Origin of the sequence: Arsukibacterium indicum, assembly GCF_019100565.1 — a bacterium.
In the GTDB taxonomy this organism is placed as follows: domain Bacteria; phylum Pseudomonadota; class Gammaproteobacteria; order Enterobacterales; family Alteromonadaceae; genus Alishewanella; species Alishewanella indicum.
This window is the reverse complement of record NZ_JAHRID010000004.1, coordinates 288,358-340,000: the sequence shown is the minus strand read 5'-3', so window position 1 is coordinate 340,000 and position 51,643 is coordinate 288,358. Positions and strand designations below refer to the sequence as shown.

Below are 51,643 nucleotides of genomic sequence, written 5' to 3'. Positions count from 1 at the left end.
CCATTTTAGTGATTTAAACCTGACTGTCAAGGGTCTTTTTTAAAGATTTTTGCAATCCGGTTTATCTCACCTGAAGCCTGCTTGACGCAGCCCCCGTCGGCATGGCGCGCATTATAGGGGGTTTTAGCTACGCTGCAAGCTTTAAAATAATAAAAAACTACGGCAATGATTCGTTCGCACAAAAAGCAGACGGTTTAATCAAAATACTTACAAAACCCGCTTATTTTTTCTGCGCTCCGATAATAACAGCAGCCTTAAGTCGCTTTTTGCCATAGCTGAAAGCTTTGCTAAATACTTTATACTCGATTGGAATGTATTGTCGCTCCGCTGTCGACAACCAGGGAATGTCAGCTGTATCAGGATCGTTAATATAAATAAAGTTATCATCGGCAGCGCACACCACCACCCAGTGGGGTGCTTTGCTCTTATCAAATTGCCAGGTACTGATAAGAGCAATAATCAATTTATCTTGTTGCAAATACCGTTTAATTGCACTTACCGTAAGCTCAGCATGATGAACGGTGACACCTTGCTGCTCAGTTTGTTGCCTGAAAGCGTCATGTACCCGCTGCAGTACCGCTTTTTTAGCCTCACTTCTCACACTGTCACCAAACAGTAAACCATCATTATTCAGGTAGACTTCAGCAGTAAAACCTCTACGATGCGCCGCTAATGCTAATCCTCTTGGGCCACAACCGCCGTGTCCACTGGTCATAAATATGGTGGTGGCCTCCCTCCATAGCTCAATTTCATGCTGATAAGGATTAAATGAGCCTGGTTCAAAATAATTGAAGGCCATTAATAAACTGGCCGGCCCACATGTAAAAGGTGTAGTTTGTGCGATATAAGGAACCTGACGGGTACCCGAGTCACGCTTAAACTGAATCACTTGCTTCTGCATGCAGATTGCGTCTGAATGATCTTCATAGAAGTCATGTTTTATCGCAAACTCATGGTACTGTAGTTTTTTATAGAGTTTTATTGCTGCTTCGTTATCTTTACGTACTTCCAACCTTAACAATGCACAATGTCGATTAGCCGCCTGGACCTCAGCTTCAGCCATCAGCTTTTCGGCAAACCCTTTTTGCCGGAATGCAGGATCCACGGCTATTGAATACAACCGCGCCAGACTCGTGCCTCTGCGGTAGATCAATAGAAAATAGCCTGCCAGTGCCTCGCCAACTTCCAGTACAAGCAAGTCGCTACGTTTTTCAGTAATGAACCGTCGAAAACTACGAATACTTAACCTGTCTGAAACAAAGCAACGGTGCTCAATAGATTGTAAAGCAGGAACATCAGCCAGCATGGCAGGTCGTAATCTGATATTGTGGTCCTGCTCTGACTTAACCATAAACTTTTACCTTAAACATCATTCTTAATAGCATCTTAAATACATCACAACAGTTATCCTTTTGAAATGCCAGTAAGAAATTCTGATGCTATGCTGAAAAATAATTTGCTGTCATTCAATGCCATAATAAGTCAGGCTTAACCCGCTAACAGGAGGCAACATGGCGAAACTGATAATAATAGTAGATAAAGCTCAGGACTGGGCACCATTTCATCAATACGACGGTGTAATGAGCTTACCCGCCTATCTGAAATGGTCCGCAAAACAGAAACAGCGGGTACGGGTCATTAATCTGTGCCGTCAGTCACATTATCTGGGTAGTGGTTACTATTGTTCTTTGCTCGCTGAAGCACGCGGCCATAATGTTATGCCGTCGGTACGGGCTTTTAATAAGTTTAACCGCCACGAAATTGCTGATATTGCTGATGAAGTACCACTGGCGCTACTGCAACAATTGAATAAAGATCTTGCTGAAGAAACCGCAAGCCAGCTAACGTTTAATATTTACTTTGGGGAAACGGAGCATAAAGCATTAAAAAAAGTTGCCGCCTATCTGTTTGAGGCTTTTCCGGTACCCATCCTCAGAGTCGAGCTTCAGAAGAAAACCCGCTGGCAGGTTAAAACCCTGAAAATTGGCAGTGTCAACAAACTCACTGAAACGGAGCAAAGCCTGTTTGGCAATATTCTTGAAAAATACAGCCACAAAATATGGCGGCTGGAACCGGCTAACCGCAAGTTTAAATATGACCTGGCTGTGTTAGTTGATCCGAAAGAGAAGTTTCCACCTTGCACGCCCAAGTCATTGGATTTGTTTGTTCGGGCGGCAAAAAAAGCAGCAATGGATGTGGAGCAGATCACCTCGAAAGATATTCACCGGCTTGCCGAATTCGATGGGTTGTTTATTCGGGAAACAACAGCGGTAAATCACCATACATTTCATATGGCACAAAAGGCCGAACGCGAAGGATTGGCAGTAGTAGATGATCCAAGTTCTATTTTACGCTGCGGTAATAAAGTTTATCTGCACACGCTGTTTGAACAACACAAAGTACCGATGCCCGATGGCCTGATGTTATTTAAGCAGGATGAAGATAATTTGGAACGTGCTGCCGACAGCCTCGGTTTACCATTGGTTCTGAAAATACCCGACGGCAGTTTTTCCCGCGGGGTTATCAAAGTAAAAACCCTGACAGAATTACGCTCTACTCTCACCAGTCTGTTTGAGCAAAGCGCTATTATTCTGGCACAGCGCTATACCTTCACCGAATACGACTGGCGGATTGGCGTATTAAACGGCCAGGCGATATTTGCCTGTAAATACTTTATGGCCCGCAATCACTGGCAAATATATAAACATGGCAAAGCAAAAACAGAAAGTGGTGGCTTTAGTACCTGCGCAGTAAATGAAGTACCGGCGCATGTGCTGGATGCGGCAATCCGCGCCTGTGCACCTATTGGTGATAGCCTTTATGGTGTAGATGTTAAACAAGACGGCGAAAAGGTTTACGTCATAGAAGTAAATGACAACCCTAACATTGATGACGGCGTAGAAGACCTGCACCTGGGTAACAAACTATACGATATTCTGGTAGAAGACTTTATCCGCCGCATCGAATTAAAACGGTAACATGTAGATGCAAAAAAACCGGCCAAGGCCGGTTAATTTGGTGCAGATGGAGAGACTCGAACTCTCACGCCTTGTGGGCACAAACACCTGAAGCTTGCGTGTCTACCAATTCCACCACATCTGCGTATGTTTTACACTTTGCTTTAAAGCAGGTGCTTAACATGGCGAGCAGTATAGCGATTCAAAATAACTAGTCAACTATTGAATTCAACTATTCTGCTCGTTTTTACTCGTTCGCTTATTTGCTGAGCAGCGCGCTATTTATTTCGCCTTTTTCAGCAAGCCAATCTCTTCCAGCCGCTGCATCAAATAATCGTTTGAGTTGATTGGCTCAGGATAGCGATTAGGTCGATCCTTGCTGATACAGGTTTCCAGCGTTTCAATGACAAAGTCCGGATTCGGATGCATAAAAAACGGAATAGAGTAACGTGGCTCACTGGCCGCTGCACCAGCTGGATTGACAACCCGGTGGGTTGTAGATGGTAACACATGGTTAGTCAGCCGTTGCAACATATCACCAATATTAACCACTATAGTGCCTTCAATGGTGGTTACCGGTAACCAGCTACCGTCGCGACGCAAAATCTCCAGGCCTGCTTCATTAGAGCCAACCAGCAAGGTGATCAGGTTGATATCCTCATGCTGTCCAGCACGGATAGATTCAGTAGTGGTATCTTTAATAGGCGGATAGTGAATAGGCCGCAATATAGAATTACCGTAATTGACCTTATCAGCAAAGTACTGCTGCGGCTGACCAAGATACAAGGCCAATGCTTCCAGTACACGGTTGCCCAGCTGTTCCAGCTCAGTAAACAGAGTATAAGTTGCCTCTTTAAAGCCAGGCACCTCAGATGGCCAGATATTCGGATATAAGCTTGGGTGCGGTGCCGGGCCATCCAACTCGCGACCAACATGCCAGAACTCTTTTAAATCCGGATGATTTGAGTCTTTGGCTTTTTCAACGCCAACGGCGGTATAGCCGCGCGCACCGCCCTGCCCTGGTTTATGGTATTTTGTTTTAACCTCAGTCGGTAAAGCGAAAAACTGCTTAATCGCGCTATAGGTATTTGCTACCACTTCATCTGGAATACCGTGGCCACTGATGCCGCAGAATCCAAACTCAGTGTAGGCTTTGCCAATTTCGGCAACAAAGTTATCTTTGTCGGTGGCAAACCGTCTTATATCTAACGTTGGAACTTGCTGTGTCATATAAAAGACCTGTTTGTTAGCCTAAGGAAAAAAAGAACCCTGCTATTGCAGCGCTCATCAAGTTAGCCAATGTTGCAGCAAGCAGGGCTTTTAACCCCAGTTGTGCAATATCAGCCCGGCGCCCCGGAGCCATGCCGCCCAGGCCACCTAATAAAATAGCAATTGAAGAAAAGTTAGCAAAACCACAAAGGGCAATAGTCACTATTACCTGAGTATGAGCACTTAGCTGATCTTTCACCTGCACAAAGTCGAGGTATGCCACAAATTCATTAATGACCAGTTTCTGGCCAATAAAGCTGCCGGCCAACCGGGCTTCATCCCAGGACACCCCGAGAATAAAAGCCAGCGGCTGAAAAACATAACCAAAAATCAATTGCAGTGTCAGGTTCTCCATACCAAACCAACCGCCAATGCCACCTACAATACCATTTACCAGCGCAATTAAACCAACGAACGCCAACAACATAGCACCGACATTCAGCGCCAGCTGCATACCACTGGAGGCGCCAGCTGCTGCCGCGTCAATGACATTAGTATGTGGTTTTTCAGTGCTTATTTCAGTTAGCTCATTCTTTGGCTGCTCAGTTTCTGGCAATATTATTTTTGCCATTAAAAAGCCACCAGGCGCCGCCATAAAACTTGCGGCAATTAAATACTTCAGTTCAATCCCTAAACCAGCGTAACCAGCCAGCACAGAACCAGCAACTGACGCCAGGCCACCTACCATTACTGCAAATAACTCTGAGCGGGTCATGGTTGGAATAAAGGGCTTAACCACTAACGGTGCTTCAGTCTGACCAACAAAAATATTTGCCGCCGCCGACATAGATTCCGGCCGGCTGGTACCTAATAGTTTTTGCAAGCCACCGCCAATCAGCCGGATAACCCAGCTCATTAAACCAATATGGTAAAGCACCGCAATTAAAGATGAGAAAAAGATAATTATCGTTAACACATGAATGGCGAATATAAAACCTTGCGAGAACTTGCCTAAATCGCCGAATAGAAACTGAATACCGGCATTGGCGTAGCCGATAACATTGGCCACGACCTGCGATATACTGTAAAGCACGTCCTGGCCCACTGGCACGTACAGCACAAAAGCACCAATTGCCAACTGAATTGCAAAAGCACCACCAACGGTGCGCCAGTTTATCCGGCTACGGTGTGCTGATGCCGCAATTGCCACCAGCAATAAGGCAAGAATGCCCACTAATCCCATCATACGTTATTCCCTGATTATTATTATTCTGCCAGCAGCTGGCGAATTTTTGCTTTTATAATATCGATCGCAATCTGATTTTTACCACCACGGGTTACCACCAAATCAGCAAATTGTTTGGAAGGCGCTATAAACTCGAAAAAAGCCGGCCGCACTGTTGTTTCGTATTGCTCAGTTACTGACGCCAGGCTTCTGCCGCGATCTTCCAGATCGCGCTTTATCCGGCGCAGTAAACAAATATCCAGTGGTGTATCCATAAAAACACTAATATCAAACTGCTGGCGCAATTTTTCATCATTCAGCAATAAAATCCCTTCCACTAAAATCACTTTTGCGGCTTGCACTTTAATTGTTTCATCTAAACGGGTATGCAATTTGTAACTGTACTGCGGCATTTCAATACTCTGGCCAGCACGCAAACGTTGCAGGTGCTCAACCAGTAAACCATGTTCAAAGGCAGATGGATGATCATAATTGGTCAGGATCCGCTGATCAAAAGATAAATGGCTTTGGTCCCGGTAGTAAGCATCTTCGGATAAAATAGCGATACGTTCGCCGCCCAGTTCTGCTACCAGCTCCTGGTATACTGTTGATGCAAACAAACTTTTACCAGATGCCGAAGCACCAGCAATAGCAATAATAGTATTTTTAGCCACAACATCGCCTACTTTCCGGAAAACAGCTGGTGATTATCGCTAAAAAAGTTTTATTAAGAAATACAAAAATGCAATTTAAAACCCTTAAGACAACTAGAACATGAAGACAATGTCACGTCAGCTCTATAAATTGCAGCCCTAATTCAAATGCCTAAAAACCCTCAAACCGAAATAAACAACCTAAAATCTAAACATATTTAAATTTAATGTTGCATATATGGCCGATTAGCCATACATTAATAACACTTCATTAACCCACAAAACACAAAGGTAATAAAAATGAAGAGAAATATAATTAAATCCCTTGCCGCGACTGTAATTTTTGCAGTTTCAGCTCCTGTATTTTCTAGCGCCTTCGACATAACATACGTTGCATATCAAAGCGGTATCTCGTCAAGAGGCAATGGTGCTGGAAGTGCATATGTTTTCACCAATAACGGAGATTCTGAATTTCATATAGATGGATATTCTGTCTATGTTGATGAACTGATTGAATACTACGAACTGCTCGAGCATCGAAGTTTAGTTGAGTATGTCAATAGCACTTATAATACAAGTCTTACTGACAACAAGGCTTATGCCGCTGTATACAGATTGCAAATAGATGTTGATACTGATTTGGACGGTCAGGCTGATGAACATTATTGGCATTCAGACATCATAAGTGGCTCTGATTGGGACAACAACGGTTTGATAGACGTTTTAGAAAATACTTCAGTTTTACGACATAGGAATGTAGGTGAAGTTAAACCTAGATAGTTAAATTTATCAAAGAAACATTTAGGCAGCACCTTGCTAACTTAAGCTCCTCATCTTTACAAGATGAGGAGCTTTTTAATTGGTTTGCTTTATATGTCTAATTAAACTCCAAAGGATAACCTAAAGTTTTTTCAAGCAGTGTTAGTTTTTCGAGTCGCTCATATATATGTCAAATGACTGCCCACTACTATGCCGCGAGGGCTTCGTAAGTATCAAAATGAGCTATATCAATAAAACCAAAAAAACTTCTTAAGTCGACTTGAAGTAGACATTTTTCAAGTTTTCCTCGCTAAGAGAACAGCAGAAAAAATAAAAGCTGCTAAAAAAATGCCCGCATTAAGCGGGCATTTAAAACAACAGTCGAACTGGCAGTTAGAAGCGGTAGCTTACGCCCACTTTTAGGCGCCAGGTTGAATCCTGAGTATAGAAGGTGTCCCAGTTGCGAGTATTGGTAGACGGGTTACCATACACGTACTGACGCGTCGCTGGGTCAATAGTAAACTCAACCAGTTCAACCGTGCCAAAGTCACTACCATACACTTTACCTTTACTGCTATCCAGCAGGTTCAAGAAGTTGTCGACAGTTACGTACACTAAACCTTTATGTCCTTCCATAAACCCAGGGATTTCCTGACGGATACTTAAATCAAGTGTGGTGACCCAAGGTGTGGTGTTTACGCCTTTTGGTAAGTAACCACCAGCATACTGGCTCAGACCCAGCGCATTAATTGTGTTGAAGAAGGTCGCTTCTGCCTCTGGTGAAGCAAAGCGCACATTCGTATCACCCTGCGTTGGAATGTAAGGCAAGAATGAGTCGGTAAAAATGCCAGGACTCAGAAGGCCATACGGATCGCCCAAATCACCAACACGGTTACCATCAGCATAATAAGTGATCGGCTTACCTGAACGACGCTCAAAGAACATATTCACATTGGTTTTGTATCCAGCAAACAGCTCTGTTTCATAGCCAAAATTAACAACGAAACGGTGCTCAGTTTCAAAGGTTGAACGACCAACGATAGCTTCGTTCCGGTTAATTGTCGTATTAAAACCATAGTTGCTGGTCGCTGTCGAGCTTGTACTAGTGTGAGAATCAGTAATATCCTGATTAGTATAAGAAGTGGTCAATGTGATACCATTGTCCCATTTCTTGAATAATACAGTACTAAAGATCTTCGATTCACCGTCTTTGTCGGCATTAGTTAGCATCAAGTCGTATGTACTGCCATCTTCATCATCATAAATGATTCGGCCGCCATCAGCTGTAGTACCGTCTTCATCACCAATTAAACTGGCATCTTTCCAGAAGGCTGTGTTCTCGCCTTTCTTGTACATAAACTCTGTAGTCCACAGAATGTTGTCACCAACGTATGGTAAATCAAAACGGTAGTCCGCCGCCAACTGGAAACGCCAGTCTGAAGGCAACTTGAAATTTGGATCTGTAAAGTTGGTGCTTGCAAAACGGGTTGAATTGGCAACAGTATCCAAAACATTTTGTGGGATTTGGTCAATACGGATATTGGCCAAATCTGGGCCGCTACGCAATGTAACCTCACCAATTCCAACTCCTGGATTCGAATAGGAATTCGATACCCAAACTGTTGGCTGACCACCAGAGAACCGGCCCACACCACCGCGCACAACTAAGTCATCAGCAGCATCCCAAGTGAAACCGAACCGGGGTAAAAGAATACCAGTACCGTCAAGGTTTTCTGTATTGGAAAAACCTGTGCGTTCTTCGGCCTGTGGGTTATAGGTTGGGGTATCGCTAGACGCTAGCATTTCATAGCGTAAGCCGATATCTAACACTAACTCAGGGCTGATATTCCACTCATCATGTATGTAAACCGCGTGCTCATCACGGGTAAACGCAGCGGCTGCATCAACAGGGTTAAGACTGGTTGCGTTTTGATAGCGTAAAAACGAGGCCTGCTGGTTAGCGAAGTCTTCAATACTGTTGAATTGATATTCACCCTTGGTACGCTGTAAAAACAGGTTATAAATATCAAGGCTTTTGTATTGATAACCAAAATTAATGCTGTGATCGCCCACCAAATAGTCGGCATCAAATGCCATAATTAACGATTCTTTTTTCAGCTCGTTTGAATGACGCGATAAATCAGAGCCTAAAGCGATGTTTCCTGTTGGGGTGAAGATTGTTACATCACCGAAATCACCATAAGAAGCCTGAATAGTTGGGTTATCGATATAAGTTAAACTAAATTGAGTTGAAAAATCTGGCGTCCAGTCTGAGTAAAGTTTAAACGCATAGTTATTTAACTCTTCCACTCTGTCGTACCAATGAGATGAAAAGCGTAACTCACCGGCAAAGTTAGACGCATTTGAGGTACGATTACCTTTTGTATACTGATACGTTAATGCTGCACGATGGTCATAATTTATGTTCCAGTCTAACTTTAACAATAACTTTTCATCATCAGTAACCGGTGATGCATCCCACACCCCGGCATCAACACCATACACAGTTCTGGCAATTTCCTGAACAGCGAGATACTGCTCGTTAGTTGCTTGTGTCTGATTAGGAGCACCAGACCCTGCCGGACCCCACTCAGCAAACGTCTCAGCTTCAAAGTATTCATAGGATGCAAAAAAGAACAACTTATCTTTGATAAAGGCGCCACCTAAGGTCGCTCCATAAGTTGTTTCATCAAAGTCGAGTGGGATTTCATTCATGCCGTTTTGCGGAGTGCCAGCTAACTTATCGTTTTGCGTTTCATAGAACACAGAGCCAAACAACTCGTTGGCACCTGACTTCGTTACCGCATTAATTTTAGCCCCCTGAAAACCACTGTCTTTGGCGTTGAAAGGTGAAACGTCGATCGTTACCTGATCAATTGCTTCCAAAGAAATAGGAGAACGGGTTGTTGGGTAGCCGTTGGCGTTTAAACCAAAGTCGTCATTCTGTGCAATACCATCCACACTGATACTGTTAAAACGTGGGTTTGTACCCGCTACACTTAACTCACCGTCTTTTGATGATAATACTGCCAAAGGGTTGTTACGGACGATATCTTTAATATCGCGAGTAAAGCTTGGTGCATTAGCAATATCATCGGCGTTAAAGTAGCTACTACTGCCTGTATTATTGCCTGTGGTAATGGTACTACCAGTTACAGAAATACGCTCAACCTGTGTCGCCTCAAGTTGAGCATTTAAGCGAAATGACTCTCCCAGCGATATAAAAATATTTTCATAGGTTTTAGCGCCTTCAGCGCTGGTGATGGTCACAGTGTAGGGTCCACCAACACGCAAACCTGAGCTTGAAAAGGCTCCAGATTCGTTTGAAACTGCTACAGAACGTGTGCCTGACGGTACATGTAAAATCTCCACACGAGCGTTAGTCGCAACCTGTCCGCTTGGCGTAACAACATTTCCTCTAATAGCTGATGATGTATCAGCATAGGCCATAGTGCTTACACCCATTGCGAGTGTGACCGCCAACGCTAAATGTTTTATTTTCATATCGTTTTCACCTGGTAGTTAATAGTAGTGTTCTAATTCCGTTTGAATACAGATGTTATTTCAAGCTGGGGCTTAGTGTAACTATTTTTTATGTCACTTTCGTTACATCACAATTTAACCGGGAACTTTTTAGCTCTTCTTAAGTCAAAGTGCGTCTGTCATCCAAGTGTAACATGGCTGGTCAGAGTTGCGAATAATCACGTCCTAAATTGCTCAAAAAATATCATTCAGGGTGTATATCTTTGCTCTGCTGGTGTTTTTATTAACGCCCCGTTATGCTTGCAAGCCGTTTTACTAATTCTTTTTTACTATGCTTAAACACTTTTATTTTGCCTTTTTATTAATGCTTACGCCCGGAGTAGCTATGGCCGCACCCCCCACTGAGATTAAAGTTGCTACGTTTAACGTCAGTATGGAATCAAGCAATTATCTGCCGCGGGGTGAAACCGGCAACAACAAGGTGCTGGCTGGCATTCTGGCAAAAGGTGACAACCCACAGGTAAAAAATATCGCAGCGATAATTCAGCGGGTAAGGCCCGACGTTATTCTGCTTAATGAGTTTGATTACATTGCAAATCCCGAAGAAGGTGTGCAGCTGTTTATCAAAAATTATCTTAATCAGGCTCAGCAAGGCAGCGCGGCGATAGACTATCCTTACTTTTACTATTCAACCGTCAACACCGGCCAACCCAGCCCGTTTGATCTTGATAACGATGGCAAAGCTTCCGGCGTAGGAGCTGATGCCTGGGGTTACGGTTTTTACCCGGGCCAGTATGGTATGGTTATTTTATCAAAGTTTCCGATTGATACCGCAAATGTAAGGACTTTTCAGCATTTCAAATGGCGCGATATGCCAGGTTTTATGCCAACAACAAAACAGGATGGCAGCCCCTGGTATAGCCCCGAAGCCTGGCAGCAAATGCCTTTGTCATCTAAATCTCATTGGGATATTCCGCTGACAATTGATGATAAGACGGTACATATTCTGGCCAGCCACCCGACGCCACCGGTTTTTGATGGCCCGGAAAACCGCAATGGTATCCGCAATCATGATGAGATCCGCTTCTGGCTGGACTATCTTAATCCAGCAAAAGCAGATTATATTTATGATGATAATGGTAAGACCGGCGGTCTGGCTGCAAACAACCGTTTCGTGCTACTCGGCGATTTAAATGCTTCTGCTGATGGTGACGGTGACGCTATTAACACTGCGATAAAAGCATTGGTTAATCACGATAAAATAAAACAAAATTTTACCCCTGCAAGTTTAGGCGCAGCGGAAAACACTCCTGAACTGGACCACGCCAAATATCACACTGCAGGCTGGCGGATGCGGGCAGATTATGTTTTGGCATCAGACTTTGGTTGGGAAATAAAAGATGGTGGCGTATTCTGGCCGGCAAAAAATCAGCCTGATTACCCGTTGGTAGGCACCAGAGGTGCCAGCTCAGACCATAGATTGGTGTGGCTGACTCTTGAATTAAGCGCTGATTAATTCAGTGCTTAATTCAATGAAAGAAACGCTTAGAATTTCAAAATAAGGTTTTGCACGTGTACCGTGACTTCTTCACGGTCATGGTACAGATGCTTAACTTGCAAGCGAAATTTAATATCGGCATCTACCAGCCGCTGCTCCAGCAGAGCCAGTATCCCGGTTACTGTTTCATAGCGCTTTTTCATCGGCAGTTTTAAGTTAAATATGGCTTCCTGACACCAGCCGTTAATCAGCCAATCCCCCATCCGCTCAGCAACCCGTTGCGGCTGCTCAATCATATCGCAGACAAGCCAGTAGACATTTTTCTTTTGCGGCTCAAACTTAAAGCCATCTACCGTTAAATGCTTGACCTGGCCGGTTTGCATTAGTGACTCAGCCATAGGCCCGTTATCAATAGCGGTTACCATCATGCTGCGTTTAACCAACTGATAGGTCCAACCACCGGGGCTGGAGCCTAAATCCACCGCATTTAGGCCACCGCCTAAACGTTTATCCCATTCAGACTTAGGAATAAACTGCAGAAATGCTTCTTCCAGTTTTAAGGTGCTCCGGCTTGGCGCTTCGTTGGGAAACTTTAACCGCAAAATACCGTTTTCCAGCGGGCTGTTATTTTCCGGATAAGACAAGCCAACATAACCTTGCTGACCACTAAGTAACAACAGGTGTAAAACCGGCGCTCGTTTTTGCTCTTTCTGCAATAATATGCCCGCTTTACGCAAAGACTGACGAAGAGGTACTGTTAATTTACGCGCCAGGGTAGATAAGGTTTTACCATCGTTTGTTTCAGGATATTCAACCCGTAGCTCGCCACAGCCGGTTAAGTCAGCAGCTACAAGAGCTTCAAGTACCGGCGCTATTCGGTCTTCAGACGGCAATTCAATCAGTTCAGCCTGTAACAGACACCATTGTCGGATAAAAATGAAATGCTCAAACGGATAGTCCCGATAAAACGCTGCCAGACCATCTTCATCATAGGCTTCGAAAATAACGTAAGCTGAATTTGCTGTGAGCTTGCAAAAACCAAACACATCAAAGCTACTGGCTTTGTCCTGAATTTCTGCGGCACATTCTTTTTCAAAACCTGCCCGGCAGTATAGTAATAGCTGTTTCATTTAACATCCTTTTGCCAGGCGCTTAGTGCAAGCAGCAACCAGCCGATAATCAAAATTTGTCCACCTGTGGGTGCCAGGGCAGAATAGTATAACGGTAACTGCAGGACACCAGCACAAAGTGTCCAGACAAACAGCCAAAGTCCGAGATGCCACAACAGTACCACCACTTTTATCAACCTGAACCGGCCAGGATGACGACCAATAATTAATAGCGCCGGCACATGAAAAGCTAATATGCTGATTGCACTTAACAGCCGACCGAAATCTGTCGGGTTAAGCCCGGCCCATAAGTGCATTGAAGCGGCAGCCAACCCTACCACTGCTGCCCCGTACATTGCCGATAAACAATTAGTGACCGGCCAGAAGTATTTCATCTATTACCCCATTGCAATATGCCGCAGCAGCTTTAATAACTTGATGTTGCTGCCAGCCGCTAATTTTAGTCGGTTTAAAATCATGATCGGCTGCATTTAACCAACACACTGACACTTTTGGCCAGCTTAGGTCCGTCAGCTCTGTCTTTTTGCCAAAAGGGTCACGTTCTCCCTGCAAAATATGCAGTGGACTTGTCAGTTGACTGAAGTGCTCAGTCCGCCACTGGCTTTTACCCGGTGGATGAAACGGATAGCCAAAAGCGAAAATTGCCTTAACTTCCGGCGTATCTCTCAGATCCAGCATACTGGCGACCCGGCCGCCCATCGATTTGCCGCCGATAAAAATCGGCAAGCTGCCATCGGTCTGTTTAATCTGCTCAGTAAAATGTGATTGCAATACCGCCATTTTATCCGGCGGCCTTTTGCTGCCCAGTGCAATAATGCGCTGCATATATGGAAAATTAAACCGCTGCACGACGATATGGTGCTCTGCCAGCGCCCCGGCAAGCTGCGTCATAAAAGGGCTGTCACAATCTGCACCGGCACCATGCGCCAGAATTAAGCGGGCTTTGGCATTAATCAATGGCAACGGCATTAGTAAACTGTTGCTCAGTAAACAGCAATTGCTCGGCGGCTACCATATCGACCATCCACTGCCGGAATGCAGTAATTTTACCAAGCTCTGCCTGACTTTCACGGCAGACCAGATAGTAAGCATCTTTACTGATCAGCACATGATTAAACGGCACTATTAACCGGCCAGAATTAATATCCGGCCGGGCCAGCACGTTGTGCGCTAAGGCGACGCCCTGACCATGGATAGCTGCCTGCAATACCATTGATGAGTGGCTGAAGATCGGTCCCTGATTAACATTAAACTGCTTAAAGCCCTGACTGGTAAACCAGGCTTTCCAGGCACGACGCGAGCTGTCATGCAATAAATTGTGCCTGGCTAAATCAGTAGGTTCATTCAGTGGCTTGCCACTATTTAGTAATAACGGTGAACAAACCGGGAGCAAATATTCGGTATGCAGCTTATCCGCATGTAAATTGCGCCAGTTACCCCGGCCATAATAAATTGCGACGTCGACATCATCGGTCAATGAGCCTTCGTCTAAATCGACAGCTTTAATCCGGACATCAATATCCGGATGCTGCTCACTAAACTGATTTAAACGGGGAACCAGCCACTGAATAGCGAAACTCGGCTGCAAGCTGACTGTCAGGGAGCCCTTGGCACCACGAGCCAGTAATTTTTCAGTAGCTTCATGTAACTGCAGAAAAATTTCTTTAATATCCAGAAAGTAACTTTGGCCTTCTTCTGTCAGTAACAGCGAACGGTTCTTCCGCATAAACAGCTTTAAACCCAGATGATCTTCCAGTGCTTTAATCTGATGACTGATAGCGGCCTGGGTAACATACATTTCTTCCGCCGCCTTAGTAAAACTAAGGTGTCTGGCCGCTGTTTCAAAGGCTTTTAATGCGTTTAAGGGTGGCAGACGACGCGCCATAACTTTACTTTACTCAATAATTAGCTGGCTGGCGGCTTATAGCCTTCGATTTCAATATCCTGGCCCTGAAATAAAAAGGCTTCCATTTGCTGCTCCAGAAATTGCCGGTGTTCAGGATTCATCATATTCAGTTTTTTCTCGTTAATCAGCATAATTTGCTTCGCCTGCCACTTACTCCAGGCTTCTTTGCTGATCGAGTCAAATATTTTACTGCCCAGCTCCCCCGGATAAAGTTGAAAATCCAGGCCTGGTGCTTCTTTTTGTAAATACTGACAGAAAACCGTTCTGCTCATAAAAATTACTCCTTATTCAGTGGGCTGTAACGCCTGCAGTTGCTGTAGCAGGATTTTAGCGGGTGCGGACAGCCCCACCTGCGGTAATTGCGCTATTGTAAACCATTGTGCGTTGCTTTGCTCCTGCACACTGTCAGGTAACGTTTTAATCTGTACCAGTTGCGGTGTTATCCATAAATGAAAATGGCTGAAGGTATGGCGAAAGGCTGGCATATCAAGGCTGGAGCTAACCTGCAGCTGATTTAGCGCTATATAATCTGTGCGTAGCTGCTCACTGCTAAATTCAATAAAACCGTATAATCCTCCCCATAAGCCACTGGCCGGCCGCTGTTGCAGCAACACCTGCTGCTGATGTTGCAGCATTAACCAGTAACTGTGCTTTTCAGGTAGGGTTTTAGTGGACTTTTTACCGGGATAAAGGCTTTGATCCCCCGCCAGCGCAGCCCGGCAATTTAACTTGAGCGGACACTCTGCACAGCGGGGCTTACTGCGGCTGCAAAGTGTTGCGCCCAGGTCCATCATCGCCTGATTAAATGCAGTGACGTCCGGGCCAGCCGGAGTAACCTGCTCTGCCAGCTGCCATAGCTGCTGCTCCACCTTTTTGTTGCCGGGCCAGCCGGCAATGGCAGCAAAACGACTAAGTACCCGTTTGCAGTTGCCATCTAAAATGGGGTAATGCTGGCCCAGTGCCAGTGACAAAATGGCCCCGGCAGTAGAGCGGCCAATGCCGGGTAACGCCAGCACCTGCTCAAACTCAACCGGAAACTTACCATTGTGTTCAGCAGCGATAATTTGCGCGGCTTTATGTAAATTGCGGGCCCGTGCATAGTACCCCAGCCCGGTCCACAGATGCAGCACCTCGTCCTGCGAGGCTGCGGCCAGACTGGTTACATCGGGAAAGCGCCTGGTAAACTTCTCAAAATACGGAATAGCAGTGGCAACCTGGGTTTGTTGTAACATCACCTCACTAAGCCAGGTTTTGTAAGGGCTTTTGTTAATCTGCCACGGCAGGGTTTTACGGCCATGCAATTGATACCAGCTAAGCAGCTGCTCTGAAAACCAATTAGCAATATCTTTTTGCAACTGCCTTCCTCTCCTGTTTCACTAGCTTTTACAATGGCTATTTCACTACTTTGTCAATTGCTGCGCAGTATAAGCAGCTTGCAGCAGAATGCCAACGCAAAACGTCGGTTGAGCTTAGCCGCTAATATCCGCATAATATGCGCCGCAGTTTTATTCCGGAGCCAATAATGAGCAACACCCCCGTGCAACCAGAATCAGGGCAATCTGAATCAGCGCAACCTGAACCACAGCAAACTTCAGCAGACAGCGGCCAAAATGTACCTTACATGCGCAAAATCCGCTCATTTGTGCTGCGTGAAGGCCGGCTTACCAAAGGTCAGCAAAATGCGCTTGATAATCACTGGCCGGTATTAGGCCTGAATTATCAGAGTAGTTCACTGGATCTGGCCACAGTTTTTGGCCGCAGTGCGCCTGTAGTACTGGAAATTGGCTTTGGGATGGGGAAGTCTCTGGTTGAAATGGCTAAAAATGCCCCTGATAAAGACTTTATCGGCATTGAGGTACATAAACCCGGCGTCGGCGCCTGCCTTGGTGATGCTGCAGCAGCTGGCCTGAGTAACTTACGGTTATTTGAACATGATGCGGTTGAAGTATTAAATGACAGTATCGCTGACGAGAGCCTTGATACTGTTCAGTTGTTTTTTCCGGATCCATGGCATAAAAAGCGCCACCATAAGCGGCGTATTGTCCAGCCGGAATTTGTCCAGCTGCTACGCAAGAAGCTAAAGATTGGCGGTGTATTTCATATGGCAACAGACTGGCAAAATTATGCAGAGCATATGCTGGAAGTCATGCAGGCTGCTCCGGGTTTTCAGAATGAGTCTGCGTCGGCAGACTACGTTGAGCGCCCGGCACACCGGCCACTAACCAAATTTGAACAGCGCGGACAGCGGCTCGGCCACGGTGTCTGGGACCTTATGTTTAAAAGGATAAGCTGATGCTAGCTAATACCAGCCAGATGCTGCTGCGTAACATCGCAGATTTAACCGGCACTATTTTAATTGTGGAGCCACCGGCAGATGGACTGGCCCGTAATCTGCTGCCAGAACTGCCAGCTGCCGCAGCGCTTTGCTGTTATACCACCAATGCGGCAACGGCTGAACAGTGGCAATTGTCTGACGTAACCTGCTATTTCAGTGCGCTACCTAACTTTGAGCAGCAATTCGATACCGTTGTTATTTATTACCCGAAAAGTAAAGAGCAGCTCAGCTTGAGTCTGGCCGCCATTGCCCCGGCATTAAAAAACAGCAGCCAGATTTATCTGGTTGGTGACAATAAAGGGGGGATCAAAAGCCTGGGTAGTCACGCCGGTAAGCTTGGGCTCCAGGCGCATAAACTTGATAATGCTAAACACTGCCTATGGTATTGCCTCAGTGGCTCATTGACTGATTTAACTAAGCCCGTTTTCAGCCAGCATAAATTTACCATTGGCCAAACCACATTAAACATATGTTCAATTGCCGGGGTGTTTAATCATGGCAAACTGGACACCGGTACCGCATTATTATTAAATCATTTGCAGCATATTACTAAAGGTTCAGTTCTGGATTTTGGCTGTGGCTGTGGGGTTATTGGCGCCTTTCTGAAGAAAAACCACGCTGAAATCAGCCTGTACTGCTCTGATGTCAGTGCGCTGGCAACAGCAGCTACTGAGCAGACATTGCAAGCCAATAACCTGCAAGGCACTGTCGTCAATGCTGATGGGCTGCCGGCCCAGCCGACTACATTTGATCATATTGTTAGTAATCCGCCGTTTCATACCGGCATTAAAACCGACTATAGTATCAGTGAAGCGTTTATCAGTCAGAGTAAAGCCCGGCTTAACTCTGGTGGCAGTCTGACCCTGGTTGCAAATACTCATCTGGCTTATCAGACATTGCTGGAGCATACTTTCGGAAAAGTTGCGGTTCTGGCAAAAGCTAACGGTTTTGTTATTTATCAGGCAATAAAAAGGTAATGTAATGAAATTGCGGTCAATCATGCTGGTTTTAGCGGGTGCTATAGCTATCTTTACCCTGATAATACCGGTACAGGCCGCAGTTCCTCAGCAATGCATTCAGCAAAAAAACCGGGTTAAAGCTTGTCCACACTTGTTATACCGGGCCGACAAACTGCCATCGCACAATACAACACAATTGCTTTGCATCTGTGTTACTGACTTTCAGCCATTACTCTACCAGCCGGATAATGAGCAGCAAAAAATTGAGCAAAATATGACAAGGCGACAGTTCGAAGCTGAGTATGGTGATGATTTAGCAGTGATCCTTGCTATTTTGCGGCATCAGCGTTAATCAGCCAGTAAAATAACCCTGCTGTCAAATAGCCCCAGATACTCTTCAGACTGCTGAAACAGCACCGGAACCAGATACAATTTGTTTTGTTCAACCCAGTAAATAGCATTTTGCTGTAAGTCACGCCCCAGCTTTAATGCAAATGCTTTATCACAGAAAACTATCCAGCTTTTTTCCTGAAAACGTAAATCTGCCGATGCCCCGGTCACTGAGCGAAACGGAATTCTCGCCTGTTGCAACAGCCCTTCAAATCGCTTGTCCAGGCATAAATTCACATGCGGATTTTGTAATTCACCAGCCGGGTTCTGAGCACTGATAATGGCGAAGTCGAGTTGACGTGCCAGACGTTGCCGACAGATAAACACACTGTCTTTGTAAGCATCCCATAATGACATCTGTAACACTCACTTCAATTGACCAGAGTAACTATAACTGTGTGCCAGAAAAACACCAAACAGGTTTGCTAAAACACCATTAACTGCATAACATCAATACTTAATCTGGAACAGTTGCAGCAATGTCAGCTAAAAGTGAGCAATGCATGAAAGCAGTAGTCAACACCAGCTCAAAAACCACAACCATCCGAAGTGCGCTGTTTATAGGTGTAATGACAATTTGCAGCCTGACTATCTGCGTCTCTATGCTTGCTTCAACTATCCAGGACATTAAACAGCAGCGAACATCGTTAGTTAATGAGCTTAAAAGTTACGCCAGCATCATCGCTTTTAATGCCAGGGCCAGTTTTGCCGAAGCAGAGAAAACCATCGAGCAAACAGGAGCAGGTTTTGCCGATGAGCGGGAAAATATCTATAACGATTTTGCTCATACTGAAGAAAGCCGGCTTCGCTCATTCGAAGCAGTTCCGATGTTCCACAACATTCATATTTATCGTTTGCAACAATCCACCGGCAAGTTAGTGCTGTACTCAATATATAATGCACGCGGAGTTGGCCCATATCCGGCACAACTAGAAAAGGTTGCCGCGTTTACCGAACCATACTTAAGTGATAACTATATTGAATTAAGTCAGGAGATCAGACTGGACGGTAACATTGCCGGCTATGTCTTTATCAGAGCCAGCCAGCAGGAACTACAACGTTATATTCAAAACCGGATTTTAATCGATTTATTTATTATTGTTTGTGCCTTAATTGTCGCCTATCTGCTTACCCGCAAGCTGGAACAGCGGTTTACTGCACCGATTAATCAATTACTGCAGCTGGTGCAAAGAGTCGCAAAAGACAAAGATTACCACTTACGGGCACCACAAAACAGCATTGAAGAATTTACTGTTTTTGGCAAGGCACTTAATACTATGCTTGATAAAATAGAGCGTCAGATTATCAAGCAGCAACAAACCGAAACGGAAATCCGTGAACTCTATCAGGGCATGGAGCAAAAGGTAAATGAACGGACGGAAGCGTTAAAATCATCTAACCAGGAATTACTCAACACTCTCGCCACGCTGCATCAGTATCAGAACCAGATCGTTGAAACTGAAAAGATGGCCAGTCTGGGACAAATGGTGGCAGGGGTTGCTCATGAGGTAAACACCCCGATTGGTCTTGGAGTAACCGCTTCTACTTTGCTGCAGGATAAGCTGACCGGAATTGAGCGGGCATTTAATGACAAAAAACTCACCTCGTCGCAACTGGGACGCTTCTTAAATGAAAGCAAAGAAAATCTTGGCATTATTTATCGCAATCTGGAACGGGCGGCCAGTTTAATCAGCAGCTTTAAACAGGTGGCAGTCGACCAGTCAAATGACAGTCAGCGCAGTTTTAATATGTCTCAGCTTATTAACGAAGTGCTGTTGTCACTTCGCCCTAATCTGAAGAAAACCCGTCATCAGCTGCTGGTGGAGTGCCCTCCTGACTTAATTATTGAAAGTAAGCCCGGGCCAATTAATCAGATACTGATTAATCTGATAATGAACAGCCTGATCCATGCTTTCGATAATATTGAACAGGGCGAAATTGATATTTCAGTCAGCATAAGTGGCACCCGTTGTCAGCTTTGCTACAGCGATAATGGCAGCGGCGTACCTGAAAATATTAAAAAACGGATTTTCGACCCCTTTGTTACCACTAAACGGGGTGAAGGTGGCAGTGGCCTGGGCTTACACCTGGTTTATAATCTGGTTACGCAGGCGTTAAATGGTAAAATCAGCTTTGAAAGTACCCTTGGCTTTGGGGTAAAGGTACTAATCGACTTCCCGGTGATAAACAACAGCCACAAAAAATAATTGCGATATATCCAATTGTTTTAGTTAGCTTTTTAATTAAATTATTAGCCTTCACTAATGTATAAGAGCCAATTGTTAACAAAAATCTTGTTAACAATTGGCCGGCCCGCTATAATTGCGCCAGTATTTGACATGTCCACAGCAACTATAGTAATTAGTAAGCTATACTGTTCACAAAAAACACATAAGGTTTAACTCTAATGCAAACACCTGTGATTCTGATTGTTGAAGATGAAGAAGTTACCAGACTCAATCTGGTTAATCTGTTCCAGGGTGAAGGCTATGATGTCATCGAAGCAGTTAACGGCGAAGAGATGTATCAGAAGCTGGAACAAAACCCGGTAAACCTGGTGGTCATGGACATTAACTTACCTGGTAAAAATGGTCTTATTCTGGCCCGTGAGCTGCGTCAGAAAGAAAACATCGGTTTAATTTTCTTAACCGGTCGTGACAGTGAAGTGGACAGGATCCTGGGTCTGGAAATTGGTGCTGATGATTATCTTACCAAGCCATTCAATCCTCGTGAACTCACTATCCGCGCCCGCAACCTGCTGGGCCGCACTGTCGCCCAACCGGTAGTGGAAGAGCATAAAAGCATTGTTAAGTTTAATGGTTGGACCCTGGATGAAAACAGCCGTAATCTGACATCACCGAAGGGTATGGCGCGTCGCTTACCAAAAGGTGAATATCGTGCACTGCGTTTAATGCTGGACACCCCGGGTAAAATTTTCACCCGTGAGCAGTTAATCCGCCATATGACTGGCCGTGAGCTGCGGCCAAATGACCGGACAGTTGACGTAACCATCCGCCGCATTCGTAAGCATTTTGAATCTGATATAGACAGCCCGGAATTAATCAGCACCATTCACGGTGAAGGTTACCGTTTCGTTGGCAAGATAGACAAATAACACGTTTTGAACAACCCGGAACATCGGGTTGTTAATTTGCTTCGATAAAGTCATACAGAGCAGCCAGGTGCTGCTCTGCTTTTAAGTGAAAGTCCACCAGTTGTCGTTCAATACCTTGCCAGGCCATGGTTTCCTGCTCAAACTTTTTAGCCTTCTGTTGCACCCACAATAAGCCAACCGACGCAGCGGCGCCTTTCAGCTTGTGGGCCGACTCTTTAAAATCGTCGGGGTGCTGCTGCACTGCTGCTTCAATCATCTTGTTAATGTAACCAGGCAGTAACTGGGCAAATAACTGGGCACTACGCTTCATCGCATCAGGCCCAAGTGATTGCATGTAGTCCTGCAACGTTGCCACGTCAAGGATCTGGTCTTCCCCACTGGCAGGCTTCACCGGGCTTGGTTGTTGCAGTTTTAACGCACTTGGCGAAAATAACCGGGCCAGCATCTGATCCAACTTATTGGTGTTAACAGGCTTTGCCAGGGCACCATCAACCTGAACATCTGTCAGTTGTTGTTCGGCTTTTCTGACGTTGGCACTTAGCACCACTATCGGAATTGTCTGTAAATGGCTTTCAGTTCGCATATAACGGGCAATCTGATCACCGCTCATATCCGGTAACTGCATATCCAGCAATACCAAATCAATATCGTCTTCCGTTTCCAGCAGCGCAATGGCATCTTCTCCGGTCTCGGCGTGGATCACCGTATGTCCCCGCTGCTCAAGCAGCGCGGTTGCTATTTCCGCATTCAGTGGCACGTCTTCAATCAACAGCACTGTAAGCTCAGGGCAGCTTATTGTACTGACAATTGGCGCCTCAGCTTGCTCGGTGGGCAGTTCAACGCTGAAACAACTACCCTGGCCTGGCTCACTGGTCAGGGAGATTTTGCCGCCCATGGCTTCAACCAGAGCCCGCGACACCGACAGGCCTATACCTGAACCCACTATACTTAACCGGCGCCCGTCGGTAGATTTATAGTACATATCAAAAATACGTTCCTGTTCAGCACTGGCAATACCTATACCGGTATCATGCACTTTAAACAGTAAGCTGGCTGCGCCGGCCTCAGTCCTACTCAACTGACACTCGAGTGATATCTGACCCTGAGCAGTAAATTTCACCGCGTTATTTAATAAATTCCACAATACCTGACGCAGGCGGGTTGCATCCAGCTTCAGATAACAATCTAAATCGCCCTGGCTGTTCATCTCAAAACTCAAGCCTTTTTGCTGACAAATCAGTTCAGCAAAGTTTGCGATATCATTTAAAAAGCTCTGGATATGGATACTTTGGAAGACGATATCTAAGTCCTGACGGTCAATTTTATCCAGGTCGATAATATCGTTAAAAATATTGCCAAGCGTCTCAGCACTGCTGAAAATAGTATTGGCCCAGCTATGCTGCTCAGGCCCTAACTCACTGTCGAGTAACCGGCGGCTTAGACCAACGATACCGTTAAGCGGGGTTCGCAGTTCGTGGCTTAAGGTAGCAATAAACTTACCTTTGTCCTGATAGGCTTTTTCAAGCGCCTGCTCTGCCAGTTTGCGCGAGGTAATATCCCGCCCAAAACCAAGTAATCCGATATAACGCCCCTGACCGTCATAGAAAGGTACTTTACGCATTTCGAACCAAAGCAACTGGCCATCCGGTTTCACAAACTCAACATCCAGGGTTAATTCAGTATGTTCAGCAGCAGCTTTATATTCTGTTAAAATAGCAGCCTGAGCACTGTCTTCAGTGTAAAGTTCTGCAGGGTGATAGCCAATCAGCTCCTGCGCTGGCTTACCCATAATAATTTCAAACATTTTATTACAGCTGGCCAGGTGGCCGTTTTCATCGCGGTAATAAAATAAGTCAGGCGAGCTATCAACAATTGAACGGATCAGCAAACTTTGCTCTTCCAGTTCCAGCTGGGTTTTTTTACGCTCTGAGATTTCTTTACGAAGCTCATCAACAGCACGCCGTTTTGCCTGAAAAGCTTTTTTCCGTTCTTCTATCTCGAAATTCAGCTGGCGGATACTGTCCTGCATATTCTGATTAAGCAGGCGTTCCTGATGCGCAGAGTCTTTCAGGTAAAGTAAGGCCGCATCAAGGTGCAGCACCAGATAAAAAATACAGAGAATAACCAGAGGGCTGGCCAGCATTGTCAGAATAAGTTGCGCCCGTAGCATTGACCAGTCAACCTCAACCGCAAACAATGCGGCGTAGGTGTAATGCACCAGCACCAACACAGCCAGCAAACTAAGCCATAACAACAGGCCCAGGCGTAATTTGCCCAGGCGTTTAATCAATGCAGCAAAAGCTTTAACCTTTGGGTGCACCGGACTTTGCATTATGCGCTACCCTTTACCTGGTTTTCAGCTAACTTCACCCTAATTTGCAGGTTGCAGGTCAACCATCATGTTCCGATATGAACAATAAGCTATTTCTTCGCCCTGCTGTCTGAAACTGCCCTGACGAGTGTAAGAGCTGTGATCTTTATATACCGCAACTGCATAGCCCTGCCCTACTTTTACGGCACGTCCTTCTGCTTGCCTGGCCTGTGTCATACACAACAGATGGCTTAGCTGCTTGTAGTTATCCCGTTCAAATATATCACCGGAGGTCAGCAGCGGCTGTGACAGATTATTCGGCGCAAACTTCCAGTTGGCGAAGCGGCTGCGTAGCTGATTAGCGATTATTTCCATTTCATCGCCCCGGGTCAGGTAATGGGTAACAACATTTCGCAGATTTAACGCGCTACCCTCTCCACTACTGTTGGCACTATTCATATCCACTACGTATACGCCGGCTTCGCCCAGTACCGCCATTTTTACTGCCGGCGCTTCAGCACCCTGACCAAAGCCGACCAGCAAGCCGGTATTTTCGTCAACACCAAAACCATAGCGACTTTGCGTGTCATGCAGTAACCGGATTAAACGGCCCTGGCGGCCCCGCTCTGAAAAATGGGTATCCAGCACGCCCCAGCTAAATAAACCAAGGCCGCCAGTGCCGCTGTAAGTCAGATGGTTTTCTGCAAGGCCATTGCTGCAGCTTTGATCTTTATCACAACCGACTGCCGGCGCAGGCAAATCAAAAGCACCAAACTGCATAGCACTGTAACTATCGCCGTTGCTAATCATCGGCGTGCGCTGACCATTATAGCTGCCACCTGACATTACGGCAGTACCGGCACTGGTGCCGGCAACCACAATCTGGCCAGCTTCAAGCATCCGTTCTATCTGCTGCAATTCCGCCGATGCTGAACCATCAGCTAGCCGCAGTGCTTGCAGGGTTAAGCTTTGATCGCCGCCATTAAAGAATATGCCATCAGAACGACGGATTTGGGCAACTGCAGCTTTGCTGCCAGCTTTACAAAACTCGGTTTTCTGTGCCATCAAATCAGGGTATACCCGTTGCCGCTGATAACTACCATGCTGCTCGGCAAGATGTTTATCCAAATCTTCACAGCTGTTTTTATCACCACTTTGCCACGCAGCCTGATAGGCAGCGCTGATTGGCAGCCAGCTGACATCTGCTCCGGCTTCGGCAAATAAATTAGTATAAAAATCGACTGCAGCAAACGGATCGCGTGATGATGCGGTAACCACCAGAATGCGTGGTTTGCGCTTATCCCCCGCTACCTGTTGCGCCATTGCAACAAACTTTTGATACAGCTCAACGGTAAAATTATTTTTGGTGTTAGCTAAATCGGCATATTCCCGGCTGCGTGGGTTGCTGCGATTTGCGTCTTTACTCACCATTACCGGCACTTCCAGCTGGTCGAGCACAAAATTAAGCTCGCGGCTGCTTAAGCCTGCATAGACATTCCTGCCTGACACCCAAATACCATCAACTTCAATTTCAGCACCACGCCATAATCTGAGCAACTCGCGTTCAGAAACAGGCTCGTTTGCAAGCTGTCCGCGCAAAAACTCCAGCACAGCTAATGTTTGCTGCTGTTCAATAATCCGGTCTTCAGACCAGAACCCTGAGCTGTTAATTGCCTGCAAATGTTCAGGACTTAACTGAAATAAGCTATGTTTTTTGGCCGCAGCAGAAAACACCTCTTCATTCGAACAATGCCGGGTGCTCATTGAACTACAGGTAGCCAGTCCACCACCCATTAGTAACATTGAGTACTCAGGCATGGTTTTATTTTCATCATTGGCACTAAGAGTAAAAACCGGCATTGCCACTAAAATGGCTGATAAACAAGCAGTTATTTTTTTCATCGGCTCTTTCTTATTGTTTTTCAGGCAGTCACTGCCTGCAGACTACTGATAATGCGCCAGGCGCTAACCCCATATTTAGTGGTTGTAGATTATCCTGTATTGACATCTTTGCCAATTAGAAGTAGAAATAAGATTACTTTTGGCGCTGTTTTAACGCACAGCCAACGGTAAAAAAGTTTTATCTGATAATTCACGGTGATTAATTATTCACGGTTTAAAGTAGCGATATGTTAAAGAAAGCACTAATGCTCGGCTCATATCACTATTCGTCCTACTACCTTTCCGAGTGGTTTAACGAATAGACACCTATCAGGCAACTGCGGTTGACCTGAGGTTCTCTGTTTGAACAAACCCATTAAAGCAAAAATAAAGCAAATAACAGGCATTGCTGATCTTTAGCTGATCGCATGCCTGAAAAACACAGGTGTAACTATGCGTAAATTAACCCCGCTGGCGCTGGCTATTGCTGGCAGCTTACTCGCGTCTCCTTTTAGCTATGCACAACAGGAAACGGCCAAAGAAGAACAGAAAGTCGAACGAATTGAAGTAACCGGCTCACGGATCAAAGGCGTTGATCTGGAAGGCACCCAACCGTTAGTGGTTATTTCAGCTGACGATATTAAAAACTCCGGTGCCAGTTCAGTATATGACCTGCTGAAAGACTTAGGTCAGGTGCGTGGTGGTAGTGGCACTTTTTCTACCTCTGAAAGTGGCGCGACATCAACCTCTACCCCAGCCGGCCAGGCCGCAGCGTCGTTGCGGGGTCTGGGCCCTTCGTCAACCTTAACCCTGGTGAATGGCCGGCGGGTGGCAGCATCTTCTTTTGCGGCAGGCACTCAGAACTTTGTTGATGTAAACAGTATTCCGCTGGCAGCCATTGAGCGGATAGAAGTACTGGCGACCGGCGCCTCGGCAATTTATGGCGCTGATGCTGTAGCCGGGGTAATTAACTATATTCTGAAAGATGATTATGAAGGCGCAGAACTTAATTTATCGTATGGTAACAGTACCGCATCATCGGACGACGGCCGGGTAAATGCCAACATAGTGCTAGGCACCGAACTGGCTGGCGGTAATTTAACCCTGTTTGCCGATATATATGATCGTAAAGGCTACACTGCCCAGGACCGTGAATTTACCCGTGAACCTAATCTGGTAAGCAATTACTCTTATTTACCAAAGGGTGTGCCAAATATTTATTACTGGTCAGCAGTAGATGGTAACGAAATAGCCAGTCCGGGCTGCACCACAGAGCTGGTGACCACCGAACTGGGCGAAGAGATCTGCGCTTACTATGCTAATCAGGACGATGTACTGGAAACCCCGTTTGAAAGCGGCTCAGCCGGTTTTAACTTCCGCAAAGAATTCAGCAACAATCTGATCTGGAATACCGACTTCTTCTATAGTCATACCTCGTCGGTTTCATCGTCCAGCCCGGCACCTATTAACCAGATAAGTGATGAAGAAGGCCCATGGGTGCAGGAAACGGCGCTTGATGTATTCCCTGATGCCGTTCGGGATAGTTTATTAGATCAGATATATATCGACCCGTTTACCAGCGAAGCAGGTCAGCGGTTATGGGGTTTCCGGTTTGATGCCCGCTTTAATACCCCCAGAACAGTAGAAGTTACCAGCGATTCTTTCCGGCTGGTCAGCAGTATTGCCGGCAGTACAGAAAACTGGGACTGGGAAACAGCAGTATTACTTTCCCGTTCAGAGTCAGAACAAAAGGCTATTGCCGGCATTTATAACCGTTATAAATATCACGCCGCAATTGCCGGCGAGCTATGTCAGGATGGCAGCGTTGCCAGTTACAACAGCGATACCGATACCTTAAATTGTAGCAGCGGCGCTGGTCTGGCCGGTACTTACAACCCATTTTTAGCCAATGACGCCGCCAATGAGGCACTGTTAGCTCTGGCGCAGGAAGTACCGACCCGCGATGGCGTCAGCACGGTTTATGGTTGGGATGCCCGCTTCAGCGGCGACTTATTTGAATTTAATGGTCAGCTGGTGCGTTCGGCTTTTGGTCTGGAGCTGCGCAAAGAGGAAATTACCGATACTCCGTCTGCTAATGCCCAGGCCAGTGCCGCTAATGGCTACCTGGTCGATGTGTTTGGTTTTGGCTCGAGTTTGTCTGCCGCCGACCGCACCCAGATGGCTGCTTTTGCTGAAATTTATGCCCCGCTAACTGATACTGTCGAGCTGCAACTGGCAGGTCGGTATGATCACTATGACGACTTTGGCAGCACCTTTAACCCTAAAGTGGGTATTACCTGGCGGCCAATTGACAGCCTGGTTGTGCGTGGCTCCTGGGCAACCTCGTTCCGGGCACCTTCGTTAACTCAGGCAGGTGTAAAACTCAGAACCACTACTGCCACTTTTGACTGCAGTGCTAATCAGACTGTGTCAGATCTTTATTGTGAAGGCGCCGGTTTCACCAGCACCCCGAATGTACTGGAACTGGGTAACGCCGCCCTGCAAGCTGAAACCTCAGAGTCTGTTAGTGTTGGCTTTGGCTGGAGCCCAACCCAGGACACCACCCTGACAGTTGATTACTGGCAGTTTGAACATAAAAAGTTGGTTGATACCGACATGACAGCCATGCTGGCCCGCACAGCAACCGACGCCAGTGTCCGTCATTGTGGTCTGGTGCCTGATGGTGAGCTTGGGATCTCTTATGATCCGGCATTGTGTGATGTTACCGATCTGGCAGGGCGTACGGTTGAGGATGAAGGTGCCAATATGGCGGAAATTCTCGATGCCTGGGTTGAGTATGATGATCCGCGTTTTGCTGAATTACCATTATTCCGTGACCACGTTATCCAGCTTGACAACGTTGGCCGTCAGGATGTCAGGGGTATTGACGCCAGCTTCAGCCACACTCTGGATTTGGCCGGTGGCCGCTTAGGTCTGGACATTGACTGGACTCATTATCTGGAGTTTGATCGCAATAAAGCAGGCTCGGATGAAGTAGAAGCATTAATTGGTACCTTCCGTTACCCGGAAAATATCGGTAGTGCCCGCATTTCATGGAGTGGTGAAGCGCTTTACCTTGGCCTGACTGCACTTTATACCTCGTCATATCAGGATGATACTGCGCGGCTGCGTAGCCGCAATCTGGATGAACTGGATGAGTTAGGGCTGATTGATGCAGACGGCAATCGTGATGTCTCATCATGGACCACCCTGCGAGCTAATATTGGTTATGACTTTGAGCATGCCTCGCTGAACTTCACTGTTGATAACCTGCTGGACCGTGACCCACCAGCCGTGTATGGCAGCAGCCGTGGCTTCGACTCAATAAACCACAACGCCTTTGGCCGCAACTATCGTGTATCCTTTAGCTATTTCTTTTAATTAGCAAAGAGGCGGGCGGGAGAATATAACGCTCCCGCCCGTTAATTACAGATAGCTATTACAAGGCTTACACTATGGCTAACCAAATAAAACAACCGGTGTCGATGCCGGACGCCTTTGTCATCCTGTTTTTTGTGATGGTACTGGCAGCATTAGCATCGCACCTTATTCCGGCAGGCTCTTTCGATATTATTGAAGTAGCAGCGGAAACTGACAGTGCAGTTAAAACCAAAAGCCGGATTGACCCTGCCAGCTTTACTCTGGCCACCGACAGCAGTGCCGGCGTGCCGCTGTTTGCGGAAGGCGGCGGTGTCGGCTTTTTAAACTATGCCTTTGAAGGCATGGTGTCAGGGAATAAGTGGGGATCGGCAGTCGGCGTTATCGCCTTTATCCTGCTTACCGGGGGTGCCTTTGGCATCATTATGAAAACCGGTGCCATCCATAATGGCATTCTGGCGTTAATTGAAAAAACCAAACGGCTGGAATTTGTATTTATTCCTTTGCTGTTTGTGTTGTTCTCGTTAGGTGGTGCCATTTTTGGCATGGGCGAAGAGGCTATTGCCTTTTGTATCGTGCTGCTGCCGCTGATGCTGGCGCTGGGCTACGATGCGATTACCACCGTGCTGGTCACTTACATTGCTACCCAGATAGGTTTTGCCACCAGCTGGATGAACCCGTTTAATGTCGCTATTGCTCAGGGCATTGCCGAGATCCCGTTGTTATCTGGCGCTGATCTGCGCTTAGTCATGTGGCTGGTATTTACCCTGTTCGGGGTTATTTTTACCATGCGCTACGCCGCAAGAATTAAGCGCGAGCCAGAAAGCTCTCTTAGCTTCGAAAGCGATCAGAAGTTACGAAGCCAGCAACAGCAGCAAGCAGTAAATAGCTACAGTACAATCGATAGTATGATTTTACTGGCGTTTTTTGCCGGTTTAGTCTGGATAATCTGGGGGGTTACCGCCCGCCAGTACTATATTCCTGAAATTGCCAGCCAGTTTTTTACCATTGGTATTGTTATCGCCATCATTGCGGTAATGGGTAAAAGGCTCCGGGTAAACGAGGCAGCAGACGGTTTTAAGCAAGGTGCTGCTGAGTTACTGCCAGCTGCATTGATAGTCGGTATGGCCAAAGGCATTGTATTGCTGCTCGGTGGTGACAATCCGGAAACCCCGTCAGTGTTAAACACACTGCTGTACTACTCCGGCCAGGCACTGGGTGACTTACCTGCCTATTTATCTGCCTGGTTAATGCTGGTTATTCAATCGGTATTTAACTTTTTCGTCGCCTCCGGCTCCGGCCAGGCCGCGCTCACTATGCCGCTAATCGCGCCGCTGGCGGATATGGTCGGCTTAAGCCGGCAAATTGCGGTGCTGGCTTTTCAGCTGGGCGATGGCCTGACTAACTGCATTATTCCTACATCTGCCGCACTAATCGGCTGCCTGGGCGTGGTTCGGGTAGACTGGACTATCTGGCTGAAATTCGTCTGGAAATTACAACTGTGGCTGTTTGCCCTGGCCAGTATCTTTATGCTGGTTGCGGTTGCTATTGGCTATCAGTAACGAGGTTATTTTGAACACAATTTTTCTGATTAAAAATGTCGAAGTTTACGCGCCACAGCATCTTGGCAAACAAGACATCGTTATGGCCGGTGGCAAAATTATTGCCATGGGTCAGCAATTCAGCACTGGCGGCACTGATTTACCCCTGACAGTAATTGATGGCAGCGACAGTATTGCCGTGCCAGGTTTTGTTGACTCGCTGGTGCATTTTATTGGCGGCGGTGGTGAAGGCGGCTTTGCCACCCGCACCCCGGAAATGCAACTTACTGACGCAACCTTAGGCGGTGTTACCACCGCGATTGGCGTACTGGGCACCGATGCAACCACCCGCACCCTGACCAACTTACTGGCAAAAGCCCATGCGCTGCAAACTGAAGGTATTACCACTTATTGTCATACCGGCTCTTATCAGGTGCCTTGCCGCACTTTAACCGGCAGCATTACTGATGACCTTATTCTGATTGATAAATTTATCGGGGTCGGTGAAATCGCGATAAGCGACCATCGCTCGTCGCAACCCACCACTGATGAGATCAGAAAAGTGGCATCAGCGGCTAAAGTGGGCGGCATTCTCTCAGGCAAGGGCGGTATTGTCAGCGTTCACATGGGTGCGGGTGAGCGTATTCTGCAGCCAATTTATGATGCTGTTACCGGCACTGAGCTAAGCTTATCGCAGTTTTACCCAACCCATATGAACCGCAACCGCGCGGTATTTCAGGCAGGCCTGGAATTCGCAACTAAAGGCGGTGTAATTGACTTTACCACCAGCACTACCGAGTACGATCTGCAGCATGGCGAAGTTGCAGCGGCTCAGGCGCTGGCCGAGGCGTTGCAGGCGGGTATTAAACCAATGCAACTTACCCTGAGTTCAGACGGCAATGCCAGCCTGCCGATTTACAGTAAAAATGGCGAGTTACTGGGGCTGCAGGTTGGCCAGGTAAAAACGCTGTATCAGTCGGCCCGTGATGCAATTTTACAGCATAAGGTCAGCATCAGTGATGCTATCTGTGCCATCAGTCAGGCACCTGCTGCTGTCCTGGGTCTTAACCAGAAAGGCAGGCTGGCTAAAGGACTCGACGCCGACTTGATTTTGCTTAATCGAGATGATTTAGCAATAAACCAGGTATTTGCCATGGGCAAGCAGTTAGTGGTAGCTGGCAAAGCCACGGTTAAAGGCATGTTTGAGAAGTAATTCAGGCCTGCAGCAATGTTTAGCATAAATATTTGCAAAGCATTGCTTTAACCAGAATCAAAAAAGCTGCTACGGCAGCTTTTTTTTATGCCAACCTGCTATAGATGGCGGAAATAACGCCAATTCATGTAATTTATTTTCATTTTGCACAGACTAATTCCAATTTCAAATAGACGGCCAGACGGTTAAACTTCACTTGCTTTTTCAACTTTTTCTTAGTATACCTGTTCAGCTCGCAGTGTTTAGACACATGGACATATTAGAGCAAATACACTACAACGCATTAAGCACTGAAAGAACACTCGTTATTTTCTTTCACATGCATAAAACCATAAAAAAAGAATAATAATTCAAGTTTTATAAATAATTATATATTTGCAAGGCAAGTTTGGAGGTTAGTCATGGCGTTGTATCAGCATAGTCAGGCGCGGGAAAATTGTGGCTTTGGCCTGATAGCACATATTGAAGGTGCGGCCAGTCACCGGATTGTCAGAACTGCCATTAACGGCCTGGATCGGATGCAACATCGCGGTGGTATTTCAGCCGACGGAAAAACCGGCGATGGCTGTGGCTTATTAATGCAAAAGCCCGATAGTTTTTTCAGGGCTATTGCCGAAGAAAATGGCTGGAATCTGGCAAAAAAATACGGCGTTGGCATGATCTTTCTCAGCCAGGACCCGGTAAAAGCCGCTGAAGCAAAAGCAATTATCAATAAAGAAATTGCCCGCGAAACGTTAAGCCTGGTGACCTGGCGCAAGGTTCCCACTGACAGCAGTGTACTAGGTCCGCTGGCGTTGGAATCTATGCCGCAAATTGAGCAGGTATTTGTTAATGCCCCGCACGGCTGGGGCGATCATGATTTAGAGCGCCGCCTGTATATGGTGCGCCGCCGGGTAGAGCAGCAGCTAAGCGCCGATGCCGATTTTTATATCCCGAGTTTCTCATCGCTGGTTACGGTATTTAAGGGCCTGATGATGCCGGCCGATTTGCCGCGCTACTACACTGACCTGGCCGATATCCGGATGGAAACCGCCATTTGCGTCTTCCATCAGCGTTTTTCTACCAATACCATGCCACGCTGGCCATTAGCCCAGCCATTTCGTTATCTGGCGCATAACGGTGAAATTAATACCATTACCGGTAACCGCCAGTGGGCCCGGGCCCGCCAGTATAAGTTTGCCTCGCCGCTATTACCTGATTTACAGGACGCCGCGCCCTTTGTCAGCCAGACCGGCTCTGACTCCAGCTCGCTGGATAATCAGCTTGAGCTGCTGTTAGCCGGTGGCATGGATTTATTCCGCGCCATGCGATTACTGGTGCCACCGGCCTGGCAGGGCAACCGGGTTATGGATGATAACTTAAAAGCCTTTTATGAGTTTAACTCCATGCATATGGAGCCGTGGGACGGCCCGGCCGGCATTGTGATGACCAACGGCCAGCACGTGGCCTGTAATCTTGATCGCAACGGCCTGCGCCCTGCCCGCTTTGTCATTACCCGCGATAAACTGATCACCCTGGCCTCTGAAGTCGGGATTTGGGATTACACCCCGGATGAAGTGGTCGAAAAAGGCCGGGTTGGCCCGGGTGAAATGCTTGCCGTCGATACCACAACCGGCCAGATCTGGCGCTCGGATGAAATTGATAACGATTTAATGGCCCGCCATACCTATCGTAGCTGGCTCAACGACAACGTGCAGCGGCTGGTACCTTATGAAAAATACGAAACCGATTTAATCGGTAAACGGGTATTTGATGATGACACCATGCAGGTGTATCACAAGCTGTTTAACTACAGCTATGAAGAAATTGAACAGGTAATGACGGTACTGGCCAAAGATGGTCAGGAAGCCGTGGGCTCGATGGGTGATGATACTCCAATGGCGGTGTTATCGCGCAAGCCACGCACCCTGTTCGATTACTTTCGCCAGCAGTTTGCTCAGGTTACCAACCCGCCTATTGACCCGCTGCGCGAAGCGCATGTGATGTCGCTGGCAACCAGCATCGGTCGCGAGCACAACGTATTTAAAGAAACCGCCGGTTACGCCCGCCGTATTCAGTTTGAATCGCCGGTGATGATGTATTCAGACTTAAAGCAGCTGCGACAGGCTGATGAAAAATACTACAAAAACCAGGTGTTTTCGTTAAATTTCGACCCGCAGCAACACAATTTAGAGCAGGCCACCAGGGCGTTATGTGATGCTGTAGTTACTGCAGTACGTGATGATAAAGTGGTACTGGTGATCCTGACCGACCGAAGGATTGAGCAGGGCCTTATTCCTATTCCGGCCGCGATGGCAGTCGGTGCCGTGCAGCTGGCACTGGTTAATGCCCAGCTGCGCTGCGACTCCAACATTATTATTGAAACGGCCAGCGCCCGCGACTCGCATCATTTTGCGGTGTTAATTGGTTTGGGCGCGACCGGCATATATCCGTTTTTAGCCTATGAAACGGTCGAGCAACTGGTGGAAAAAGGCACCATTAATTTAAGCGCCCGTCAGGCGGTGCTGAATTACCGGAAAGGCATTAATAAAGGCCTTTATAAAATCATGTCGAAAATGGGCATTTCCACCGTGGCCAGTTACCGCTGCTCTAACCTGTTTGAGGCAGTGGGTATTAATAAAGATGTGATGCAACTTTGCTTTGCCGATGTCGCCTCACGCATTGGCGGTGCCAGCTTTATTGATTTTGAACAGGACGTGCAGCAACTGGCCAATATGGCCTGGTTAAAGCGCAAACCAATGAACCATGGCGGCTTATTAAAATACGTGCACGATGGCGAGTACCATGCCTATAACCCGGATGTGGTAACCAGCCTGCAAAAAGCGGTGCGCTCGGGTAAATACGAAGACTACCGGGTTTACAGCAACCATGTTAATCAGCGGCCGGTGGCCCATTTACGCGATTTGCTGCAACTGGCGAATGACACTGACGGCGTAAAACTTGAAGAAGTGGAAGCCGCCGAAAACTTATACCCGCGCTTTGACAGCGCAGCGATGTCTATCGGTGCCTTAAGCCCGGAGGCGCACGAAGCACTGGCCATTGCGATGAACCGCCTGGGCGGGCGCTCTAACTCTGGTGAAGGCGGTGAAGATCCGCGGCGCTTTGGTACCGAGAAGAACTCCAAAATTAAACAGGTTGCCTCGGGCCGCTTTGGCGTCACGCCGCATTATCTGGTGAATGCCGAAGTAATTCAGATTAAAGTGGCTCAGGGCGCCAAGCCCGGTGAAGGCGGCCAGCTACCCGGCGAGAAAGTGACTGCCGAAATTGCCCGGCTGCGCTACTCGGTGCCCGGCGTAACGCTGATATCGCCACCGCCGCATCATGATATTTACTCGATTGAAGATTTAGCCCAGCTGATTTTCGATTTAAAACAGGTTAACCCACAGGCACTGATTTCAGTAAAACTGGTATCAGAGCCCGGTATCGGCACCATTGCCACCGGCGTGGCTAAAGCCTATGCCGATTTAATTACCGTGTCAGGTTATGACGGCGGCACTGGTGCCAGCCCGCTGACGTCGGTGAAATACGCCGGCAGCCCTTGGGAGCTGGGGCTGGCTGAAGTGCACCAGGCCCTGGTTGAAAACGGCCTGCGCGACAGGGTACGGCTGCAGGTAGACGGCGGCTTAAAAACCGGCCTCGACGTAGTAAAAGCAGCGATTCTAGGTGCCGAAAGCTTCGGATTTGGCACCGGGCCCATGGTGGCGCTGGGCTGCAAATTCCTGCGAATTTGCCATTTAAATAACTGCGCTACCGGCGTTGCTACCCAGGATGAAACGCTGCGCCGCGACCACTTTACCGGCCTGCCGGAAATGGTGATGAACTACTTTAAGTTTTTAGCGCTTGAAGTGCGCGAGCTGATGGCAGAACTTGGCGTAACCGAGCTTACCCAGTTAATTGGCCGCACCGATTTACTGACCGCCAAAGCCAGCGAAACCCAGAAACAAGCAAAACTGGATCTGACCCCTATTTTGCAGGCCAGCGGTGTGACCTCTGATAAACCGCTGCATTGTGTTAAAAATAACACGCCATTTGACCCGGGTGCATTAAACCAGCTGCTACTGCAGCGCTGCGAGCAAATGGTGATTAATAAAACCGGCGGCCAGCTCAGCCTGCCGATCCGCAACACCGACCGCTCAGTCGGCGCTGCGTTATCAGGCTTTATTGCCAGTAAGCACGGCAATCAGGGGATGGCGACTGATCCTATCCGCTTGCGCTTTACCGGCACTGCCGGCCAGAGCTTTGGGGTGTGGAATGCCGGTGGCCTGCACTTAGCGCTGCAAGGCGATGCCAACGATTATGTCGGTAAAGGCATGACCGGCGGCCAGATAGCGATATTCCCGGCCAAAGGCGCCAGCTTTGCTAAAAACGGCTTCGCCATTGCCGGCAATACCTGTTTATACGGCGCGACCGGCGGCCGCTTTTATGCCGCCGGCCAGGCCGGCGAGCGCTTTGCAGTACGTAACTCAGGTGCGCTGGCGGTGGTAGAAGGTACCGGCGATAACTGCTGTGAATATATGACCGGCGGTGTGGTGGTAGTGCTTGGCTGCACCGGGGTTAACTTTGGTGCTGGCATGACCGGTGGCTTCGCCTATTTGCTGGACGAGCAGAACGATCTGGAACTTAGGTTAAACCCGGAGCTGGTCGAGGCGCTGGAGATCAGCACGCCAATATTGCAAGAGCATTTACGCAGCCTGTTGCATCAACACGTGGAAGAAACCGGCAGCGATAAAGCACAGCGCATCCTGTCTGATTTCACCAATTACTTAAGCAAATTTAAGCTGGTTAAACCAAAAACCAGTGATGTAAATACCTTGCTCGGACACCGCGCTCGCTCTTCTGCCGAGCTGCGGGTTCAGGCGATGTAAGGGGACGTTTATGGCACAGAATGTATATCAGTTTATTGACGTCAAACGGATTGATCCGCCAAAACGCTCACATAGCGAACGCACTATCGAGTTCGTGGAAATTTATCAGCCAATGACCAACACTCAGGTGGAAGGTCAGGCCGATCGTTGCCTCGATTGCGGCAACCCTTACTGTGAATGGAAGTGCCCGGTGCACAACTATATACCGCAGTGGTTAAAGCTGGCTAATGAAGGCAAAATTATTGAGGCAGCCGAACTGTCACATAAAACCAACAGCCTCCCCGAAGTATGTGGCCGGGTCTGCCCGCAAGACCGCTTATGCGAAGGCGCCTGTACTCTGGATGAAGGCTTTGGCGCGGTTACCATCGGCAGTATTGAAAAATACATTAACGATAAAGCCTTTGAAATGGGCTGGCGGCCGGATTTATCGGCAGTGATTAAAACCGACCGGCGGGTAGCCGTTATTGGTGCCGGCCCGGCCGGCTTAGCCTGTGCCGATGTGCTGGTGCGTAATGGCGTATCACCGGTGGTATTCGACCGCTATCCGCAAATTGGCGGCCTGCTGACCTTTGGTATTCCGCCATTTAAGCTGGAAAAAGAAGTATTAAGCCGCCGGCGCGATATTTTCGAGAGTATGGGTATTGAGTTTCGGTTAAATACCAATGTCGGCGTTGATGTCAGCTTCGACAGCCTGCTGGATGAATACGACGCGGTGTTTTTAGCCCTTGGTACCTACACGCCGATGAAAGGCGGCCTGGTGAATGAAGATGCCCCTGGCGTGTATGAAGCCCTGCCGTTTTTAATTGGCAATATTAATAACCTGATGGGCTGGCAAACCGAGCATCCGTACGTCAGTTTAAAAGACAAAACCGTGGTGGTATTAGGCGGTGGTGACACCGCTATGGACTGCGTGCGTACCTCGATTCGCCAGGGCGCTACCAAGGTAAGCTGTGCTTACCGGCGCGACGAAGCCAATATGCCGGGTTCACGCAAAGAGGTGCAAAATGCCCGCGAGGAAGGCGTAGAGTTTTTATTTAACCTGCAACCGCTTGGCATAGAAGTGGACAGCGAAGGCAAAGTATGTGGCGTAAAAGTGGTCAGAACTGAGCTGGGCGCACCTGATGCCAAAGGCCGCAGAAGCCCCGAGCCGGTAGCAGGCTCAGAGCAGGTACTGCCAGCCGATGCGGTAATTATCGCCTTTGGTTTTCAGCCAAGCCCGCCACAATGGTTAATTGATATGGGTGTAGAGCTCGACAGCAAAGGCAGAGTGGTAGCCTCTGAGCAAAGCCCTTATGCGCTGCAAACCAACCAGCAGAAGATCTTTGCCGGTGGCGATATGGTGCTGGGCTCTGACTTAGTAGTAACCGCCATTGCCCAGGGCCGCAAAGCCGCGGAAGGGATGTTGGATTATTTGCAGGTGTAAATTCGCAATTATAAAGCTAATCGGGTTGGCTGCATGCAGTTGCCAACCGCTAAGCCGGAGTTAATAAGCGAGATTAGGTTTGCCCTAAGCCAACCGTCTACGCCCTGGACGGGCGTAGAGGAGTCTATAGGGACATATTCACGACGTGTTGGCGTGGGCAAACCGGTTCGAGCAATACTCATAGCTCTACGCAACAACCAAAGGACTAAACCCATGCCCTCATTTACCCTACCCGATCTCTGCGACGCCCACGCTGACTGCATTCGCGTAGCCGAGCCAATCTTTCAAAACTACGGCGCGAAAGCGTGTTTTGGCGGGCAAATTGTTACCGTTAAATGCTTTGAAGATAATTCCAAAGTAAAACAGCTGGTGGCAACACCGGGCCACGGTAAGGTGCTGGTAGTTGATGGTGGTGGCTCAAAACGCCATGCCCTGCTTGGCGATATGCTGGCAGAACAGGCAGCGAAGAACGGCTGGGAAGGGTTTATTATCAACGGCTGTATTCGGGATATTGACGAGATACGCCAAACGCCGCTTGGCGTGCAGGCATTGGGCATACACCCGATGAAAACCGATAAGCGCGATTTAGGTGATATTAACTTAACGGTGACCTTTGCCGGGGTAGACTTTATCCCCGGCCAGTTTGTCTATGCCGATAATAATGGTGTTTTGGTGGCGACTAAGCAGTTGGTGTAAGCATTTGGTATAAGTAGCTTTATTTTTAACGAAATTTCAGAATGGTTCGCAGGCAGTACCTTGATGAAAAATCATCTGCCACTTTTCACCATCAAAGCGCCAGATTGAGCTTCGCACCGAGTAGCTTGGGTCACAGTCTGCTCGCTGTATCGTGGCGCGGTAAGTTAACTGCGCCAGCCCTTCAGCTAAAACCCGGCAGTCAAAATCTTGCTGGTTGATAACAGGCGGCTGTTCAGTTGGCAGGCGCTCAAGCACATCAGCTTTACCAAAACAGCGGCCGGTCGCGGCAATCTCATAAAAATCATCGGCCAGATGGTGGTTTAGCATCTCAGCTGACAATCGAGTGGCAGGCTGAACCAGTAGTTGTTCCAGTTCAATTATTTGCTGCTTAATGGTGTTGGAATCCACTTTTTATACTACTCCAAGTGTGTTCAATCTAGCCTGCCAGGTTTACCGGAGTATATTGCATCCCCACCCAGTATTGCTATGCGGTTCACAACGGCAACGTATTGGGTCGACTAAACCGTTGGTTCAGCCAGGCAGAAATCAGCCAATTGTTTTACTTATTTCCTTCGGCTGCTTTGAGCGAATTTAAGACAGTCGCCATATTTCTATCTAATTCAAAGCGGTCGTTAAGCTAACTTATCCCTGTCCTGTAATGAGTTGCCTATTGAATAGCTTCAGGTAATTGCCTTTGACTAGAAGGTGTAATACTCTCAAAACAATAAATAGGGTCGGAAGCAACATGTTTATTGATTGGTTGTCAAAAAAGGATTTAAAGGATTCTGATAGTTTAATCATCAGGGTCGCCGCAGTTTTTTTGTTTGCAGGCTCAGTCTTCATACTAGATGAAGTCTTAATATGGAACTTAAGCTTATTAGCACTACTAGGTATTTCTATAGTTGCTGGTAGTATTGGATTTTTTGTCGTAAAAACTTCTCCCATTGCGATTAAAGCAATTCCACCGCTTATATTTTTCTCCGTAACAGCATTGCTTTCGAAGGAGCTTTACGAGAGCTACTCATTCCAAAAAGAGAGAGCCGTATTTTTAGCTGAAACAGATAATTGTAAGGTGTTAGGCCTGCAGATTGTAAACAAAGGTTCTCGGACCCCTGTGTGTATGGAGAGAGATAAACTCGCCAACAATACAGCTTGCTCCTATTTTAGGGATAACGAGTGGTTTTGTAAGACATATAGCTACTCGGATGTAATGGCCATGTCTAAAAGGCCTGAACTTTCCCTAAAACGTTAGACTCATTCTGGCCGCAATTGGCACATTGCGGTCATCCCCTTTTAGCGCAACTTCAATTGCGCCAACGTATCCGGTATGGCTAAAATACCTTACCTTTTGTGAAAAAAACAGCCCGGTTCCATCCATTCCTGGTAACAGCACTAACTTCAATTTCATTACCTTTTAAAAGCCATTATTCTAAGGATTCCCGGCCCTGTTTTATTTTTCATTAACCACAGTTGATGGCACTGTTTCAGTTGCCCCTTCACCACATAATATTCGCATTATTAAGCGCACGTTTTGCTGATAACCATGCTCGTTAAAGGCGCTTGACTCCGGATTCATAAAGCCATGTTTAAAGTGCGTGTTTTGTGCGCTTACATTCGGCTTGCCTTGTAACAGCGCACAGATATCAGCCACGGCAAAATGCGGCTCGCTGTGGCCAAAAATAACCTGCACCGGCACAGCCGGTGTTAGTGCCTGATGCTGATGTATTTGGCCAGGGTAAAACAGTATCGCCTGCTTAAGTTTGCTACTGTCAGTGGCAGCTAAGGCACGCCATAGTGCAGTAGCACCGGCGCTAAAGCCGATCGCGATGTCGAAGCGCAGCCCACTGCCTTGCAGCGCCTGCGCAGCAATAGCGGCATAAGTATCATGGCCGCACTGCGCAATATACTCAGCATAAGCACTGGCTTCATCGGTAAACTGCTGGCGCTGGCCCTGATAGGGGTCAACCAGCTGAACAGCGGCACCGGCCTGGCTTAAATCGGCCAGCAAAGGTTCCAGACCGGCACATAAGCCGAAGATATCGCTTAACACTAATACATGCTTTGTCATTTTTTTATCCACGCCAGTATCTGCGCCCTTGCATTGTTATTGCTAACCCTTGCATCTGCAGTAGAGAGAAAAGGGATCGGAGTAAATAATCCAGCTGGTGACTTTGCTCAGCCGCTTAGCTTTTACGACTGGTAAGCAGAACAACACCTAACCAGGAAAACCAGACAATTTGGCTTATACCAAAAATTTCAGTGAATATATCCGCCGGGTAAATAGTGAGAATACCCACCATACCAACGAAAAGCCCAAGGTAGTTAAGCGTTTTAGGAAGTGCTTTACCGTAAAGCGCGGCAATACTTAATAGCAGTACCCATAACCCACCAACAATTTCATTGCCCCCACCCAGACCTTCGACTACAGCGTTAATCGTTCTCCAGAGTGTCATAGCCTGTTCTGGTTGCTGAACTGATAGCTCCAGAGCCACAGCTAAACCAATATTCGAGACCATGCCGCTGGCTATTACCAACCCCACCCAAACAACGCCAAAAATAGTAGCCATTTGGGAAAGAATTGGGGTATTAGCTTTTAATCGCTCATGTAATGCCAGAACTAATACTGCTAAAAGAATGCCAAATAGCACATAGATAGTGAAAGTTACGATGGACAAGACGCCCTGATTTTCAGCCAGAAAGGCAAATTTTTGGATAGTGTCAGCATCGGCAGGAAAATTCCAGAATGCCCCGAAAAAAACGAAAGCTGAAATGTAAATAGCCGCCTGAAGAACTGCTGCGACCCCACCCGCTTTTTGTAAGTTATTCATTGCTCCCCCCTTACTCGAAAAAAGTTAATTTAGCATGAGGTGGCAGCTATTAACGGCTTTAAGTTGTAACAAAAACTAACTCTAAGAAACACACGGGGCAGGTCGCTGATCAAAGGGGGGTTCGGCTTCATTAACAGTATCACGATTTACATAAACAGTAGTCAGTCGCCAATGTCAATCAGCGCTGGCCAGCGCTCGGCCCAGGTGTAGTTGCTGCCCTCGCCGGCGGCTTCTAATGCACTACTGATAAACTCAATAAACACCCGGACTCTGGCCGGTAAATAATCACGCTTGGCATAAATGGCAAACACACCATTGTCCGGCTGCGGCGGCCGGTAATAAGGGTATAACGATACCAAGGCGCCGCTTTGTAAGCCCTGTTTAGCCAGGAAATGCGGCAACTGCGCAACGCCCAAACCATTGGCACACATTGCTGCCATGGCTTCGCCATCATCGGTAATATGGCTGCGCGTAAGCTCAAAGGGCTGATAGCTGCCGTGCTGATCCGGCAGAAAAACCGGCTGTAATTGCTGAGTTTGCTTAATCCAAAAGCCAATCCAGCTGTGCAGCAGAAAATCATCAGCACAACGCGGTGTGCCCCGGGCGGCTAAGTAATCCGGCGAGGCACAAACTAAAAAGTCCATCGGGCTTAAGCGGCGCGCCACTAAACGGCTGTCTTTTACCAGACCGGTGCGCAGGGCAATGTCAATGTCGTTATCAATAATATCGACGTGTAAATCGTTGATCTCCAGCTGCAGCTGAATTGCCGGGTAACGCTGGCAAAATGCCTGCAACAATGGCTGCAAATACAAATGGCCGTAACAGGCGGCCGAGTTAATGCGTAGCGTACCGCCCGGGGAGTCATTTAAGTGCTTAAGCTCGTGCTCGCACGAGCTTAAATCCTGCAGCAATTTGCGCACCGTATCGGCATAGCGCCTGCCGGCTGCGGTAATGCTTAACTGCCGCGTAGAGCGCTGAAACAAGGTAAAACCCAACTCCGCTTCCAGCCGGTTAATCGCCTTACTCACTGTTGAAGGGTCGGTGTTACAGCTTTTTGCCGCTGCGGCAAAGCTGCCGGCATCACAGCTGGCAATAAAAATATCCAATAAGCGCAGTTTATCCATAGCGTGCCGTCCTCAACAGGCTTGCAGAGCCCTTTGGCTGGTGGCTGAACATAACATAAATATTCATGAATAGTATTCACGACTGTATGGAAAAGTCGGCTATTTTTCTCATCTTTACTGCAGCCTACCATGGCACTATCCATCAGCTACCGCCACCGGCAAGAGGCATTATGTTACCGCAGTCTGCATTAGCAAAAGTCGCCGTTATTCACCCTGTCAGCTACTTTCTACTGGCCTTTAGCGCCATGGCCGGGCTGGCTTACATTAACTTTTTACCCGGCGTGGTCAGTGCGCTGGCCGGCGGTATTGGCTTTAGCGAAGCTGAGGCCGGACAAATCGTGGCACTAAACGGTTACGGCGGCCTGCTGGGCAGTATTGTGGCAATTTTTTTAGTGCGCAAACTGCACTGGCAAAGCACCATGCTTACCCTGTTGGCACTGCTGGCGGTAATTGACTTGGCTACGGCTTGGTTTACTGACTACAGTGCGCTGCTGGCCTGGCGTTTCGTTGCCGGGCTTTGCGGCGGCCTGAGCCTGGGTATCGCTTTTGCAGTACTGGCACGGCTGGATAACCCCGACCGCGCCTTTGGTGCGCTGCTATTTGTGCAGTTTAGTATCGGCTCGCTGGTGATTTACCTGCTACCGGCGCTGGAAAGTTTGCTTGGCGCCTATGCGGTGTTTTATCTGATGGCGGCCATTGCCGTGCTGGCGCTGCTGTTTTTGCTATGCCTGCCAACGCCAACGTTAACGCCGGCTTCGGCAAATCAGGCAAAGACAGTTGCCGGCACAGCGCGCGCCGGTTTAACGCAACACGCTGTGTTATTGCTGCTCGCTATTATGCTGTATCAAATTGCGGCCAGCGCCATCTGGGCCTATGCCGGGCTGATTGGCCAGGCTGCCGGCATGGCCACTGCCAGTGTTAATAATACTATTGCGCTAACCGGCTTGTTGGGGCTGGCCGGTGCCATGCTGCCGGTACTGACCGGCCAACGCTTTGGCCGCTTAAACCTGCTGCTGGCGGGTATCGTTTTGTCGCTAAGCGCGGCGTTACTGCTTAATGTTGCCGGGCACAACCTGCTTTATATCGGCGCCCTGGCATTGCTGTTTTTCGCCTGGCCGGCGGTGCTGGCCTATCTGTTAGCGGTAATAGCAGCAACTGACAGCAGCGGCCGGCTGGCGACGATCGCCGCTGTGGTGTCTTCAATCGGCATGGCAACTGGCCCGCTGCTGGCCTCCGCTTTGCTGGATAACGGCAACTTCTCGGCCCTGCTTTACAGCTGTGCGCTGTTGTTTTTGTGCAGTTATGTACTGCTGTTTAAGCCGGTGCTGGCCTTTAAAAAACCAGCAGCGGCTTTAGCGCCCTGCAAATAAAGTGTTTAACCGCCAGGCAATAACCTAAGGTGACTCAGATGCTTCGATATATGTTTAACAGGATGCTGCTGGCAATGCAGCAGCGTTACGCTTACGACGTAGGCTATCAACAGGATATTCTGCACAGCGATTTAGCGGCGTTTTTAAAATTCAGCGGCTTTCAGACTATGGCATCACACCACGGAAATCTGCCGGCCGGGCCACTGTATGCCGCCAGAATACGGGCCATAATTTTTGACGATTGCGGCCCCTGCAGTCAGTTAGTGGTAAAAATGGCGCTGGAAGCCGGACTGTCGCAAGCTTTGGTGCGCGCCATTATTGAGCAAAACCTAGCGGCGCTGCCGGCAGATATGGCTCTGGCTGTGCAGTTTACCGAACGGGTGTTAGCGCACGATCCGCAAGCCGACGCGTTACGCGATAACATACTGGCGCTGTGGGGTAGCAAAGGGTTAATCACGCTTAGTTTTGCTATCAGCGCTTACCGGGTTTATCCGGCACTGAAGTACAGCCTGGGTTATGGTAAAGCCTGTAGCCATATCCAGCTGGACGATGAATCCGTTGTGCCGCAGCGCTCAAAAAAACCTGCTACCGGAGCAAACAATGCGCAAAGCTAAAACAGTTGCACTTCTTTAGGCCTGGGCACAACAACAGGCATTATAGCGGCCCTTGTTGCCGGCAAACCCGATTTGCCGATAGTGGTGAACCATGCGTATGCTGCTTACGCCTACAGGCTATGCGCTGGCTGCCGGCTTTATGTTTAGCGCGACACAAAATAAACCGCTCTTACAGTTCAGCGACTTTTTGGTCACATTCCTTTTGCTAACCTTGCCCAAGTTTCATCAGATAACTGTGGTTTCATCAGATAACTGTGGCGGATAGTAAGAGGATTAAGGATATGAGCAGGCAATTTACAAAGGTATCGTGGCTGTCACTATGGGCACTGCTTGGCATGGCCCTACTTGGCTTGCCAAATTTTGCCAGTGCAGCAGAAGCACCTGGTGCCCTGACTTTGGTTGTAAAGAATCAGAATACCGACCGGCCACTGGCAGCAGTGCAGGTAACACTTACCGAGCGCGAAACCAATTCCAGTCAGGCGCTGGAAACCGATGCACAAGGCCGGCTTGTTGTTGAACAGCTCGACCCGGGGCTTTACTCAGTAAACCTGACAAAGAACGGTTTTGCTTCGGTATACGAGCCCAGTCTCAGGGTAATTACCCGTAAAAACAGTAAAATCGAATTCAAACTTAATGAAGTGCAAATAGAAACATTAGTAGTGCGGGGCCGGCAAGCCGATGCATTTGCAGCTGGCTCCAGCACCTATCTGGACCGCGAGGCATTGCGAAGCGCAGTGGGTGGTGGCGCCGATCCGTTGCTGTCGCTGGACGGTTTACCCGGCCTGGCCTCTGCCAGTGAATTCGCCAGCTTTAGTGTTCGCGGCCGCGGCCCCAGAGATAACCTGATATTCGTTGATGACTTTCCATTTGATAAAGCGGTGCACTTTGATGCCACTTTGGGTGAAGAAGAAGATGTTGGCGGCGGTGGCCGCTTCTCTATCTTTGCCCCGAATGTGATCAGCGGCGCCGAGTTCTCACCCGGCGGCTGGGAAGCAGCGTATGGTGGCCGCGCTGCATCGCTGTTGAAACTGGAAGTTGCCAATGGCAACCCCAGCCCGTCGGCAAGCCTGCGGCTTGACCTTGCCGGCTATGAAGTAGGTTACGACGGCCCTGCCGGTATTACCGAAGATGCAACAATGCTGATATCTGCCCGGCGGCTTGACTTTGGCGCCTTGTTTGAAACTATTGAAGAGCTGGACATTGGTGAGCCCGTATTAAGGGACGTTATCATAAAATCGGTGATCCCCATTAATCAGCAGCACACTTTCGAAATTCTGCTAATGGATACCCACGAAGACTACCGTCGCAACGTAACGCATGTGTTCGAATCGCCCAACTTTGAAGACGCTGCGCTGCAATATTCTGAGCAGGATAGTGATTTGTATGGGGTGACGTTGCGTTCATTAATGGGTGACACAGCGGTTTGGACTAACAAACTTTATTACCGCGCCAGCGACAAGCTGAGCTCAGAAGGTGAAGCCTTTCCTGATCTGGCACCTGAAGGCGCACCCGCCTCTGAGTTTCCGGTGCGGGAAAACATCATTACTATTGGTGAAGCAGAAACTGAAATCGGCTGGCGTAGCGATTTTGAAGCAATGAATAAATGGGGGATGTTCAGTGCCGGTATCCGGCTAACCCAGATTGAACTGGACTACAGCACGGTGCTGGATGGCGATTGGATCCGCTTTGTTTACGACGATGATGATTTCAGACCAGATCCACAGCAGCGCTATATTGTGCTTGAGCCCGGCAACATTAACTCGGCAATACGTCAGAAAGAAACCAACTATGCCGGCTACGTCGAGCAGATTTTTCAGCACGGTGACTGGGATTTTGGCGCAGGCTTAAGGCTTGAGCGGGACGGCTTTGCCGACGAAAGCCTGGCCTCCCCCCGCTTCAGTGTTAACTGGCAACCAGGTAGCACGATTCGCTACTTTGCCACAGCCGGGCTGTTTCATCAGTCGCCCCGGTATCTGGAGCTGGCCGCTGACAGCTCAAACAACCTTAAAAATGAGAAAATCAGCCACGGCAGTGTCGGCTTTAAATATTTCCCACACAGCAACTGGTCAGTATTAACCGAGGCTTATTATCAAAACCTGGATAATCTGGTGGTGGATCTGGACCGCGCCCGCGGCACTTTCGCTAATCTGGGTGACGGTAGCTCGTACGGCGTTGATATAGTGGTAAACGGCACTCTGTTCGAAGGCCTTTACGCCAGTGCCACCTACTCTTATAACGATGCGGTGATTGACCGCAAAGACGGCCGTGGTGACGTCGCTGCAGAATTTAACCGCAAACATGTCGCCACTCTGGGCCTTACCTGGGAAATAACTAACCGCTGGAAAGTTGCCGGGCGTTACAAATATCTGTCTGGCCGGCCGGATGACAGCTTTATTATTCATGAAGACGTGCTTGGGCCAGGCCAGCCATTACGTTATTCAAAAGAGATCACTGAGCGCAATGTCGGTCGTAAAGACAGTTCTGGCATCGTCAATGTCCGGGTAGACTACCGGCGGGCCCTTGGCCCGATAGATATTACGGCCTTTATAGACGTGATTAACGTGACGGCTGCGTCATCGGGTGATGAAACCGAATTTGACTATCGTCGTGGCGTTCTGGTAGAAGACAGTAGCGAAGCTGAGCCATTAATAGGTTTGCGACTTGATTATGCGTGGTAAATCAGGCGTGGTGAATCAAGCCTGCTAGTTCACGGCAGGTATAAAGGTTAAGGAGTGGCGGCAGATGGTAAATGGACCTGGTGCAGCGCCGGTAAAAGTACTGGTGGTTGAAGACAACCGCGACATTTGCGAAAACATTGCCGCCTACCTGGAAAAGCATCGCTATATTCTGGACTTCGCCTATGACGGAATAAGCGCCATGCAGCTGGCGTTAACCAACCGGTTTGATGTTGTTGTGCTTGACCTGATGCTGCCAGGAATGGATGGCCTGAGTTTCTGCCAGCGGCTGCGAGCTGAAGCCAAATTGGAAACGCCGGTGCTGATGCTGACCGCCAGAGATACACTTGACGACAAACTGCAAGGGTTTGCCGCAGGCGCGGATGATTATCTGGTGAAGCCATTTGCGTTACAGGAGCTGCATGTGCGGCTGCAGGCACTTTACAAGCGAAGTCACGGCAGCACCGACAACCTGTTAACTGTTGACGATCTGACACTGAACAAGGCAACGCTGCAAGTGCATCGTGCCGGCAAGCTGCTTGAGCTCAGCCCTGCCTGTTTGACGCTGCTGCAACGCCTGATGGAGCAAGCGCCGGCCGTTGTGGCTCGTGATGTACTTGAAACCTTATTGTGGGCTGACGAGCCACCCGATGGCGACGCCCTGCGCTCTCACCTGTACAAGCTGCGCCAGGTTGTCGACCGGCCGTTTCCCCGACCGCTGATCCATACCGTGCATCGGATTGGCTACCGGATTGCCGGAGAAGAATAATGTACCGCCGCAGTTTACGTCAGCGTGTCGCTTTTGCTTTTGCCGTGTGTGTGGCGGTACTCAGCATTATCTGGGGCTTTGCCTTCCTGGCGGCGGTAAGGCTCAGTGAAGACCGCGTTCTGATGCAGCAGTTGCAGAATGCCGCTGATAGTTATCCTGCTATTCCGGCCAACATTCGCAGTTACAACAGCATTTCCAGCCTGCCACCATCACTGCAGCAATGGGCAGACACCAACCCTGCAGAGGGTTTATACGAATTCAGCGCCGAGGAATTGCATGTAGCGGTACTGCCAGCCCGTGACGAACAGCCAACCGCATTTGTGGTGTTTGACGTTGCCGGAATTGAAGCGGCCTCGTCGGAAGACTGGTGGTTATTGCTGATTATCAGCGGTGTGGTCGGAACCCTTGGCGTGCTGGGTTTCGGGCTTGGCCTTGTTGTGATGCGCCGGGCTGTTGCCCCCGTGGCCCACCTGGCAAAAGTGGTGGCAGAGATTGATCTGGAACATTTGTCGGCCGAAGATTACAAACGGATAGAATCTGGCCGCTTTGGTGATGATGAAGTTGGCTTACTGGCTGCCACTATTGAGAAGACCCTGGAGCGGATCAGCGCATTTATTGCCCGCGAGCGATACTTTACCGACTCCGTCAGCCACGAGTTGCGCACGCCTGTAACTGTGATCACCGGCGCACTGGAGCTACTGGCTCAAAGCGAACTGTCAGCAACCGATGAAAGGGCCGTGGCACGGATAAAGCGGGCAACACTGGAGATTAAAACGACTATTGAAATGTTTTTGTGTCTGGCGCGCGAAGCCGACAACGGGCGGTATGACGAGCAATTTCTGGTGCTGCCACTGGTACACAAGGCGATAGAGCAACAAGGTTACCTGCTAACTGGCAAACGGGTAGAGGTTGAGATTGACCAACATGCAATGCCGGAAGTTTGCGGCCATCCGCAGGCATTTGCTATTGCGGTTAATAATCTGGTGCGTAATGCCTTTGAGCACACGCTGGACGGCTGCGGACCAATCATTATCCGGATTAAAGAATACGAGCTGTTAGTCACCAATCAGCTTAGTAATGCTCCGGATAACAAGCGCACACCGGCAGCGACGCCGACGCAAGGCTATGGCCTGGGCCTGGGTATTGTGCAACGGTTGTGTGAGCGCAATGGCTGGGCATTTTCGCTGCGTACCGATAACGCGCGGGTCGTCGCCCGCCTGTCATGGTGACAATGTCCTGCATACCAACTTAACAGCGGTCCATCAATAATCTGGTTTACATTGGCTGCCACTGTCTTTACATTAAATCTCTTTACATTTAATTCCTCTATATTAAATCCGTTGCAATAAAAAGAATAAAACGCCGAGGCTACAATGAAACTGAAAATGATCATAACGGTTGCAAGCTTATCTTTACTAAGCGCGTGTAACCCTGCAGATACCGCAAAGCAAGCCAATCAAGAAGTGCAAACACCGATGACAACAAGCATTAGCGAAGCACCGCTATGGTTAGAAGAAGTTGAAGGCGAACAGGCCCTTGCCAAGGTAACAAACTGGAATAAACGCACACTGGACAAACTTACCAGTGATCCGCGTTTCAGCCAGTATCAGCAAGCAGCCTTAGATATTGTCAATGCCACCGATAAAATCCCGTACGGCAGCTACCGCAACGATATGGTGTACAACTTCTGGCAGGATGAAAACCATGTCAGGGGCGTGTTACGCCAAACTACTCTGGCCGAATACCGCAAAGCGCAACCGCAATGGCAAACGCTGCTGGACATTGATGCCCTCGCTGCCGCTGAAGGTAAAAACTGGGTGTTTAAAGGAACGACCTGCGCAGAGAGTAATAACAACCTGTGTATGGTGTCGTTATCTGATGGTGGCAAGGATGCGGTAGAAATGCGCGAGTGGAACCGCGCCAGCAAAAGCTTTGTTGAAAACGGCTTTTATCTACCAGAAGCAAAAACAGCGCTGAGCTGGAACGGCTCAGACAGCCTGCATGTTGGCACCAACTGGGGAGATGGCATGCTAACCGATAGCGGCTACCCCTATGTTATTAAGCAACTGCAACGCGGCCAGTCGCTGGACGAAGCGGTGACAGTATTCAGCGGCACTAAAACCGATGTCGGGGTATTTCCTTATGCGCTGAAACACCAGGATCAACAGTTAAATATGGTGGTGCGGGCCATTACATTTTACGAGTCTGAGTACTATTGGCTACCGGAAAAAGGCGATCCGGTGCAGTTACCGATCCCCAACACCTCCAGTATCAACGGTATTTTCAAAGGCCAACTTATTTTAAGCCTGAAACAAGACTGGACACCGGATGGCAGTTCCACCACCTTTAAAAGTGGCGATTTAGTGTCTTTTGATATGCAAAACTGGCTGCAGAGTAACAAAATTGGCGCAGTACAATTGGTGTATCAGCCGGATGAACGTGCCACGCTGGATGGGGTATCGATTACCGCCAGCAAACTGGTGCTTAATGTGCTGGAAAACGTGGTTAACAATATCTATGTTTATGACTTCGATGACGGTAACTGGCAGCACAACAAGCTGGCATTGCCGGATAACAGCACGATGTCTATCTCTTCAGCCAATGATGACAGCGACATTATTTTTGTTAATCAGGAAAATTTTGTTTCGCAAGATACCCTGTATCAGGTCAATGTCAGCAACGCTGATATTGTGGCAATTAAATCTACACCAGCCCGGTTTGATGCCGCTGATTTGGTGGTGCAACAATATTTTGCCAGTTCCACTGATGGTGAAAAAATACCGTACTTTGTCGTGCACAAACAAGGCATCACCCTCGACGGCAGTAACCCTACTCTGCAATATGCCTATGGCGGCTTTGAAGTATCAATGAAGCCCAGCTATTCCGGCATTCTTGGTAAAAACTGGCTGGAACAAGGCGGTGTGTATGTACTGGCCAATATTCGCGGAGGCGGTGAGTTCGGCCCGGCCTGGCATCAGGCGGGGTTAAAAACCAAACGTCAGATTATTTTCGACGATATGATTGCGGTAGCAGAGGATATCATTGCTAAAAAAATCACTTCGCCCAAACATCTGGGGGTAATGGGGGGCTCAAATGGCGGCTTGTTAATGGGCGTAATGTATACCCAACGGCCTGATTTATGGAATGCCGTGGTGTGTCAGGTGCCGCTGCTTGATATGTTGCGTTATCACACCTTACTGGCAGGCGCTTCATGGGTAGGTGAGTATGGCAGCCCGGATATTCCGGAAGAGCGGGCTTTTCTTGAGAAGATATCACCGTTACACAACATTGACCCCAAAGGCGAATATCCTGCAATATTTTTTGTAACGTCCACCA

At 48.1% G+C, this 51,643-nt stretch carries 39 protein-coding genes and 1 tRNA gene (1 of these 40 cut by a window edge); 21 read left to right on the top strand and 19 right to left on the bottom strand.

Annotated elements, in window-relative coordinates:
* Positions 1 to 220: 220 nt before the first annotated feature.
* On the bottom strand, positions 221 to 1,351 hold the full coding sequence (locus KQY15_RS11250; protein WP_217669289.1) for a GNAT family N-acetyltransferase/peptidase C39 family protein: 1,131 nt from the start codon (positions 1,349 to 1,351) through the stop codon (positions 221 to 223).
* A gap of 160 nt (positions 1,352 to 1,511) precedes the next feature.
* Here KQY15_RS11250 and KQY15_RS11245 point away from each other — a divergent pair, with 160 nt between their 5' ends.
* Positions 1,512 to 2,978, top strand: a complete 1,467-nt coding sequence (locus KQY15_RS11245) for a RimK family ATP-grasp domain-containing protein (protein ID WP_217669288.1) — start codon at positions 1,512 to 1,514, stop codon at positions 2,976 to 2,978.
* A 38-nt stretch (positions 2,979 to 3,016) separates the two neighbouring features.
* Here KQY15_RS11245 and KQY15_RS11240 read toward each other — a convergent pair.
* The 4 genes from KQY15_RS11240 to udk form a co-directional block, all read right to left on the bottom strand.
* Positions 3,017 to 3,102, bottom strand: a tRNA-Leu gene (locus KQY15_RS11240).
* 137 nt (positions 3,103 to 3,239) lie between these two features.
* Positions 3,240 to 4,187, bottom strand: a complete 948-nt coding sequence (locus tag KQY15_RS11235) for an isopenicillin N synthase family dioxygenase (RefSeq protein ID WP_217669287.1) — start codon at positions 4,185 to 4,187, stop codon at positions 3,240 to 3,242.
* Positions 4,188 to 4,203: 16 nt separating this feature from the next.
* On the bottom strand, positions 4,204 to 5,412 hold the full coding sequence (locus KQY15_RS11230; RefSeq protein ID WP_217669286.1) for a NupC/NupG family nucleoside CNT transporter: 1,209 nt from the start codon (positions 5,410 to 5,412) through the stop codon (positions 4,204 to 4,206).
* A gap of 20 nt (positions 5,413 to 5,432) precedes the next feature.
* Entirely contained in the window at positions 5,433 to 6,065 is a 633-nt protein-coding gene (udk, locus tag KQY15_RS11225; protein ID WP_217669285.1) for a uridine kinase, read from the bottom strand.
* A 279-nt stretch (positions 6,066 to 6,344) separates the two neighbouring features.
* On the opposite strand from udk, the gene KQY15_RS11220 reads away from it, so the two are divergent.
* Complete coding sequence (locus KQY15_RS11220; RefSeq protein WP_217669284.1) at positions 6,345 to 6,824, top strand: hypothetical protein; 480 nt, start codon at positions 6,345 to 6,347, stop codon at positions 6,822 to 6,824.
* A 372-nt stretch (positions 6,825 to 7,196) separates the two neighbouring features.
* On the opposite strand, the gene KQY15_RS11215 is transcribed toward KQY15_RS11220, so the two are convergent.
* Positions 7,197 to 10,307: a TonB-dependent receptor gene (locus KQY15_RS11215; RefSeq protein ID WP_217669283.1), complete on the bottom strand. Its 3,111-nt coding sequence runs from the start codon at positions 10,305 to 10,307 to the stop codon at positions 7,197 to 7,199.
* A gap of 364 nt (positions 10,308 to 10,671) precedes the next feature.
* Between KQY15_RS11215 and KQY15_RS11210 the strand changes: the two genes are divergently transcribed.
* A complete protein-coding gene (locus tag KQY15_RS11210) occupies positions 10,672 to 11,802 on the top strand; it encodes an endonuclease/exonuclease/phosphatase family protein (RefSeq protein WP_217669282.1) in 1,131 nt (376 codons plus the stop codon).
* A gap of 29 nt (positions 11,803 to 11,831) precedes the next feature.
* On the opposite strand, the gene rlmM is transcribed toward KQY15_RS11210, so the two are convergent.
* Genes rlmM through mutY form a run of 6 tightly spaced genes read right to left on the bottom strand, consistent with a single transcriptional unit; the run spans position 11,832 to position 16,175 of the window.
* Positions 11,832 to 12,914, bottom strand: coding sequence for a 23S rRNA (cytidine(2498)-2'-O)-methyltransferase RlmM (gene rlmM / locus KQY15_RS11205; protein ID WP_217669281.1), 1,083 nt, complete (start codon positions 12,912 to 12,914; stop codon positions 11,832 to 11,834).
* On the bottom strand, positions 12,911 to 13,288 hold the full coding sequence (locus KQY15_RS11200; protein WP_217669280.1) for a DUF423 domain-containing protein: 378 nt from the start codon (positions 13,286 to 13,288) through the stop codon (positions 12,911 to 12,913). Before KQY15_RS11200 ends, rlmM begins: the two co-directional genes overlap by 4 nt.
* A complete protein-coding gene (locus KQY15_RS11195) occupies positions 13,263 to 13,883 on the bottom strand; it encodes an alpha/beta family hydrolase (RefSeq protein WP_217669279.1) in 621 nt (206 codons plus the stop codon). The genes KQY15_RS11200 and KQY15_RS11195 overlap by 26 nt, the downstream gene beginning before the upstream one ends.
* Entirely contained in the window at positions 13,864 to 14,799 is a 936-nt protein-coding gene (locus KQY15_RS11190) for a transcriptional regulator GcvA (protein WP_217669278.1), read from the bottom strand. The genes KQY15_RS11195 and KQY15_RS11190 overlap by 20 nt, the downstream gene beginning before the upstream one ends.
* Before the next feature lie 20 nt (positions 14,800 to 14,819).
* Entirely contained in the window at positions 14,820 to 15,092 is a 273-nt protein-coding gene (locus tag KQY15_RS11185; RefSeq protein WP_217669277.1) for an oxidative damage protection protein, read from the bottom strand.
* Between the two features lie 12 nt (positions 15,093 to 15,104).
* Entirely contained in the window at positions 15,105 to 16,175 is a 1,071-nt protein-coding gene (gene mutY, locus KQY15_RS11180; protein WP_217669276.1) for an A/G-specific adenine glycosylase, read from the bottom strand.
* A gap of 167 nt (positions 16,176 to 16,342) precedes the next feature.
* Between mutY and trmB the strand changes: the two genes are divergently transcribed.
* From trmB to KQY15_RS11165, 3 genes are read left to right on the top strand one after another with little or no spacing between them, the layout of a single operon-like run.
* Positions 16,343 to 17,113: a tRNA (guanosine(46)-N7)-methyltransferase TrmB gene (gene trmB, locus KQY15_RS11175; protein WP_372449317.1), complete on the top strand. Its 771-nt coding sequence runs from the start codon at positions 16,343 to 16,345 to the stop codon at positions 17,111 to 17,113.
* Positions 17,113 to 18,132 (top strand): class I SAM-dependent methyltransferase, encoded by a 1,020-nt coding sequence (locus KQY15_RS11170; protein WP_217669275.1) that lies wholly within the window; start codon positions 17,113 to 17,115, stop codon positions 18,130 to 18,132. The genes trmB and KQY15_RS11170 overlap by 1 nt, the downstream gene beginning before the upstream one ends.
* A gap of 4 nt (positions 18,133 to 18,136) precedes the next feature.
* On the top strand, positions 18,137 to 18,466 hold the full coding sequence (locus KQY15_RS11165) for a hypothetical protein (protein ID WP_217669274.1): 330 nt from the start codon (positions 18,137 to 18,139) through the stop codon (positions 18,464 to 18,466).
* On the opposite strand, the gene KQY15_RS11160 is transcribed toward KQY15_RS11165, so the two are convergent.
* Complete coding sequence (locus tag KQY15_RS11160) at positions 18,463 to 18,861, bottom strand: DUF3293 domain-containing protein (protein WP_217669273.1); 399 nt, start codon at positions 18,859 to 18,861, stop codon at positions 18,463 to 18,465. The genes KQY15_RS11165 and KQY15_RS11160 overlap by 4 nt on opposite strands.
* A 122-nt stretch (positions 18,862 to 18,983) precedes the next feature.
* Here KQY15_RS11160 and KQY15_RS11155 point away from each other — a divergent pair, with 122 nt between their 5' ends.
* Together KQY15_RS11155 and arcA are read left to right on the top strand one after the other, a co-directional pair.
* Positions 18,984 to 20,711 carry a sensor histidine kinase gene (locus KQY15_RS11155; protein WP_254795645.1) on the top strand — a complete coding sequence of 576 codons (1,728 nt, stop codon included), beginning with the start codon at positions 18,984 to 18,986 and terminating at the stop codon, positions 20,709 to 20,711.
* 200 nt (positions 20,712 to 20,911) lie between these two features.
* Entirely contained in the window at positions 20,912 to 21,619 is a 708-nt protein-coding gene (gene arcA, locus KQY15_RS11150) for a two-component system response regulator ArcA (protein WP_019676687.1), read from the top strand.
* Between the two features lie 31 nt (positions 21,620 to 21,650).
* Here arcA and KQY15_RS11145 read toward each other — a convergent pair whose 3' ends face one another.
* Together KQY15_RS11145 and KQY15_RS11140 are read right to left on the bottom strand one after the other, a co-directional pair.
* Complete coding sequence (locus KQY15_RS11145) at positions 21,651 to 23,951, bottom strand: ATP-binding protein (protein WP_217669272.1); 2,301 nt, start codon at positions 23,949 to 23,951, stop codon at positions 21,651 to 21,653.
* Between the two features lie 39 nt (positions 23,952 to 23,990).
* Entirely contained in the window at positions 23,991 to 25,832 is a 1,842-nt protein-coding gene (locus KQY15_RS11140; RefSeq protein ID WP_217669271.1) for a cyanophycinase, read from the bottom strand.
* Positions 25,833 to 26,264: 432 nt separating this feature from the next.
* Between KQY15_RS11140 and KQY15_RS11135 the strand changes: the two genes are divergently transcribed.
* The 6 genes from KQY15_RS11135 to rraA all read left to right on the top strand — a co-directional run bounded on the left by KQY15_RS11135 (position 26,265) and on the right by rraA (position 38,927).
* Positions 26,265 to 29,192, top strand: coding sequence for a TonB-dependent receptor domain-containing protein (locus KQY15_RS11135; RefSeq protein ID WP_217669270.1), 2,928 nt, complete (start codon positions 26,265 to 26,267; stop codon positions 29,190 to 29,192).
* A 74-nt stretch (positions 29,193 to 29,266) separates the two neighbouring features.
* On the top strand, positions 29,267 to 30,751 hold the full coding sequence (gene yfcC, locus KQY15_RS11130) for a putative basic amino acid antiporter YfcC (protein ID WP_217669269.1): 1,485 nt from the start codon (positions 29,267 to 29,269) through the stop codon (positions 30,749 to 30,751).
* A gap of 10 nt (positions 30,752 to 30,761) precedes the next feature.
* A complete protein-coding gene (iadA, locus tag KQY15_RS11125) occupies positions 30,762 to 31,943 on the top strand; it encodes a beta-aspartyl-peptidase (protein ID WP_217669268.1) in 1,182 nt (393 codons plus the stop codon).
* Between the two features lie 401 nt (positions 31,944 to 32,344).
* A complete protein-coding gene (gltB, locus tag KQY15_RS11120) occupies positions 32,345 to 36,808 on the top strand; it encodes a glutamate synthase large subunit (RefSeq protein ID WP_217669267.1) in 4,464 nt (1,487 codons plus the stop codon).
* A gap of 10 nt (positions 36,809 to 36,818) precedes the next feature.
* Positions 36,819 to 38,231 (top strand): glutamate synthase small subunit GltD family protein, encoded by a 1,413-nt coding sequence (locus KQY15_RS11115; protein WP_217669266.1) that lies wholly within the window; start codon positions 36,819 to 36,821, stop codon positions 38,229 to 38,231.
* Between the two features lie 213 nt (positions 38,232 to 38,444).
* Positions 38,445 to 38,927 (top strand): ribonuclease E activity regulator RraA, encoded by a 483-nt coding sequence (rraA, locus tag KQY15_RS11110; protein WP_217669265.1) that lies wholly within the window; start codon positions 38,445 to 38,447, stop codon positions 38,925 to 38,927.
* A gap of 36 nt (positions 38,928 to 38,963) precedes the next feature.
* Here the strand turns inward: rraA and KQY15_RS11105 are convergent, their stop codons facing one another.
* Positions 38,964 to 39,335 carry a nuclear transport factor 2 family protein gene (locus tag KQY15_RS11105; RefSeq protein ID WP_217669264.1) on the bottom strand — a complete coding sequence of 124 codons (372 nt, stop codon included), beginning with the start codon at positions 39,333 to 39,335 and terminating at the stop codon, positions 38,964 to 38,966.
* 337 nt (positions 39,336 to 39,672) lie between these two features.
* Between KQY15_RS11105 and KQY15_RS11100 the strand changes: the two genes are divergently transcribed.
* Positions 39,673 to 40,179, top strand: a complete 507-nt coding sequence (locus tag KQY15_RS11100) for a hypothetical protein (protein ID WP_217669263.1) — start codon at positions 39,673 to 39,675, stop codon at positions 40,177 to 40,179.
* A 198-nt stretch (positions 40,180 to 40,377) separates the two neighbouring features.
* Here the strand turns inward: KQY15_RS11100 and KQY15_RS11095 are convergent, their stop codons facing one another.
* From KQY15_RS11095 to KQY15_RS11085, 3 genes are all read right to left on the bottom strand, one after another.
* On the bottom strand, positions 40,378 to 40,995 hold the full coding sequence (locus KQY15_RS11095) for a dienelactone hydrolase family protein (RefSeq protein WP_217669262.1): 618 nt from the start codon (positions 40,993 to 40,995) through the stop codon (positions 40,378 to 40,380).
* Between the two features lie 115 nt (positions 40,996 to 41,110).
* A complete protein-coding gene (locus KQY15_RS11090) occupies positions 41,111 to 41,755 on the bottom strand; it encodes a DUF4386 family protein (RefSeq protein WP_217669261.1) in 645 nt (214 codons plus the stop codon).
* Between the two features lie 161 nt (positions 41,756 to 41,916).
* The gene (locus tag KQY15_RS11085) at positions 41,917 to 42,879 is read right to left on the bottom strand and encodes a LysR family transcriptional regulator (RefSeq protein ID WP_217669260.1); all 963 of its coding nucleotides are present in this window, start codon (positions 42,877 to 42,879) and stop codon (positions 41,917 to 41,919) included.
* 65 nt (positions 42,880 to 42,944) lie between these two features.
* Here KQY15_RS11085 and KQY15_RS11080 point away from each other — a divergent pair, with 65 nt between their 5' ends.
* The 6 genes from KQY15_RS11080 to KQY15_RS11055 form a co-directional block, all read left to right on the top strand.
* Positions 42,945 to 44,249, top strand: a complete 1,305-nt coding sequence (locus KQY15_RS11080; RefSeq protein ID WP_217669259.1) for an MFS transporter — start codon at positions 42,945 to 42,947, stop codon at positions 44,247 to 44,249.
* A 38-nt stretch (positions 44,250 to 44,287) separates the two neighbouring features.
* Positions 44,288 to 44,863, top strand: a complete 576-nt coding sequence (locus KQY15_RS11075) for a hypothetical protein (protein ID WP_217669258.1) — start codon at positions 44,288 to 44,290, stop codon at positions 44,861 to 44,863.
* Between the two features lie 281 nt (positions 44,864 to 45,144).
* Entirely contained in the window at positions 45,145 to 47,541 is a 2,397-nt protein-coding gene (locus KQY15_RS11070; RefSeq protein ID WP_217669257.1) for a TonB-dependent receptor, read from the top strand.
* A 64-nt stretch (positions 47,542 to 47,605) separates the two neighbouring features.
* Entirely contained in the window at positions 47,606 to 48,307 is a 702-nt protein-coding gene (locus KQY15_RS11065; RefSeq protein ID WP_217669256.1) for a response regulator transcription factor, read from the top strand.
* Positions 48,307 to 49,536 carry a sensor histidine kinase gene (locus tag KQY15_RS11060; protein ID WP_217669255.1) on the top strand — a complete coding sequence of 410 codons (1,230 nt, stop codon included), beginning with the start codon at positions 48,307 to 48,309 and terminating at the stop codon, positions 49,534 to 49,536. Before KQY15_RS11065 ends, KQY15_RS11060 begins: the two co-directional genes overlap by 1 nt.
* Before the next feature lie 144 nt (positions 49,537 to 49,680).
* On the top strand, positions 49,681 to 51,643 hold the 5' portion of the coding sequence (locus KQY15_RS11055; protein WP_217669254.1) for a prolyl oligopeptidase family serine peptidase. Its footprint extends 191 nt past the window's final position; the window shows 1,963 of its 2,154 coding nt (coding positions 1–1,963); the start codon lies at positions 49,681 to 49,683; the stop codon falls past the right edge of the window.

What these genes read in the sequence shown, in the direction of transcription:
- KQY15_RS11250 (WP_217669289.1), bottom strand. Translation starts at nt 1,351, where the DNA reads ATGGTTAAGTCAGAGCAGGACCACAATATCAGATTACGACCTGCCATG.
- KQY15_RS11245 (WP_217669288.1), top strand. Translation starts at nt 1,512, where the DNA reads ATGGCGAAACTGATAATAATAGTAGATAAAGCTCAGGACTGGGCACCA.
- KQY15_RS11235 (WP_217669287.1), bottom strand. Translation starts at nt 4,187, where the DNA reads ATGACACAGCAAGTTCCAACGTTAGATATAAGACGGTTTGCCACCGAC.
- KQY15_RS11230 (WP_217669286.1), bottom strand. Translation starts at nt 5,412, where the DNA reads ATGATGGGATTAGTGGGCATTCTTGCCTTATTGCTGGTGGCAATTGCG.
- KQY15_RS11220 (WP_217669284.1), top strand. Translation starts at nt 6,345, where the DNA reads ATGAAGAGAAATATAATTAAATCCCTTGCCGCGACTGTAATTTTTGCA.
- KQY15_RS11215 (WP_217669283.1), bottom strand. Translation starts at nt 10,307, where the DNA reads ATGAAAATAAAACATTTAGCGTTGGCGGTCACACTCGCAATGGGTGTA.
- KQY15_RS11210 (WP_217669282.1), top strand. Translation starts at nt 10,672, where the DNA reads ATGGCCGCACCCCCCACTGAGATTAAAGTTGCTACGTTTAACGTCAGT.
- rlmM (WP_217669281.1), bottom strand. Translation starts at nt 12,914, where the DNA reads ATGAAACAGCTATTACTATACTGCCGGGCAGGTTTTGAAAAAGAATGT.
- KQY15_RS11200 (WP_217669280.1), bottom strand. Translation starts at nt 13,288, where the DNA reads ATGAAATACTTCTGGCCGGTCACTAATTGTTTATCGGCAATGTACGGG.
- KQY15_RS11195 (WP_217669279.1), bottom strand. Translation starts at nt 13,883, where the DNA reads ATGCCGTTGCCATTGATTAATGCCAAAGCCCGCTTAATTCTGGCGCAT.
- KQY15_RS11190 (WP_217669278.1), bottom strand. Translation starts at nt 14,799, where the DNA reads ATGGCGCGTCGTCTGCCACCCTTAAACGCATTAAAAGCCTTTGAAACA.
- KQY15_RS11185 (WP_217669277.1), bottom strand. Translation starts at nt 15,092, where the DNA reads ATGAGCAGAACGGTTTTCTGTCAGTATTTACAAAAAGAAGCACCAGGC.
- trmB (WP_372449317.1), top strand. Translation starts at nt 16,343, where the DNA reads ATGAGCAACACCCCCGTGCAACCAGAATCAGGGCAATCTGAATCAGCG.
- KQY15_RS11170 (WP_217669275.1), top strand. Translation starts at nt 17,113, where the DNA reads ATGCTAGCTAATACCAGCCAGATGCTGCTGCGTAACATCGCAGATTTA.
- KQY15_RS11165 (WP_217669274.1), top strand. Translation starts at nt 18,137, where the DNA reads ATGAAATTGCGGTCAATCATGCTGGTTTTAGCGGGTGCTATAGCTATC.
- KQY15_RS11160 (WP_217669273.1), bottom strand. Translation starts at nt 18,861, where the DNA reads ATGTCATTATGGGATGCTTACAAAGACAGTGTGTTTATCTGTCGGCAA.
- KQY15_RS11155 (WP_254795645.1), top strand. Translation starts at nt 18,984, where the DNA reads ATGTCAGCTAAAAGTGAGCAATGCATGAAAGCAGTAGTCAACACCAGC.
- arcA (WP_019676687.1), top strand. Translation starts at nt 20,912, where the DNA reads ATGCAAACACCTGTGATTCTGATTGTTGAAGATGAAGAAGTTACCAGA.
- KQY15_RS11145 (WP_217669272.1), bottom strand. Translation starts at nt 23,951, where the DNA reads ATGCAAAGTCCGGTGCACCCAAAGGTTAAAGCTTTTGCTGCATTGATT.
- KQY15_RS11140 (WP_217669271.1), bottom strand. Translation starts at nt 25,832, where the DNA reads ATGAAAAAAATAACTGCTTGTTTATCAGCCATTTTAGTGGCAATGCCG.
- KQY15_RS11135 (WP_217669270.1), top strand. Translation starts at nt 26,265, where the DNA reads ATGCGTAAATTAACCCCGCTGGCGCTGGCTATTGCTGGCAGCTTACTC.
- yfcC (WP_217669269.1), top strand. Translation starts at nt 29,267, where the DNA reads ATGGCTAACCAAATAAAACAACCGGTGTCGATGCCGGACGCCTTTGTC.
- gltB (WP_217669267.1), top strand. Translation starts at nt 32,345, where the DNA reads ATGGCGTTGTATCAGCATAGTCAGGCGCGGGAAAATTGTGGCTTTGGC.
- KQY15_RS11115 (WP_217669266.1), top strand. Translation starts at nt 36,819, where the DNA reads ATGGCACAGAATGTATATCAGTTTATTGACGTCAAACGGATTGATCCG.
- rraA (WP_217669265.1), top strand. Translation starts at nt 38,445, where the DNA reads ATGCCCTCATTTACCCTACCCGATCTCTGCGACGCCCACGCTGACTGC.
- KQY15_RS11100 (WP_217669263.1), top strand. Translation starts at nt 39,673, where the DNA reads ATGTTTATTGATTGGTTGTCAAAAAAGGATTTAAAGGATTCTGATAGT.
- KQY15_RS11095 (WP_217669262.1), bottom strand. Translation starts at nt 40,995, where the DNA reads ATGACAAAGCATGTATTAGTGTTAAGCGATATCTTCGGCTTATGTGCC.
- KQY15_RS11090 (WP_217669261.1), bottom strand. Translation starts at nt 41,755, where the DNA reads ATGAATAACTTACAAAAAGCGGGTGGGGTCGCAGCAGTTCTTCAGGCG.
- KQY15_RS11085 (WP_217669260.1), bottom strand. Translation starts at nt 42,879, where the DNA reads ATGGATAAACTGCGCTTATTGGATATTTTTATTGCCAGCTGTGATGCC.
- KQY15_RS11080 (WP_217669259.1), top strand. Translation starts at nt 42,945, where the DNA reads ATGAATAGTATTCACGACTGTATGGAAAAGTCGGCTATTTTTCTCATC.
- KQY15_RS11075 (WP_217669258.1), top strand. Translation starts at nt 44,288, where the DNA reads ATGCTTCGATATATGTTTAACAGGATGCTGCTGGCAATGCAGCAGCGT.
- KQY15_RS11070 (WP_217669257.1), top strand. Translation starts at nt 45,145, where the DNA reads ATGAGCAGGCAATTTACAAAGGTATCGTGGCTGTCACTATGGGCACTG.
- KQY15_RS11065 (WP_217669256.1), top strand. Translation starts at nt 47,606, where the DNA reads ATGGTAAATGGACCTGGTGCAGCGCCGGTAAAAGTACTGGTGGTTGAA.
- KQY15_RS11060 (WP_217669255.1), top strand. Translation starts at nt 48,307, where the DNA reads ATGTACCGCCGCAGTTTACGTCAGCGTGTCGCTTTTGCTTTTGCCGTG.